49 protein-coding genes and 2 pseudogenes (2 of these 51 only partly in view) are annotated in these 55,555 nt (G+C 68.8%); 16 read left to right on the top strand and 35 right to left on the bottom strand.

The window, feature by feature from the left end; all coding sequences use genetic code 11:
• Positions 1-3,818, bottom strand: the 5' portion of a protein-coding gene (locus ACO2Q2_RS07145) for a hypothetical protein (protein ID WP_423255065.1). 334 nt of this gene lie to the left of the window's left edge; the window shows 3,818 of its 4,152 coding nt (coding positions 1-3,818); it begins with the start codon at positions 3,816-3,818; its stop codon lies off the left edge, out of view.
• 37 nt (positions 3,819-3,855) lie between these two features.
• On the opposite strand from ACO2Q2_RS07145, the pseudogene ACO2Q2_RS07140 reads away from it, so the two are divergent.
• Positions 3,856-3,975, top strand: a pseudogene (locus ACO2Q2_RS07140) (alpha/beta hydrolase); the annotation flags it as partial.
• Positions 3,976-4,484: 509 nt separating this feature from the next.
• Here ACO2Q2_RS07140 and ACO2Q2_RS07135 read toward each other — a convergent pair.
• Positions 4,485-7,163 (bottom strand): M1 family metallopeptidase, encoded by a 2,679-nt coding sequence (locus ACO2Q2_RS07135; protein WP_423255064.1) that lies wholly within the window; start codon positions 7,161-7,163, stop codon positions 4,485-4,487.
• A gap of 193 nt (positions 7,164-7,356) precedes the next feature.
• On the opposite strand from ACO2Q2_RS07135, the pseudogene ACO2Q2_RS07130 reads away from it, so the two are divergent.
• The 3 genes and pseudogenes from ACO2Q2_RS07130 to ACO2Q2_RS07120 form a co-directional block, all read left to right on the top strand.
• A pseudogene (locus ACO2Q2_RS07130) lies at positions 7,357-7,831 on the top strand (cation transporter); the annotation flags it as partial.
• 249 nt (positions 7,832-8,080) lie between these two features.
• Positions 8,081-9,055 carry a LysR substrate-binding domain-containing protein gene (locus ACO2Q2_RS07125; protein ID WP_423255063.1) on the top strand — a complete coding sequence of 325 codons (975 nt, stop codon included), beginning with the start codon at positions 8,081-8,083 and terminating at the stop codon, positions 9,053-9,055.
• A 74-nt stretch (positions 9,056-9,129) separates the two neighbouring features.
• Positions 9,130-9,330 (top strand): hypothetical protein, encoded by a 201-nt coding sequence (locus ACO2Q2_RS07120; protein WP_423255062.1) that lies wholly within the window; start codon positions 9,130-9,132, stop codon positions 9,328-9,330.
• 12 nt (positions 9,331-9,342) lie between these two features.
• On the opposite strand, the gene ACO2Q2_RS07115 is transcribed toward ACO2Q2_RS07120, so the two are convergent.
• The 5 genes from ACO2Q2_RS07115 to ACO2Q2_RS07095 form a co-directional block, all read right to left on the bottom strand.
• Complete coding sequence (locus ACO2Q2_RS07115) at positions 9,343-9,498, bottom strand: DUF3309 family protein (protein ID WP_423255061.1); 156 nt, start codon at positions 9,496-9,498, stop codon at positions 9,343-9,345.
• A gap of 184 nt (positions 9,499-9,682) precedes the next feature.
• Complete coding sequence (locus ACO2Q2_RS07110; protein ID WP_423255060.1) at positions 9,683-10,201, bottom strand: adenine phosphoribosyltransferase; 519 nt, start codon at positions 10,199-10,201, stop codon at positions 9,683-9,685.
• A gap of 194 nt (positions 10,202-10,395) precedes the next feature.
• Positions 10,396-11,490 carry a phosphoserine transaminase gene (locus ACO2Q2_RS07105; RefSeq protein WP_423255059.1) on the bottom strand — a complete coding sequence of 365 codons (1,095 nt, stop codon included), beginning with the start codon at positions 11,488-11,490 and terminating at the stop codon, positions 10,396-10,398.
• Positions 11,480-12,730 carry an ATP-grasp domain-containing protein gene (locus tag ACO2Q2_RS07100; RefSeq protein WP_423255058.1) on the bottom strand — a complete coding sequence of 417 codons (1,251 nt, stop codon included), beginning with the start codon at positions 12,728-12,730 and terminating at the stop codon, positions 11,480-11,482. The genes ACO2Q2_RS07105 and ACO2Q2_RS07100 overlap by 11 nt, the downstream gene beginning before the upstream one ends.
• 369 nt (positions 12,731-13,099) lie before the next feature.
• Positions 13,100-13,375 carry a putative signal transducing protein gene (locus ACO2Q2_RS07095; protein WP_423255057.1) on the bottom strand — a complete coding sequence of 92 codons (276 nt, stop codon included), beginning with the start codon at positions 13,373-13,375 and terminating at the stop codon, positions 13,100-13,102.
• 130 nt (positions 13,376-13,505) lie between these two features.
• Here ACO2Q2_RS07095 and ACO2Q2_RS07090 point away from each other — a divergent pair, with 130 nt between their 5' ends.
• The 5 genes from ACO2Q2_RS07090 to hemE all read left to right on the top strand — a co-directional run bounded on the left by ACO2Q2_RS07090 (position 13,506) and on the right by hemE (position 18,125).
• Positions 13,506-15,260: a glutamine--tRNA ligase/YqeY domain fusion protein gene (locus ACO2Q2_RS07090; RefSeq protein WP_423255056.1), complete on the top strand. Its 1,755-nt coding sequence runs from the start codon at positions 13,506-13,508 to the stop codon at positions 15,258-15,260.
• An 11-nt stretch (positions 15,261-15,271) separates the two neighbouring features.
• Positions 15,272-15,829, top strand: a complete 558-nt coding sequence (locus ACO2Q2_RS07085) for a nucleoside deaminase (protein ID WP_423255086.1) — start codon at positions 15,272-15,274, stop codon at positions 15,827-15,829.
• Positions 15,826-16,542 (top strand): TVP38/TMEM64 family protein, encoded by a 717-nt coding sequence (locus ACO2Q2_RS07080; protein WP_423255055.1) that lies wholly within the window; start codon positions 15,826-15,828, stop codon positions 16,540-16,542. Before ACO2Q2_RS07085 ends, ACO2Q2_RS07080 begins: the two co-directional genes overlap by 4 nt.
• A gap of 89 nt (positions 16,543-16,631) precedes the next feature.
• Positions 16,632-16,892, top strand: a complete 261-nt coding sequence (locus ACO2Q2_RS07075; RefSeq protein WP_423255054.1) for a hypothetical protein — start codon at positions 16,632-16,634, stop codon at positions 16,890-16,892.
• 162 nt (positions 16,893-17,054) lie between these two features.
• Complete coding sequence (hemE, locus tag ACO2Q2_RS07070; RefSeq protein WP_423255053.1) at positions 17,055-18,125, top strand: uroporphyrinogen decarboxylase; 1,071 nt, start codon at positions 17,055-17,057, stop codon at positions 18,123-18,125.
• Positions 18,126-18,151: 26 nt separating this feature from the next.
• Here the strand turns inward: hemE and ACO2Q2_RS07065 are convergent, their stop codons facing one another.
• A complete protein-coding gene (locus ACO2Q2_RS07065; RefSeq protein WP_423255052.1) occupies positions 18,152-19,024 on the bottom strand; it encodes a glycoside hydrolase family 16 protein in 873 nt (290 codons plus the stop codon).
• 444 nt (positions 19,025-19,468) lie between these two features.
• On the opposite strand from ACO2Q2_RS07065, the gene ACO2Q2_RS07060 reads away from it, so the two are divergent.
• Complete coding sequence (locus ACO2Q2_RS07060; protein ID WP_423255051.1) at positions 19,469-22,549, top strand: valine--tRNA ligase; 3,081 nt, start codon at positions 19,469-19,471, stop codon at positions 22,547-22,549.
• Between the two features lie 125 nt (positions 22,550-22,674).
• Here ACO2Q2_RS07060 and rimI read toward each other — a convergent pair whose 3' ends face one another.
• The 3 genes from rimI to pssA are packed head-to-tail and all read right to left on the bottom strand — an operon-like array spanning position 22,675 to position 24,418.
• Positions 22,675-23,145 (bottom strand): ribosomal protein S18-alanine N-acetyltransferase, encoded by a 471-nt coding sequence (gene rimI / locus ACO2Q2_RS07055; RefSeq protein ID WP_423255050.1) that lies wholly within the window; start codon positions 23,143-23,145, stop codon positions 22,675-22,677.
• A gap of 2 nt (positions 23,146-23,147) precedes the next feature.
• Positions 23,148-23,639 (bottom strand): hypothetical protein, encoded by a 492-nt coding sequence (locus ACO2Q2_RS07050; protein ID WP_423255049.1) that lies wholly within the window; start codon positions 23,637-23,639, stop codon positions 23,148-23,150.
• Positions 23,639-24,418: a CDP-diacylglycerol--serine O-phosphatidyltransferase gene (gene pssA, locus ACO2Q2_RS07045; RefSeq protein ID WP_423255048.1), complete on the bottom strand. Its 780-nt coding sequence runs from the start codon at positions 24,416-24,418 to the stop codon at positions 23,639-23,641. Before pssA ends, ACO2Q2_RS07050 begins: the two co-directional genes overlap by 1 nt.
• Before the next feature lie 109 nt (positions 24,419-24,527).
• Here pssA and ACO2Q2_RS07040 point away from each other — a divergent pair, with 109 nt between their 5' ends.
• Together ACO2Q2_RS07040 and ACO2Q2_RS07035 are read left to right on the top strand one after the other, a co-directional pair.
• On the top strand, positions 24,528-24,953 hold the full coding sequence (locus ACO2Q2_RS07040) for a DUF4124 domain-containing protein (protein WP_423255047.1): 426 nt from the start codon (positions 24,528-24,530) through the stop codon (positions 24,951-24,953).
• 88 nt (positions 24,954-25,041) lie between these two features.
• Positions 25,042-26,739 carry a proline--tRNA ligase gene (locus ACO2Q2_RS07035; protein WP_423255046.1) on the top strand — a complete coding sequence of 566 codons (1,698 nt, stop codon included), beginning with the start codon at positions 25,042-25,044 and terminating at the stop codon, positions 26,737-26,739.
• An 81-nt stretch (positions 26,740-26,820) separates the two neighbouring features.
• On the opposite strand, the gene ACO2Q2_RS07030 is transcribed toward ACO2Q2_RS07035, so the two are convergent.
• Complete coding sequence (locus ACO2Q2_RS07030; protein WP_423255045.1) at positions 26,821-27,087, bottom strand: hypothetical protein; 267 nt, start codon at positions 27,085-27,087, stop codon at positions 26,821-26,823.
• A 158-nt stretch (positions 27,088-27,245) separates the two neighbouring features.
• Here ACO2Q2_RS07030 and ACO2Q2_RS07025 point away from each other — a divergent pair, with 158 nt between their 5' ends.
• On the top strand, positions 27,246-27,572 hold the full coding sequence (locus ACO2Q2_RS07025) for an H-NS family nucleoid-associated regulatory protein (protein WP_423255044.1): 327 nt from the start codon (positions 27,246-27,248) through the stop codon (positions 27,570-27,572).
• A gap of 256 nt (positions 27,573-27,828) precedes the next feature.
• Here ACO2Q2_RS07025 and ACO2Q2_RS07020 read toward each other — a convergent pair whose 3' ends face one another.
• The 21 genes from ACO2Q2_RS07020 to pdxH all read right to left on the bottom strand — a co-directional run bounded on the left by ACO2Q2_RS07020 (position 27,829) and on the right by pdxH (position 52,570).
• The gene (locus tag ACO2Q2_RS07020) at positions 27,829-29,112 is read right to left on the bottom strand and encodes a threonine/serine ThrE exporter family protein (RefSeq protein WP_423255043.1); all 1,284 of its coding nucleotides are present in this window, start codon (positions 29,110-29,112) and stop codon (positions 27,829-27,831) included.
• Between the two features lie 43 nt (positions 29,113-29,155).
• Positions 29,156-29,602 (bottom strand): NfeD family protein, encoded by a 447-nt coding sequence (locus ACO2Q2_RS07015; protein ID WP_423255042.1) that lies wholly within the window; start codon positions 29,600-29,602, stop codon positions 29,156-29,158.
• Positions 29,603-29,621: 19 nt separating this feature from the next.
• Positions 29,622-30,566 carry an SPFH domain-containing protein gene (locus ACO2Q2_RS07010; protein ID WP_423255041.1) on the bottom strand — a complete coding sequence of 315 codons (945 nt, stop codon included), beginning with the start codon at positions 30,564-30,566 and terminating at the stop codon, positions 29,622-29,624.
• Positions 30,567-30,731: 165 nt separating this feature from the next.
• Complete coding sequence (locus ACO2Q2_RS07005) at positions 30,732-32,114, bottom strand: sensor histidine kinase (protein ID WP_423255040.1); 1,383 nt, start codon at positions 32,112-32,114, stop codon at positions 30,732-30,734.
• A 22-nt stretch (positions 32,115-32,136) separates the two neighbouring features.
• The gene (locus tag ACO2Q2_RS07000) at positions 32,137-32,469 is read right to left on the bottom strand and encodes a hypothetical protein (protein WP_423255039.1); all 333 of its coding nucleotides are present in this window, start codon (positions 32,467-32,469) and stop codon (positions 32,137-32,139) included.
• A 108-nt stretch (positions 32,470-32,577) separates the two neighbouring features.
• Positions 32,578-33,918, bottom strand: coding sequence for a sigma-54-dependent transcriptional regulator (locus ACO2Q2_RS06995; RefSeq protein WP_423255038.1), 1,341 nt, complete (start codon positions 33,916-33,918; stop codon positions 32,578-32,580).
• 305 nt (positions 33,919-34,223) lie between these two features.
• Entirely contained in the window at positions 34,224-36,011 is a 1,788-nt protein-coding gene (locus tag ACO2Q2_RS06990; protein WP_423255037.1) for a DUF885 domain-containing protein, read from the bottom strand.
• A gap of 67 nt (positions 36,012-36,078) precedes the next feature.
• A complete protein-coding gene (locus ACO2Q2_RS06985) occupies positions 36,079-37,299 on the bottom strand; it encodes an ABC transporter permease (RefSeq protein WP_423255036.1) in 1,221 nt (406 codons plus the stop codon).
• Positions 37,300-37,307: 8 nt separating this feature from the next.
• Positions 37,308-38,612 (bottom strand): ABC transporter permease, encoded by a 1,305-nt coding sequence (locus ACO2Q2_RS06980; RefSeq protein WP_423255035.1) that lies wholly within the window; start codon positions 38,610-38,612, stop codon positions 37,308-37,310.
• Between the two features lie 337 nt (positions 38,613-38,949).
• Positions 38,950-40,167, bottom strand: a complete 1,218-nt coding sequence (locus ACO2Q2_RS06975) for an ABC transporter permease (protein WP_423255034.1) — start codon at positions 40,165-40,167, stop codon at positions 38,950-38,952.
• An 11-nt stretch (positions 40,168-40,178) separates the two neighbouring features.
• Complete coding sequence (locus tag ACO2Q2_RS06970) at positions 40,179-41,480, bottom strand: ABC transporter permease (RefSeq protein WP_423255033.1); 1,302 nt, start codon at positions 41,478-41,480, stop codon at positions 40,179-40,181.
• Positions 41,481-41,809: 329 nt separating this feature from the next.
• Positions 41,810-43,033, bottom strand: a complete 1,224-nt coding sequence (locus ACO2Q2_RS06965) for an ABC transporter permease (RefSeq protein WP_423255032.1) — start codon at positions 43,031-43,033, stop codon at positions 41,810-41,812.
• A 14-nt stretch (positions 43,034-43,047) separates the two neighbouring features.
• Positions 43,048-44,352, bottom strand: coding sequence for an ABC transporter permease (locus ACO2Q2_RS06960; RefSeq protein WP_423255031.1), 1,305 nt, complete (start codon positions 44,350-44,352; stop codon positions 43,048-43,050).
• A 132-nt stretch (positions 44,353-44,484) separates the two neighbouring features.
• Positions 44,485-45,720, bottom strand: coding sequence for an ABC transporter permease (locus tag ACO2Q2_RS06955; RefSeq protein WP_423255030.1), 1,236 nt, complete (start codon positions 45,718-45,720; stop codon positions 44,485-44,487).
• 13 nt (positions 45,721-45,733) lie between these two features.
• Positions 45,734-47,041, bottom strand: coding sequence for an ABC transporter permease (locus ACO2Q2_RS06950; protein ID WP_423255029.1), 1,308 nt, complete (start codon positions 47,039-47,041; stop codon positions 45,734-45,736).
• A 364-nt stretch (positions 47,042-47,405) separates the two neighbouring features.
• Positions 47,406-48,119: an ABC transporter ATP-binding protein gene (locus ACO2Q2_RS06945; RefSeq protein WP_423255028.1), complete on the bottom strand. Its 714-nt coding sequence runs from the start codon at positions 48,117-48,119 to the stop codon at positions 47,406-47,408.
• A 149-nt stretch (positions 48,120-48,268) separates the two neighbouring features.
• The gene (locus ACO2Q2_RS06940) at positions 48,269-49,540 is read right to left on the bottom strand and encodes an efflux RND transporter periplasmic adaptor subunit (protein ID WP_423255027.1); all 1,272 of its coding nucleotides are present in this window, start codon (positions 49,538-49,540) and stop codon (positions 48,269-48,271) included.
• Positions 49,541-50,180: 640 nt separating this feature from the next.
• Positions 50,181-50,387, bottom strand: coding sequence for a hemin uptake protein HemP (gene hemP / locus ACO2Q2_RS06935; protein WP_423255026.1), 207 nt, complete (start codon positions 50,385-50,387; stop codon positions 50,181-50,183).
• A gap of 79 nt (positions 50,388-50,466) precedes the next feature.
• Positions 50,467-51,273, bottom strand: a complete 807-nt coding sequence (locus ACO2Q2_RS06930) for an ABC transporter substrate-binding protein (protein WP_423255025.1) — start codon at positions 51,271-51,273, stop codon at positions 50,467-50,469.
• 258 nt (positions 51,274-51,531) lie between these two features.
• On the bottom strand, positions 51,532-51,978 hold the full coding sequence (locus ACO2Q2_RS06925; RefSeq protein WP_423255024.1) for a secondary thiamine-phosphate synthase enzyme YjbQ: 447 nt from the start codon (positions 51,976-51,978) through the stop codon (positions 51,532-51,534).
• Positions 51,979-51,982: 4 nt separating this feature from the next.
• The gene (gene pdxH, locus ACO2Q2_RS06920) at positions 51,983-52,570 is read right to left on the bottom strand and encodes a pyridoxamine 5'-phosphate oxidase (RefSeq protein WP_423255023.1); all 588 of its coding nucleotides are present in this window, start codon (positions 52,568-52,570) and stop codon (positions 51,983-51,985) included.
• Between the two features lie 59 nt (positions 52,571-52,629).
• Here pdxH and ACO2Q2_RS06915 point away from each other — a divergent pair, with 59 nt between their 5' ends.
• Positions 52,630-53,442, top strand: a complete 813-nt coding sequence (locus tag ACO2Q2_RS06915) for a kinase (RefSeq protein ID WP_423255022.1) — start codon at positions 52,630-52,632, stop codon at positions 53,440-53,442.
• A gap of 43 nt (positions 53,443-53,485) precedes the next feature.
• Here ACO2Q2_RS06915 and ACO2Q2_RS06910 read toward each other — a convergent pair whose 3' ends face one another.
• Positions 53,486-53,830, bottom strand: coding sequence for a YbjQ family protein (locus ACO2Q2_RS06910; RefSeq protein WP_423255021.1), 345 nt, complete (start codon positions 53,828-53,830; stop codon positions 53,486-53,488).
• Between the two features lie 107 nt (positions 53,831-53,937).
• Positions 53,938-54,786, bottom strand: coding sequence for an NAD-dependent epimerase/dehydratase family protein (locus ACO2Q2_RS06905; protein WP_423255020.1), 849 nt, complete (start codon positions 54,784-54,786; stop codon positions 53,938-53,940).
• 68 nt (positions 54,787-54,854) lie between these two features.
• Between ACO2Q2_RS06905 and ACO2Q2_RS06900 the strand changes: the two genes are divergently transcribed.
• Both ACO2Q2_RS06900 and aroB read left to right on the top strand, forming a co-directional pair.
• Positions 54,855-55,394, top strand: coding sequence for a shikimate kinase (locus ACO2Q2_RS06900; protein ID WP_423255019.1), 540 nt, complete (start codon positions 54,855-54,857; stop codon positions 55,392-55,394).
• A protein-coding gene (gene aroB / locus ACO2Q2_RS06895) for a 3-dehydroquinate synthase (RefSeq protein WP_423255018.1) crosses the window boundary here: on the top strand, positions 55,391-55,555 show its beginning. 927 nt of this gene lie beyond the right edge of the window; 165 of the gene's 1,092 nt are visible here — the first part of the coding sequence; the start codon lies at positions 55,391-55,393; the stop codon falls past the right edge of the window. The genes ACO2Q2_RS06900 and aroB overlap by 4 nt, the downstream gene beginning before the upstream one ends.

Genomic DNA, 55,555 nt, shown 5'->3' with positions numbered 1-55,555 from the left:
GCCAGCGCGGTGAGCGCCGCCAGCGCGACCTGCACCAGGTTGAACGCGACATCGCCCAGCCGCACGCCGCGCGCGCGCCACCCCAGCGTGATCAGCCACGCCACCACCAGCGCGTAGGCACTCCACGCGAACGCGGAGAAGCCCAGCCCCAGCAGCAGCCAGTGATGGAAGCGCAGCGGCGTCGGCGCATGGCGCGCGAGCAGCCACGACGCCAGCAGCAGCAGCACCAGCTGCGACCAGTACAGCACCGCCGGCCCCATCGACGGGCCCCAGGTCCACAGCACCCAGCGATCCTGCGGCAGGTGCAGGTCGAGCGCGATATTGGCGACCGGCGCGCGCAGGTCCAGCGCCAAGGTCACGGTGCGCATCGCCACGCCGCGGGGTTCGCGCAGCAGCACTTCGTAGCGGTGCTCGCCGGGCAGCAGCGGCAGGCCGAGCTGGCCGTTGCGCACGGCGAGGTTGAGCGCCTCGCCATCGCGACGGGCCTGCAGCAGTTCGGCGCCGGCAGGCAGGGTGATCGCGTGCTCGCCGCCGCGGGTGCTGCGCGCGGTGAGCACCAGCGTGGTCTCGCTGGCACGCTCGCCCGCCGCGGTCGACACCTGCACCCGATCGAACGCGATGCTGCTGCCGGCTACTGCCTTGGGCTCGCTCAGCGCCAGCGTGAGCGTTTCCCCGGGCAGCGGCTGGAAGCGCAGCCCGTGCGAGGTCGTGCTGGTGGGCACGCCGCTGGCCTGGACGTGCCACATCGGCGCGGCATCGATCTGCCAGACCTCGGCGCGCTCGCCCAGCGGTGGGGCCTTCAGCGTCAGCGTGGGCGCGTGGTCGAGACGACTGGTCCACATCATCACCGGATCGTTGGCGCTGAAGCTGACCTGGATGGCGCCGTCGCGCACCAGCGCGCGGTCGCCCTGCGGATGCTCGCCGGGCAGCAACGGCAGGCTGACGCTGAAGCCGCCGTCCTGTGGGGCGAGGCGTTGCACCGTGGTCTGCACCATCCAGTCCACACCGAAACTCAAGCGGCGGGTGACCCGCACGTAGGCGGGCAGGCTCTGCGTGATGGCCAGCGCGCTGCCGTCGGCGGCGGCGCGTGCGCGGCTCAACGCCAGGCTGTCGCCGAGCAGGCGGTCGTCGTCCAGGCCGCTGGCGCTCCAGCCGTTGCCGATGAAGCCCACGTGACCGGGCCGCAGCGGAAAACGCAGGTTGGCGCTGTCGCTGCCCGCGGCGAGGCGGTAGCGCAGGGTGACGCGATGCACGCCGCGATCCAGCCGCAGCATCGGCACCTCATCGCGGTTCACCAGCGCGGCCGGCTGGCCGTCCAGCCGCGCGTCGAGCAGGCTGAGCGCGTCGTCGCCCTGCGGCAGCGGCAGCCCGACGTCCGCGCCGGCGTGCGCTTCCAGCGCGACATCAAGCGTGTCGCCGCCGGCCTGCAGTTGGGCGTCGGCGATCGCGGCGCAGTCGGGCGCGCATTTGGGCGCCTCGGTGAGACGGGTGCGCAGCCGGTCGAGCATGGCCTGGTCCGGGATCGTCGACGCAGGAGTCTGCTGCGCATGGGCAGCATGGGGGCCGAGCAGCGCGAGCATCAGCACGGCGGCGCTCGCCGCACCGCGGCGCCAGTCGTTCCAGTGTCCGCGCAGCGGTGTGAGCAGCGGCGGCAGCAGGCGTCCGAGCAGCGCACCGAGCAGCGCCACCATCAGCACGCGCAGCAGGCGCACCAGCCACGCCGGCGCGATCACCAGACGGGTGGACTGATCCGCCGTCACGGGACCGGACCAGCTCAGCCGATAGTTGTTGCCGGTGTTCCACTGCGGCTCGCCGGCGCCAGCCTGCACCACGCTGCGGCTGTCCAGCGGTGCGCCGGCGGCATCGATGGCGGATGCGGACACGCTGACCGCGGCCAGGATGCCGGGGCGATCGGGCGCTGCGTTGATGGTGGCTTCGTCCACCGCGGGCGGTGGTGGCAGCGGCGCCGCCTGCGGCATCGGGGGCGCGGGCGGTGCCGGTGCGGCGGACTTGTCCAGTTGCGGGCCACGCTGCTGCATCCCCAGTTGCGCCGGCTCCATCATCCGCGCCTGCACCACCCGCGGCGATGTGCGCTGCGCGATGCCACTCTCCAACTGCGGGTGCAGCGCGTACTGCAGTTGCGTGGCGGCGAACGGCAGCGTCCACAGCGCCGCCAGCGCGAAGGCGGCCAGCGCCACGAAGCGCGCGACGCCGCGCAGGCGACCCTCCGGCAGCGCGCGCAGCAGCAGCGCGAGTGCCAGCGCCACGGCCAGCGTCCAGCGCGGCGCGCCGTTCTCGTGCTGGGCCAGCGCAAGGAACACGGCGGCGAGCGCGGCCCACGGCCAGCCCAGCGCGCGGCCGGCGAGCAGGGCGATCAGCGCGACCACGAACAGGTCCAGCAGGGTCCACTGCGCGATCCACGAATCCGGCGAACGGTCCGCTCCGCCCGCGCCGATCAGGCGATAGCCCGGCGGCAGGTGCAACGTGGCGTCGATGCCTTCCAGCGGGATCTGCCAGCCGCCGCTGGGTAGTTGCCCGCCATGCTGCGCCACGCGCAGGCCGGCGCGCAGGTCCAGCGCCTGCTGGCGCAGTTCCACGCCGCTGCGGCCGTCCTTGCCCTGGCTGATCAGCAGCGGCTGGCCGCCCTGGCCGGCGCGCTGCAGTTGCCACGGCGCGCTCACGTCGAGCCGCTGATGGTGGCGCAGCATGCCGCTGAGGCGATCGACTGCGCTGAGACCGCGGCCGTCGAAGTCCAGCCACAGCTCGCGCTGCAGCTGCAGCTGGTCGCCCTGCCCGCCCTGGTCGCCGCGATTGCCTTCGGCGATGGCGAGGCCGTGGCTGGCATCCACCGCGAAGGCGGGGAAGCTGAGCCAGTCGGCGGGCACACCGGCGCGGCTGGCATCCACGCCCTGGCCCTCGATGCGCGTGCCGCGCAGCTCGGTGTCGTCGGCGTAGCTCCAGATTTCCTGCGCCGGCCACGGCGCGCCCGGCGGCTTCCACGTCACGCCGGCCAGCGGCGTGGTGGCGCGCGCATCGAGCGTGATCGTCCACTGGCCGGGCCGCAGTTGCACGCGCAGCCGGCCGTCGCTCTCCAACCGCGCCGGCAGGTCGCCGGACAGCGCCGTGGCGACGAAGCCGGCCGGCAGCGCCGGACCCAGCAGTTGCTCGCGTGCGGTGCCGGCGACGTTGAGCTGCAGCCGCGTCTGCAGCGTGGGCGGCAGACCGTCGGCGAGCCGGCGATAGACGCGCAGCGACAGCGCATCGGCGGCGCGCGCCGCGGCGGCGGCCTCGCCCAGGGTGAGGCGGTCGTCGTTGCGCTCGATGCGCTCCACCGGCACGCCGTCGATCGACAGGTCGACCAGCGCGATCGACGGCGGCAGCGCCAGCGCCGAGGGTCGCGCGGACCAGCTCATCCCACCCTCCACACGATGACTGCCGCCGGTGAGCCACAGCGACGGCTCCCTGCGATGCGCCAGCACCGGCTGCGGCTGGCCGTCCACGCGCACCTGCTGCGGCCAGTCGCGCGCGTCGCCGGGCAGCGCGACCCAGCCGGGCGCATCCAGCCGCACCTGCAGGGTGAAGCGCGCGCCGTTGGCGTCGGCCTGCAGCGCGAGCCGTCCGGGCCAGAGGCACTGATGCGCGTCACTGGAATCGCCCGGGCTGTCGAGCAGCGGACAGGCCTGCTCGGGGCTGTCGTGCAGCACCCAGCCTTTCCAGTCCTGCAATGCGGACGGAATGTCCTGCGCGCGCAGCGGCGCGGCGATCAGCGATACCAGCAGCGCGAGGCCCAGCCACGCAGCGCGTGAACGGCGTTCCATGGTCTTCCCCTTCCCCAGCGTGAGCGCAGGCAGTGTAGGCGATGCGGATGCGCTGTTCGTGATGGGCCACTCGGCCGGCGCGCACATCGGCGCCCTGCTCGCCACCGACGATCGCTGGCTGCAGGGCGTCGGCATGAAGCCGGACCAGCTGCGCGGCAAGGCGCCGGTGCTGGACGATACACTGGCGTTCATCCGTGAGCACGCGGGGGCGCAGGCCGCTGCGGCACTGGCGGAGGATCGGGTGGTGCGTTCGCCCTGACTCGATGTTGGCCACACCCGGCATGAAAAGCAAAACGCCGGACGGTTGCCCGTCCGGCGTTTTGCTTGTGCGAAGGAGCGTGCCATCCCGAGCGTGCTTCAGCGAATTCCTGATGATTGCCGCACTGCCCCGTTCGTCATTCCCACGGCTCTCAACAGACGAATGTCTGGTCAAGCGGGAGGCGCTTTTCAACGGCGGATGCCGGTCATCCGTTGGGAACTTTGAGGGGGACGGCAAGGTGGATTCCCGCGTTCGCGGGAATGACGTCGGGAGATATTGCAGATTTCGAAGGCATCGCTATCCCGGCTTCGATTTCGCCTGCTGCTGCAGGCTGCGCTCAGCGCGATCGGTGGCCCGGAACTGGTGTCACGCCCGCCTGCATGGCAGAGCGGGCGTGACCAACACCTTCAGCGCAGGATCGCCGCGGCGTCCTGCTTCTGCTTCAGCGCCGCGCACAGCAGGGTCGATTCGGTGGTCTGCGCCAGGCCGCGGGCGGCGCCCGGTGCCTGGTCGACCCGATCCTTGAAGAACGCCTGCAGGCGATCGGCCTCGGCCCTGGAGCAGCCGCCGCCGCCCATCAGGCCGGGCAGGCGGCCGCCGGCGAAGCTGCCGGTGCGGGCGAGGATCCGGTCGTAGTGCGCCACCGACCATTTCCACATGCCGTCGCGCTCGGCCCGGGTGTCGCGACTGCCGCGGAACAGCGCGGCCATCTCGCCCACCTTCACGTCCTTGCTCAGCGCGAAGTTGCGGATGAGCTCGACCTGGCTGGCGTCGTCCACGCTGCCCAGCCCGCCGAGGATCGCGTTGCGCAGCGCCGGATCGCTGGTCTTGGGCAACTCGGCGATCAGCGCATCGACCACCGGCTTGCCGTGCTCCTGCGCGGCCACGCCCAGCGCCACGCCGAGCAGGTCGGGATCGGCGGCGGCGAGATCGAGGCGGCCGTCGGCCTTGCGCTTGAGCGCGGCGTCGCCCTGCCTGAGCAGTTCGGCGCGCACCGCCGGCAGCCTGACGTCCATGCCGAGGAAGTTGGCCAGCGTGCTGCGCATCAGCGAATCGCCGTCGGCCTCGCCGGCCTTGCGGCGGTAGCCGAGCGACTCCAGCCGCGGCAGGTAGGCGTCCATCGCCCACGCGGCCAGCTTCGCGCGCTGCGCGTCGGTGCTGGCGAGGTTGCGCCAGATCCAGCCGAAGGTGCCCAGCGGCGCGGTGGCGACCTCGTTGGTCTTGGACGCTGCCAGCGGCTTGAGCGCGGCCAGCGCGTCGGCGGCGTCGATGTCGCCGTGGCGGAAGCTGGCGCCCACCGCATCGGCATAGGCCAGCTGCTCGGTGTCGGCCAGCGAGCCGATCCGCTTGCCCAGCGAGGCGAGGTCGGCCCTGGTCATGCCGAAGCGGTAGTAGCCCTGCGCGCCGGCGTTGGGCATCACCCAGGTCGGCGTGCTGGCGCCGGCCAGCACCATCGAGCCCTGCGCCTTGTCGAGCATCTCGCAGCTGACCTTGCTGCCGCCGGCGGTGCCGTAGCGCACGCACACCGGCACGCCCCACACGCGCGCACTGTCGCCGGTGGAACCGACCGGCAGGTAGCGGCTCTGGCTCAGGTGCAGCACGGTCTGGCCGTCCTTCTGCTCCAGCCGGGTCTGCACATAGGGCACGCCGGACTGGTTGAGGAAGCTCTTGAACGCGGCCTTGAAATCGGCGCCCATGCCGGCGGCCTGGGCGATCGAATCGACCAGGTCGTCGGCGGTGGCGTTGCCGAACTTGTGCGCCTGGGTGTAGGCGCGCATGCCCTTCTGGAACACCGCCGGCGTCACGTAGTTCTCGAACATGCCCAGCACCGCGGCACCCTTCTGGTAGGTGATGCCGTCGAACGCGGTCATGATGTCGCCGTTGCCGGTGATCTCCTGGCGGATCTTGCGCGCGCTGACCAGGCTGTCGTTGTTCATCGCGCCCTGCGCGCCGCGGATGCGGTCCAGATCCGCGCGGTATTCCGGGTGCACCTTCATCGTCACCTTCTGCTGCATCCAGGTGGCGAAGGCTTCATTGAGCCAGATGTCGTTCCACCACGCGGTGGTCACCGTGTCGCCGGTCCACTGGTGCGCCAGTTCGTGCGCGGTGACATTGAACGAGCCGCGCACGTACTGCGCCGGGGAATCCGGATCGAGCAGCAGCAGCCAGTCGCGGAAGGTGACCAGGCCCGGGTTCTCCATCGCGCCGGCGGCGAAGTCGGGCGCAGCGAGCAGGTCGAGCTTGTCGAACGGGTAGCCGAAGCCGTAATAGTCCTCCAGCGCGTGGATGATGCTCGGCGTCTCGCCGAGCACGTGCTGCATGCGATGGCCTTCGCCCTTGGCCGCCACCCCGCGCAGCGGCAGCACGGTGCTGCGGTAGTCGTCGGGCGCGATGTCCGGCCCCTTGACGATGTCCCACGGACCCACGCCGAACGCCACCAGGTAGGTCGGCAGCGGCCTGGTCTGCGAGAAGGTGAGCGTCTTCCAGCCGTTGCCGTCGTCCACCTGCTTGATCTGCGCGGTGTTGGCCACCGCGTTCTCGTCCTTCGGTACGGTCAGCGTGAGGTCGAACGGGGTCTTGATGCCGGGCTCGTCGAAGCCGGGGAAGGCGTAGCGCGCACTGATCGGCTCCATCTGCGTCATCGCGTAGGGCTGACCTTCATGGCTGACCTTGTACAGGCCCTGCAGCTGCTGGTTGAGCGGTGCGGTGTAGTCGATGAAAAGCTTGATCGTCTGCGGCTTGAGCGTGCGGCCGAAGTCGATGCGCGCCACGCCCTCCTTCGGTGCCACCGCCACGTACTTGCCGGCGCCGGTCTTGCCGGCCGCGTCGGTCACGACCACCTTCGACACCTTCAGATCGCTGCCGTGCAGCCACACGTGGTCGGAGGCCTGCGCCAGCTTCACGCTGATCACCGTGTGACCGGAGAAATCGGCCTGGCGCGGGTCCACCTTGAACGCGAGCTGGTAGGACTGCGGCATGGCCCAGCCGGGCAGGCGGCCGTGGGGCACCGGATCGGCACCGGCCGCCAGCGCGGTAGCGCAGCAGGTGGCCAGGGCGGTGAGCAGGAGCGGGCGGGCGAGGCGCATGACGGGGATTCCTGAAACGAGGGAATCCGGAACGCTAGGCGGCGCATGACCTGCGCCCCAGTGCCAGAAGGCATGGCCGGCGGCCGGCCACGGCGACGCCTACTTCAGATAGCTGCGCAGCACCGCCAGCGCGGGATCCGGTTCACCCTCCCCGCTGCCGCCCGCGGGGGTCACATGTTCACGCAGGTGGCCTGTGGAGATCGCCGGCGGCTATGCGCTGAACTCGATGGCGCTGCTCGCCGATGGCTGGCACATGAGCTCGCACGCGCTGGCGCTGGGGCTGTCGCTGACCGCCTACGGGCTGGCCCGCCGCCTCGCCGGCAACCGCCGCTTCGCCTTCGGCACCTGAAAGATCGAGGTGCTTGCCGGCTACACCAGCGCGCTGCTGCTGGACGCGCTGGGCGGTGGGGCTGATGCGCCAGTCCGGCCGCGTGCTGCTGGACGCGGAGATGGATGCACCGGTGGTCGCCGAGATTCGCGAGGTAGTCGGGCAGGCGCTGCCCGCCGCGGCGATCAGCGACCTGCACGTGTGGCGCGTGGGCAAGGGCCGCTATGCCTGCATCCTGGCGCTGGTGTCGAGTGCGCCGCTGACCGCGCACGAGGTGCGCCGCCACCTGTCGGTGCACGAGGAACTGGTGCACGTCACGGTGGAAGTCACCGTGCAGTAGTCGAAAAACCGGCAAAAAAACCGGCGGCGAAGGGGGCCTGGTCGCCGGTGGGCAGCCCGGTGCCGGGCGGATGGGGGGAGCCGGGGCCGATCGGGCGGGCTGCCCGGTTGCGGGATGTCGGGCCAGGGAGGGGGAAGCCCGCCGCGGCAGTGGCGGGAGCAAAGGCAGGCGTCCCGCTTGCATCGTTCAAATTGATTGTTATCCTCGACATGCATAGCTTGAAGCTATGTATCGGAGCCGACACCGGCCATGAACCTGCGCGATCTGCATTACCTCGTCGCCCTCGCCGAGCACCGCCACTTCGGCCGCGCCGCCGAGGCCTGCTTCGTCAGCCAGCCCACCCTGTCCACCCAGATCAAGAAGCTGGAGGAGGAACTGGGCGTGGCGCTGGTCGAGCGCGCGCCGCGCAAGGTGCTGCTCACCGAGGTCGGTCGCGACATCGCCGATCGCGCCCGCGAGGTGCTCAACGAGGTCGAGCAGATCCGCGCGGTGGCGCGGCGCACGCGCGATCCGGAAACGGGCACGGTGCGGCTGGGCATTTTCCCTACCCTCGGCCCCTACCTGCTGCCGCATTCCGTGCCGATGGTGCGCGAGGCGTTTCCCCGGCTCGAACTGCTGCTGGTGGAGGAGAAGACCGAGGTGATCGTGCGCCTGCTGCGCGAGGGCAGGCTCGATGCCGGCATCCTCGCCCTGCCGCTGCACGAGGACAGCCTGCACGTGGAGTATCTGTTCGAGGAACCGTTCGTGCTGGCGGTACCGCTGTCGCACCACCTGGCGCACAAGCACGGCCAGCTCAAACTGGCCGACATCTCGCACGAGAGCCTGCTGCTGCTGGAGGACGGCCACTGCCTGCGCGACCAGGCGCTGGAGGTGTGCCACCTCGCCGGCGCGGGCGAGCGCAACGGTTTTCGCGCCACCAGCCTGGAGACGCTGCGCCAGATGGTCTCGGCCGAGGTCGGCATCACGTTGCTGCCGACGCTGGCGGTGAAGCCGCCGGTGGCACCGTCGGGCAACCTGCACCTGATCGAGTTCAGGCATCCGGCGCCCAGCCGCCGGGTGGCGATGGTGTGGCGCAAGAGTTCGGCCATGCACGGCTTCCTGCTGAAACTGGCCGAGGTGTTCAAGCGCCTGCCACCGGGGTTGTTGGACCCGCGTTCGATCGCCACGCCCACCCGCCCCGGCAAGCCTCCGGGCACCGCCGCCAGGATCGGCGCACGCGCATGAGCGCGCCGGTCGGGAGGCCGGCGTGAACGGCCGCCAGCTCGCGCTCGGCGTGCTGGTGCTGTGGAAAGCGGTGCATGCACCTGATTCCCGCCGACGCCGGGGTGCGCGCGATGCTCAATCGCGTGCGCCCCGGCGAGGTGGTGCGCATCGAGGGCTTCCTGGTCGACGCCAGCCGCCCGGACGGCTGGCACTGGAACAGCTCGCTGACCCGCGAGGACACCGGCAACGGCGCCTGCGAACTGGTGTACGTCGAGTCGCTCACCATCCAGCGCTGACGTTTCTCGACGTCAGATCCGACCCAGCAGCCACAGCACCACCAGGATGATCAGGATGGTTCCGACGATGCCAGACGGCCAGTAACCCCAGCTGCGCGAATAGCCCCAGGTGGGCAGGCCGCCGATCAGGGCGAGGATGAGCAGCACGATCAGAATGGTGACGAGCATGGAATGGTCCCTCCGTTACGATGGACGCGCCGCGAACCGCGGCAGCGCCAGCCGCGGCAACTCACCGCGCTTGCCGCCAACCCTCGCCCCTGTGCAGTGTCGGAGCGGTCAACGAACGGCGAAGAGTCTCCATGCAGCGGCGTCAGGTTCAGCGCGGTGAGCGCGTCTTCACGCGTGCGGCGACTCAGTAATGCAGCAGGCTGTGCAGCGGCGCATCACCGTGCCAGCGCAGCCGCCCGCCCAGCGCATCGAGCTCAACCACTACAGCCGCTCCGGCCAACCGCGCGCCGAGCTGCTCCACCAGCGCCCGTGCCGCCAGCAACGTCCCACCCGTGGCCAGCACGTCGTCGACGATCAGCGTGTGCTCACCGGACCGGAGCGCATCGGTTCGCGCTTCCAGCCGGTCGCTGCCGTATTCGAGCTGATAGTCCACGCTGGTCACCGGCGGCGGCAGCTTGCCCGGCTTGCGCAGCGGCACGAAGCCAGCGTTGAGCTTCTGCGCCAGTGCAGCGCCGAAGATGAAACCGCGCGACTCGATCCCACACACTGCCTGCACGCCCTGCTCCAGCCACGGCTCGGCCAGCGCATCGATGCAGCGGGCGAAGCCACCGGCGTCGGCCAGCAGCGGAGTGATGTCGCGAAACACGATGCCCGGGCTGGGAAAATCGGGCACGGCACGAACGAGACCGGCAAGCGAAGTCATGGCGTGTCCGGGTGGGGGAGGAAGCGAATACGGCACAGCGGTGCGCGCGTCATACCACGGTCACCAGGCTCAGAGGCTGAGAAAAATTCGACCGCCGTAGCGAGAGCGCCGCCAAGCGTTCGTGACAAGGTGCGTTGGGCGCCGCCGGGCGTTTGGCGGCGGTCGCAGCAGGTGGGCGATTTTTTCTCAGCCTCTCAGCCATGCCGGGCAGCGAAGTCGTCCAGCAGCTCCGTCAACCGTGCAACGGCAGGCTCGCCCACAGCATTGTAAAGAGAGGCCCGCAAGCCGCCGATCGAACGATGCCCCTCCAGCCCGGAGAACCCGGCGGCGCGACTCTCGGCGAGGAAGCCGTCGTGCAACGCCGGGTCGCGCAGCCGGAACGCCACGTTCATCAGCGAGCGCGCCTCTGGCTCCGCATGGATCTCGAAGAGGTTGACGTGGCGCTCGAGTGCCCCATAGAGCGCGGCCGCCTTGCGCGCGTTGATCTGCTCGATCGCGTCGACGCCGCCGATCTCGTCGCGCAGCCAGCGGCTGACCAGGTTCAGCACGTAGATCGAGAACACCGGCGGCGTGTTGTAGTTGGAGCCGTGCTTGACGTGGGTACGGTAGTCCAGCATCGGCGGCAAGCCACCGGGGATGCGCGAAAGCATTGCGTCATCGATCAGCGCCAACGTCACGCCGGCCGGGCCAAGGTTCTTCTGCGCATGGGCATAGACCATCGCGTAGCGTCCGATGTCGAACGGTCGTGACAGGAAGTCCGAGGACATGTCGGCGATCAGCGGCACCGGCCCAGGCAGCGGCGCATCGCGGAATTGCAGGCCCTCGACCGTCTCGTTGGAGATGTAGTGCAGAAACGGCGCTTCCGGATGGTGCTCCAGCGACGCCCAGTCCGGCAGGCGGCGGAACCCCTCGTCGTAACCGTCCCAGACCGTGCGCACCGGCACCACCGGCGCCGCCTCGGTGACCGCCTTGCGGCTCCAGTAGCCGGACGAGACGAACTCGGCCGGTACGGCCGCCCGATGTGCGAAGTTCATCGGGATCATCGAGAACTGCAGGCTGCTGCCGCCTTGCAGGAACAGGATGTGGTAGCGCTCCGGCACGCCGAGCAGGACACGGATGTTGTCCTGCGCCTCCTGCAGCAGCGCCTTGAACCAGTCCGAGCGATGGCTCATGCCGAGCACGGAGAGCCCGGTTTCCGGCAGGGCGATGATCGCCTGCCGGGTCTGTTCGAGCACGGACACCGGCAAGGCACCCGGACCACCGGAGAAGTTGAGCAGATTAGACAGCATGGGTCACCGCAGGACTGGCCGGGTCATCGGGAGTGGCGCGCCGCTGCAGCATCCCGGCGAATGCGCCGAGCACCTTGCGCATCTGCGCCGCCTTGTAGGGAAACAGCGCCGGATCGTCGATGGCATGCACGACCAGGGCATTGGCGAACTCGAACACCAGCAGCCGGCCGTCGGCGGTCTGCGCGCAGTCCATGCCGATGTAGTCCAGGCCGAAGCGCTGCGCGATCGCGGCGAAGGCCGCCGCATGCCGGCGTGCGAAGTCGTCGTCGAAGCCGGCCATGCAGGCCGCCTCCTCCGCACGACGGTCGGCGTGGGCGGTCATTTCCTCGTACGGGTAATGCACCATCCAGTGCTGCGAGATGCCCATGTGGCAGACGAACGGCCGGCCGTCGATCAGCACGATCCGGTATTTGCGAAACAGGCCGTCGGGCGCGGCGTAGTCGATGAAATCGGCGACAAAGAAACGGGAAGCGTCGGTGCCGGCTAGATAGGCGCCCAGGTCAGCCGGCGTGGCGATACGCTCCAGCTGCGTTCCGGCATGCGAGCCGAGCGGTCGCACGATCACCGGAAACCCGACCCCGGGCAGGCAGGTTGCCGCTCGTGCCGGATCGGCGGCGACCTGCTCGAGCGCCTGGCGCGACACGCGGATGGTCGTGGCCATGCGGATGGCGTCGACGTCGGCGAGGCGCGTGAATGCCTCGCCGCGCGACAGCGCCGGGATCCGCGCCGGTCGGTTCAGCACCGGGCACGACCAGTCCGCCAGGTAGCGATCCAGTTGCTGCAACACCTCGACATGCGCATCCGCCTCGCTGATCGCCACGAATACCAGGTCGTGGGCGGGAAGCTGCGACGGCCACGGCAGCGCGGCGCCGACATAGAGGGCATCGACACGAAATCCGGCGTCCTCGAGCAGGCACTCCACCGGGGTGTTGGCCATCAGGTCGCCGGGGGTCTTGATCACCAGCACGTGCAGTGCATCGGCCGGCGCATCGCCGATCCGGTACAGCTGCTGCAACTGCAACGCCTGCCGCAGCAGGGCCAGGCCGTTTTCCTTCCGGAAACGCATCTGCTGGATCAGCGCCAGGTCCAGCAGGGCGTAGGCGTCATCGCGCTCGGCGCGCTCGATCAGCGATGGCAGGTGGACGGAAAGGTCCTCATGCCGGAAGGCAGACCGCAGCAATGCGGCGAGACCCAGCCTGGGAGGATGCCTGGCAAGCGCCTCGGCGGTTGCGTCTGACAAAGTCGGCCTACCGTTCAACGGGGAGCAATCCATGGGCTAGCAGCCTGTCGGGCTTTGCTTGGTCGAGGCGAGAAGTCGGCTGGGCGAGAACAGGTTTTCGACGTTTCGTCGGCCCATGGTGGTTCCATGGGTCGGCGAAGCGGCGGAAACAGGGACCGCACCGCCGGATTCGCAGCCCGGCCGTGCAAAGCCCGACAGGCCGCAAAAGGGTGACACCGGCCGCCATGCTCCTGCCCGTGGCTTTCCTCAACATGTCATGGGGCAGGCCATGCGCTGAGGCTGGGAAACATTCGACCGCCGTAGCGAGCGCGCCGCCGGCACGGGCGTTTGGCGACGGTCGCAGCAGGCGGGCGATTTTTTCTCAGCCTCTCACCCTGGGATGACCACCGTCCCGGGGGCGTCGGTCCAGCCGGATGCCTCCTGGCGTGCCTCGGCGAGGGCGCAGCCGACCTCGCCGACAACCGCCGCAGCGGCTGCCCGAGCCGATTCGGGCACCATCACCAACACGTAATCCATCGCCGGCAACTGGCCCACGCCGCCGGTGAGGTATTCGCCGGTGACGAAGGCGGGGATCTCGGCACGCTCCAGCGCGTCCTTCACCAGGTGGGCATCGATCAGGGTTTCGGCGCGGTAGGCGATGTGCATGCCCCGCACGCTAGTGGGGATGCGTGGCCCCGGCAAGCGCCGCCGCAGCGGGGCTTGCCGATGGCCGGCAACCTGCGACCGGGTAAACTCGCGGATTTCCGCCCCCCGCGTCGCGAGCCGAAGTCACCCGATGTCCAACGAAACCCCCAGCGCTCCGTCCAGCCCCGCGTCCGACGCCCCGCGCGACTTCATCCGCCAGATCATTCGCGACGACCTGGCCAGCGGCAAGCACGCCACCACCCGCACCCGCTTCCCGCCGGAGCCGAACGGCTACCTGCACATCGGCCATGCCAAGGCGATCTGCCTGAACTTCGGCATCGCCCGCGAGTTCGACGGCGGCTGGTGCAACCTGCGCCTGGACGACACCAACCCGGGCCGGGAAGACCCCGAGTTCGTCGAGGGTATCAAGGAGGACGTGCGCTGGCTCGGCTACGACTGGCACGAGCTGCGCCACGCCTCGGACTACTTCGAGGTGTTCTACCGCGCGGCACTCAAGCTGATCGGGGACGGCAAGGCGTATGTGGACGACCTCGACGCCGACCAGGTGCGCGCCTACCGCGGCACGCTGACCGAGCCGGGCCGCAACTCGCCGTTCCGCGACCGCTCGGTGGAAGAGAACCTGGACCTGTTCCGCCGCATGCGCGCGGGCGAGTTCGCCGACGGCAGCAAGACGCTGCGCGCGAAGATCGACATGGCCGCGGGCAACATCAACCTGCGCGACCCGGCGATCTACCGCATCCGCAAGGTCGCCCACCAGAACACCGGCGACGCCTGGCCGATCTACCCGATGTACGACTACGCGCACTGCCTGTCCGACGCGCTGGAGTCGATCACCCATTCGCTGTGCACGCTGGAGTTCGAGGACCACCGCCCGCTGTACGACTGGTTCGTCGACGCGGTGGACCTGCCGAACCATCCCGAGCTGTGGCAGCCGCTGGTCGATGCCGGGCTGGAGACGAAACCCAGCAAGCCACGCCAGATCGAGTTCTCGCGCCTCAACCTGAGCTACTCGATCACCTCCAAGCGCAAGCTCGCGCAACTGGTGAACGAGGGCCACGTCGACGGCTGGGACGACCCGCGCATGAACACCCTGCGCGGCCTGCGCCGGCGTGGCTTCACCCCGGCCAGCATCCGACTGCTGATCGAGCGTCTGGGCGTCTCCAAGCAGAACAGCGTGATCGACTACGCCGTGTTCGAAGGCTGCGTGCGCGAGGATCTCGACGCCACCGCGCCGCGCCGCATGGCCGTGCTCGACCCGCTCAAGCTGGTGATCACCAACCTGCCGGAAGGCCACGAGGAAACCCTCACCTTCGCCAACCATTCGAAGGACGAGAGCTTCGGCAGCCGCAGCGTGCCGTTCGCGCGCGAGGTATGGATCGAGCGCGACGATTTCGCCGAGGTGCCGCCGAAGGGCTTCCACCGTCTCAAGCCTGAGGGCGAAGTGCGCCTGCGCGGCGTGGGCATCGTCAAGTGCGAGGAAGTCATCAAGGACGCCGACGGCCAGGTGACCGAGGTGCGCTGCACGCTCGATCCGGAATCGCGCCACGGCCTGCCGGGCGCCGATCGCAAGGTAAAGGGCACCATCCACTGGGTCAGCGCCATGCACGGCGTGGCCGCCGAGGTGCGCCTGTACGACCGCCTGTTCGCCGTGCCGGCGCCGGACGACGAGAGCGACGGCAAATCCTGGATCGAGCACATCAACCCCGAGGCCAAGCGCGTCATCACCGGCTGGGTGGAGCGTGCCGCCTCGCTGGCCGAACCGGAGCAGCACTTCCAGTTCGAGCGGCTGGGCTATTTCGTCGCCGACCGCGTCGACCATCACGCGCACCATCCGGTGTTCAACCGCGTGGTGACGCTGCGCGATACCTGGGCGAGCAAGGTCTGAGTCCGGTGGCGATGCTTCCGATCCAGATCCATCTCACCCTGCCGCCATGGCTGGGCGACGTGGCCGACACCGCGCGCCGTTACCTCACCGACGAGGAGCGCGTGGGGTTGGCGATCGAGCTGTCGCGCCACAACGTGGCCAACGGCAGCGGCGGCCCGTTCGGCGCGGCCGTGTTCGACGGCGGAGGGCGGCTGATCGCCGCCGGCGTGAACCGGGTGATCGCGCAGAACTGCTCGGTGGCACACGCCGAGATGATGGCGTACATGGGTGCCCAGCAGCGGCTGCAGCGCTTCCGCCTCAACGAGGACGGCGGGCATTACGTGCTGGCCACCAGCGCGCAGCCGTGCTGTCAGTGCTACGGCGCCACGGTGTGGGCGGGCATCGACGAGCTGCTGATCGGCGCCCGCGCGGCCGACGTGGAGGAGCTGACCGACTTCGACGAGGGCCCGCTGCCGGCCGACTGGATCGGCGAGCTGGAGCGCCGCGGCATCGCCGTGCGCCGCGACATCCTGCGCCAGCAGGCGCGCACGGTGCTCGCCGCCTACGGCGAAAGCGGGCCGGGCTATTGAGCCGGCTGCGTGCCGCGCTGCCGCTGATCCTGCTGGTGCTCGCCGGCATTGCGCTGTATGCGTCCGGCACGCTCGCCCGGTTCAGTCCGGAATACCTGGTGGCGCACCAGGAGCGCCTGCGCGCGGAGATCGCCATCGCGCCGTGGCTGTCGCGGCTGGCCTACATCGGCCTGCTGACGCTGGGCATGGCCACCGGCATTCCCGGCACCATCGTGATCATCCTCGCCGGCGGCTTCGCCTTCGGCGTGGTGGAGGGCACGATCTATTCCTCGATCGCGCTCACGCTGGGCTCGCTGATCCTGTTCCTGGCCAGCCGCTACGCCTTCGGCGCCGGCCGCAAGTGTCCGCCGCGGATGGTCGAGCGCCTGCGCCACGGCTTCGCCCACCATCCGGTGAGCTACACGCTGTTCCTGCGCTTCGTGCCGGTGCTGCCGTTCGGTGCGGTGACCGTCTGTCTGGCCTGGCTGCGCTGCGGGCCGTGGCTGTTCCTCGGCGCCACCTGGCTGGGCGGCACGGTGACGCTGGTGTTCGAGAACCTGGTCGGCGCCGGGCTCGGCGATGCGCTCAGCCAGAGCGACCATATCGGACTGGGCCTGCTGTTCCACCGCAGCGTGCTGCTGCCGCTGGGCGGCATCGCGCTTATCTCGCTGCTGCCGCTGCTGGCCGAGCGGTTCACCCGCCATCGCCGCATGCCGCCACCGCCGGAACACTGAACCGGCGCGCTCGCGCCATCGGCGCCGGCCTTCTAGAATGGCGCGTTTGCGGCCTCCCGGCCGCACCCGAACCACCCTCCCCGGACGCCATGCGCCTCTACCTGCAAACCCCGCCCGCCGCGACCGAAGCACCGCGCTACGTCCAGATCGTGCTCGAGCAGGATCTGCTCGGCGGCTGGACGCTGTACCGCGAAACCGGCACGCAGGGCGGCAAGGCCACGCTCAGGCGCGAGCAGTACCTGGAGCGCGACGAGGCGATCGCCGCATTCGAGAAGGCGCGCGATGCCCAGCTCAAGCGCGGCTACCGCGTGATGTTCAGCCAGGGCCTGGATGGGCCCTATCAACGTTGATCGCTCGATCCGCCGATGCCTGTAGGAGCCCGCTTTGTGGGCGAAGGATCGAGCTACGGGGCCGGTGTTGTTCGCGCACAGGGTGCGCTCCTACAGCCAGCCGACATCCGTGCAGGACCGTCTCCGATCCGCCCTCACCCATCGATCTGCCAAGGCACGCTCATGTCCGCCCCCCTGAAAAACGACCGCTTCCTGCGCGCCCTGCGCCGCGAACCCACCGACACCACGCCGATCTGGGTGATGCGCCAGGCCGGTCGCTACCTGCCCGAATACCGCGCCACCCGCGAACGCGCCGGCAGCTTCATGGGGCTGGCGCAGCACCCCGAGTTCGCCTGCGAGGTGACGCTGCAGCCATTGGAACGGTTCGATCTCGACGCGGCGATCCTGTTCTCCGACATCCTCACCATCCCCGACGCGATGGGGCTTGGGCTCAGTTTCGCCGCGGGCGAAGGTCCGCAGTTCACCCGTCCCGTGCGTGACGCGGCGGCGATCCAGAATCTGACCGTCCCCGACATGGACGGCGAGCTGCGCTACGTGATGGACGCGGTGCGGCTGATCCGCCAGGAGCTGGACGGCCGCGTGCCGCTGATCGGCTTCTCCGGCAGCCCGTGGACGCTGGCCTGCTACATGGTCGAGGGCCAGGGCTCGAAGGATTTCGCCACGCTCAAGGCGATGTGCTGGAACGAGCCGGCGCTCGCCCACCAGTTGCTCGACACGCTGGCGCGCGCCGTCGCGGCCTATCTGATCGCCCAGGCCCGTGCCGGCGCGCAGGCACTGATGGTGTTCGACACCTGGGGCGGCCTGCTCGGCCCCGCGCCGTTCCGCGAGTTCTCGCTGCGCTATATGCAGCACGTGGTGGAGGCACTGAAGGCCGACGCGGTGGCCGGCGCGCTGCCGGTGATCCTGTTCTCCAAGGGCGCCGGCGCGCACCTGGCCGAGATGGCCGACACCGGCTGCGCCGCGCTGGGCGTGGACTGGACCCTCGACCTGGCCGACGCCCGCCGCGCCGTGGCCGGCAAGGTGGCGCTGCAGGGCAATCTCGATCCGGCGATCCTGCGCGCCTCGCCCGAGGTGATCCGCCGCGAGGCGCGCGCCGTGCTGGACAGCTACGGCAACCACCCCGGCCACGTGTTCAACCTCGGCCACGGCATCACGCCGGAAGTCGACCCGGAACACGTGAAGGTGCTGGTGGACGAGGTGCACGCCTACGGCCGCACGCTGCGCCCGGCGTAAGGCCGCGATGGTCGCGGCCGGAAAATTCACGGCCGGCCGACCCGTGTCCACACCGCCACGTAATCCACCACCATCGGGTGGCCCGGCTCGGTCGCCGGCACCGGCGTGTCGCGGCCGCCGGAGATCGCATAGGCGAAGTCGCCGCCCATGGCGACGTTGAGCAGCAGGAAGTAGCCGCGCTGGCCGGTGATTTCCTGCCACGTGGCCGGCGGCAGGCGATCGCGGGTGATCACGCCGTAGAGCCGGCCGTCGAGGTACCAGCGCAGCGCCTCGGGCGCCACGCGGCGGTCCCATTCGAAGGTGTAGGTGTGGAAACCGCCCTGGCAGGTGGTGGGGGCGCAGGGGCGGTGCTGGCCGAGGCCGTTGGGCTCGTCGCAGGGCCCGCCCGGCAGCACGCCGCAATGCAGGGTGGCCCACACCAGGTTGAGCCCGTTGACGTTCTCCATGATGTCGAACTCGCCCGCCTGCGGCCATTGGCCGGTGCGGCGGAAGCTCTCGCCCAGCGCCCAGAACGCCGGCTGGTAGCCGAGCGCGGCCTCACCGCTGACGTCCGGCATGCGCAGGCGCGCTTCCATCCGCAGCACGCCGCCGTCGGGCGGGCGGAAGTCGTCGCGCTGCGTCTCGATGCGCGCCGAGGTCCACTCGCCCGCTGCGTCGCGACGCGGCGTGATGCGCAGGTGGCCGCGGCCGTCCAGGCTCACGTTGGCCGGGTCGGCGGTGTAGCGCTGCACCTCGTGCGTGCCCCAGCTCGCGGGGCCGCCGGGATAGCCGTGGCCGGTGTCGACACGCCAGCGTTCGGCCGAGGGCAGCTGGCCCGCCGCACCGTCGAAGTCGTCGCCGAACTGCAGCGTCCAGCCGGCCGGCCGGGGCACCTCGGCGTGTGCCGCGCCCGTGGCCATCGTTGCCAGCAGCGCCAGGGCGAGCCCCCATCGCCGACCGCGGCGAGCCCGTGCCTGCGGCGCGTTCCCGGCCGCTCCCTCATTGATCGTTCGCACCTGCCGACTGCCCTGCTGCCCGCGGTCGACCCGCGTCCGGCGATTCTCGCATTCCGGGCCAAGCGCGAAACCCACGCTGCGTCATGCCAGCCCGCACACGCCGGCGCGTTCGCGGATGCCGCTTTTGGCAGCCCCGGGCGCGGCCCGTACAATGGCGCGTTTCGGGAAGGTCTGAACAACCGGCTTTTTGCTCGTCATCCCGGCGCAAGCTGGGATCGAAGTGCCTTCAAGCGACTGAACACCCAAGACACTGGATTCCTGCTTGCGCAGGAATGACGGACAAAATCAGACATTCCTTTACGCCCGATCACGACGCGCCTGCCCAGGCCGCGTCATTAGCGAGTCCCCATGGAAAAGAGCTTCGAACCCGCCCAGATCGAGTCCACCTGGTATGCCCGCTGGGAGGCGAGCGGCGTGTTCAGGCCCTCCGGCCACGGCGACCCGTACTGCATCCTGCTGCCGCCGCCGAACGTCACCGGCACCCTGCACATGGGCCACGCGTTCCAGCAGACCGTGATGGACATGCTGATCCGCTACCAGCGCATGCGCGGCATGAACACGCTGTGGCAGGTGGGTACGGATCACGCCGGCATCGCCACGCAGAAGATCGTGGAGAACCAGCTCGCCGCCGAGGGCAGGACCCGCCACGACCTGGGCCGCGAGCCGTTCGTCGAGCGCGTGTGGCAGTGGAAGGAGGAATCCGGCTCCACCATCACCCGCCAGATGCGCCGGCTTGGCGTGGCGGCGGACTGGTCGCGCGAGCGCTTCACCATGGACGAGGGCCTCTCGGCCGCCGTGCGCAAGGTATTCGTGCAGTGGTACCGCGACGGCCTGATCTACCGCGGCAACCGGCTGGTGAACTGGGACCCGGCGCTGGGCACGGCGGTGTCGGATCTCGAAGTGGACAACGTCGAGCGCGACGGCTCGATGTGGTCGATCCGCTACATGACCACCGACGGCGCGGAGAGCGTGGTGGTCGCCACCACGCGTCCGGAGACCATGCTGGGTGACGTCGCGGTGGCGGTGCACCCGGAAGACGAGCGCTACGCCCACCTGATCGGCCAGCAGCTGCACCTGCCGCTCACCGGGCGCACCATCCCGGTGATCGCCGACGACTACGTCGATCGCGAGTTCGGCACCGGCTGCGTGAAGATCACCCCGGCACACGACTTCAACGACTATCAAGTCTGGGAACGGCACAAGAACGATGAGCTGAAAGACCTACCGAAGGGAGGTCTTATCAGCATCTTCACCTTGGACGCTCGGGTTAAGAGCAAATCCAGCGACGACTACGCGTACTCGCGCGATGCAGATGAGATCACTGGCCACCTGGACGGGGCTCAAAAATATGGACGGGCAACTTTCGAGCTAATTCCTGAAAAGTTCCGAGGACTCGATCGCGTCGAGGCCCGCAAGGCCGTCCTCGCCGACCTCGAAGCCGCCGGCCTGCTGGTGGAAACCAAGCCGCACAAGCTCAAGGTGCCGGTGAGCCAGCGCTCGGGCGCAGTGATCGAGCCGATGCTCACCGACCAGTGGTTCGTCGACCTCACCTCCGAGACGCTGCGCGACGGCCGCCCCGGCGGGCGCAAGGCGATCACCGAGCCGGCGCTGCAGGCGGTGAGCTCCGGCGCGATCACCTTCGTGCCGGAGAACTGGTCCACCACCTACACGCAGTGGCTGGAGAACATCCAGGACTGGTGCATCAGCCGCCAGCTCTGGTGGGGCCACCGCATCCCGGCGTGGTACGACGAGCAGGGCAACATCTTCGTCGGCGAGGACGAGGCCGACGCGCGCGCCCACGCCGTGCAGCCGCCGGTGGGTGCGCTGCGCCAGGACGAGGACGTGCTCGACACCTGGTTCTCCGCCGCGCTGTGGCCGTTCTCCACGCTGGGCTGGCCGATGGACGGCCCGGTGAAGAACGAGCGCGGCGAGGTGGTGGCGAACTGGGAGAACGACAGGATCTTCCTGCCCAGCGCGGTGCTGGTCACCGGCTTCGACATCATCTTCTTCTGGGTCGCCCGCATGGTGATGGCGACCAGGTACTTCACCGGCCAGGTGCCGTTCCGCGAGGTGTACATCAACGCCATCGTGCGCGACGCCGAGGGCCAGAAGATGTCCAAGTCCAAGGGCAACACGCTGGACCCGCTGGACCTGATCGACGGCATCGCGCTGGAGCCGCTGGTGGCCAAGTCGACCAGGAGCCTGCTGCTGCCGCAGGAGCGCGAGAAGGTCGAGAAGCGCGTGCGCAAGGACTACCCCGCCGGCATCACCGCGATCGGTACCGATGCACTGCGCTTCACCTTCGCCGCACTGGCCAGCTACAGCCGCACGATCAACTTCGACATCAAGCGTGCCGAGGGCTACAAGGCGTTCTGCAACAAGCTGTGGAACGCAGCGCGCTTCGTGCTGATGAATCTGGAATCCCCTCTCCCCGCGGGAGAGGGTGGCGCGGATGCGCCGGGTGAGGGTACGGGCGGAGCGCAGGCTTCCGGCACCTCCGCACCCTCACCCCAACCCCTCTCCCGAGGGGAGAGGGGCTTTGCCAAGCCCGTCACCGAAGCCGAGCGCTGGATCCTCACCCGCCTCAAGCAGACGCTGGCCGAAGTGGAGCAGCACTTCACCAGCTACCGCTTCGACCTGCTTGCGCAGTCGCTCTACGAGTTCGTGTGGAACGAGTACTGCGACTGGTTCCTGGAGCTGTCCAAGCCTGCACTCAACGGCGACGACGCCACCGCCGCGGCCTCCACCCGGCACACCCTGCTGGTGGTGCTGGAAACGATGCTGCGCGCGCTGCATCCGATCATCCCGTTCATCACCGAGGAAATCTGGCAGGAGTTGCCTGTGCGCTCCTCCCTGAGCGCAAAGAACAAACCGGCATCCATGCCGGACTCTTCAGAAGAGCTGCTGATTCTTTGCAATTACCCGCAGGCTGCCGACTTCGCCGCCGACGAGGCCGCCACCGCTGAGATCGAATGGTTCAAGGCCGTGCTCTCCGGCGTGCGCAGGATCCGCGCGGAAATGAACATCGCCCCGGGCAAGACCATCCCGCTGCTGCTGGCCGACGGCGATGCCGGCGATCACGCCCGCGCCGCCAAGTTCGCCGCGCAGATCAGCTTCCTCGCCCGCGTGGAAACCCCGCAGTGGATCGAAGCGGGCGCCGACGAACCGGCCGCCGCGGCCGCCGTGGTCGGCTCGCTGCGCGTGCTGATTCCGCTGGAAGGCCTGATCGACCTCAGCGCCGAAAAGACACGCCTGACCAGGGAAATCGCCCGCATCGAGGGCGAGATCAGGAAGTGCGAAGGCAAGCTCGGCAACGCCAACTTCGTCGCCAACGCGCCAGCCGAGGTGGTGGCACAGGAGCGCCAGCGCATCGTGGACTGGAACACCACGTTGACGGCACTGCGCGAGCAGGCGGCCAAGCTCGGCTGATCCTCCGCGCCCGTAGGAGCGCACCCTGTGCGCGAATGTCTTTGCTCCTGATCGACATCAGAGCCAAGAGCATTCGCGCACAGGGTGCGCTCCTACAACGACAACCGGTGAGGCGCGCGACCGAGCTATCGCGCGGCGAGCACGAGCTCCATCACGATCGCATCCTCCCGCCCATCCCGCGCCGGGTAGTAGCGCGGGCGCCGGCCGATCTCGACGAAGCCGATCGAGGCGTAGAGCTTCTGCGCGACCGGGTTGGACGGGCGCACTTCGAGGAAAATCCGTTCGGCGCCGCTCCAGCGGATCACGTCGAGCAGGCGCAGCAGCAGGCGGCGGCCCAGGCCCAGCCCGCGCCAGTCCCGGCCGATGCAGAGGTTGAGGACGTGTGCCTCGCCCGCGGCGATCGACAGGATGCCGTAGCCGGCGATCTCGCCGCGTACCCACAGCACCCAACACGGATGCCCGGCGCGCAGGCAGTCGGCGAAGATGCCGCGGCTCCAGGGAAACTCGTACGAGTCGGCCTCCATCGCGGCGACCGCATCGAGATCCTGCACGCGCAGGGCGCGGATTTCGCTGTCGGGCCGGCTCACGGCGACCATGGCTAGTCGCCCCGGGCGCCGAGGACGCGGCGCGCCTGCCGCAGCGCCGCCCACAGGCGTCGCTTGCCGTCCGCACCGGAAAGCAGTGCTGCGGGCTCGTCGACCAGCGCGATGTGCGCCTCGCTCATCACCGCCGCCGGCAACTCGCGCCCCAGCGCGTGCGCCTGGGCCTGGCCGAACACCAGATAGACCGGCGCGTGCGGTACCGCGTCGGAAAGCTGGCCGTCGGCCACGCGGATGCGGCCTGCGCGGGCGATCTCTGCGCCGCAGGCGGTCAGCGCGCGGCCGAGCAGATCCAGCGCGCGGGCGTCGGCGCCGGCCGGCAGCAGCACCACACAGCGCCCGCTGGGCCGGGCCGCGCGTGCCGACGCGGCGCCCCGTTCCACGGCGAACGACTGCGCGGCCGCCTCCGTGCGTGCGCGCAGCACCCACGGGGTGATGCCCATGGCCCGCAGTACGGCGCGGCGGCGGCGATCGAGTGCCACGGCCGCCATCACCCCGCGTTCCGCCGTGCGCGCCGGTGGGTGGCGCGGCCCCACACGGTGAGTGCCGGCCCGGACAGCAGGTAGAGCGAGAACACCGCCAGCAGCAGCCGCGGCGGATCGATCGCCAGCAGCACCAGGATCAGCACCAGCATCACCATCCACACGAACGGCACGCGCTCGCCCTGCCCCATCGGCAGCGACTTGAAGCTGAAGTAGCGGAAATTGCTCACCATCAGCAGGCCCACCACCACCGCCAGCACCGGCGTGACGAAGCACAGCGTGCTGCCGGCGATGCCCACCTTCTCCATGGTCCACACGAAGGACATGCACACCGCCGCCGCCGCCGGACTGGCCAGGCCCTGGAAATAGCGCTTGTCGATCACCGCCACCTGGGTGTTGAAGCGGGCCAGCCGCAGCGCGCCGCAGGCGGCGTAGATGAAGGCCGCGGCCCAGCCCACCTTGCCCCACATCGCTCCGTAGTCGCGCAGCGAGGACAGCGACCAGGTGTACAGCACCAGCGCCGGCGCCAGCCCGAAGCTCACCAGGTCCGACAGCGAGTCGTACTGCACGCCGAACTCGGTCTGGGTGCCGGTGAGCCGGGCCACGCGGCCGTCCAGGCCGTCCAGCAGGGCCGCCACGAACACCGCGATCGCGGCCTCGGCATAGCGCCCGCCGATGCTCGCCACGATGGCGTAGAAGCCCGAGAACATCGCCGCGGTGGTGAACAGGTTCGGCAGCAGGTAGATGCCGCGGTGGCGCGGTCGTCGGACTGGCGTGTCGTCGCTCATGAACCCATCCAGTGAAGGCTGGCGCGCATTGTAGAACACCGACGCTTGAGTCCGGCCCGCGCCGGTGCTACCAAGAGCGCCTGAGCCACGGCTCCTTCCGGAGAACCCCATGCTTCGTCCCGCGCTGTTCGCCCTTCTGCTGCTGGCCGCCGGCGCCGCCGATGCCCAGGCCTACAAGTGGACCGATGCCCGGGGCACCGTGCACTACTCCGAATCGCCGCCGCCGGCGGGCACCAAGTACAGCCGCGTCACGCTCAGCGGCAGCGTGGATCCGATCGTCGCCCCGGCACCGGCCACCGAGCCGGGCACCGGCGAGGGCCGGATGGACGCCCAGCCGGCCGCGCCGATGGAGGACACGCCGGAAAACCGCAGCAAGCTCTGCGCCTCGCTCAGGAGCAATCTGGACGCACTCAAGGGCAGCGGCCCGGTGGTGATGGAGCAGGACGGCCAGCCCAAGGCGCTCAACGACGCCGAGCGCAAGCAGCAACTGGACGCCGCGCAGGCCCAGTACAGCCAGTATTGCCAGGGCCAGTAAGCCCGCGGACGGGGCGAACCCCGCCCACCGGAATCCGGCAGCGGCTGGCATAATCGGCGCCTTTACCCAGCCGCCGGATCCCCATCGCATGCGCCTCAGCCAATTCCACCTGGCCACCGTCAAGGAAGTCCCCGCCGAAGCCGAGCTGGTCAGCCACAAGCTGATGCTGCGCGCCGGCATGATCCGCAAGCTTGCCGCCGGCCTGTACACCTGGAGCCCGCTGGGCCTGCGCGTGCTGCGCAAGGTCGAAGCGATCGTGCGCGAGGAGATGGACCGCGCCGGCGCGATCGAGGTGCTGATGCCCACCATCCAGCCACGCGAGCTGTGGGAGGAAACCGGTCGCTGGGAGAAGTTCGGCGGCCAGCTGCTGAAGATCGCCGACCGCAAGGCGCAGGAGTTCTGCTACGCGCCCACCGCCGAGGAAGTGATCACCGACTTCGCGCGGCAGGAGCTGAAGAGCTACAGGCAGCTGCCGGTCAACTTCTACCAGATCCAGACCAAGTTCCGCGACGAAATCCGCCCGCGCTTCGGCGTGATGCGCGCGCGCGAGTTCCTGATGAAGGACGCCTACTCCTTCCACTTGGGCCAGGACTCGCTGGCGCAGACCTACCAGGCGATGTACGACGCCTACGGGCGCATCTTCACCCGGCTGGGCCTGAGCTTCCGCGCCGTGCAGGCCGACACCGGCGCGATCGGCGGCAACGCCAGCCACGAGTTCCAGGTGATCGCCGAGTCCGGCGAGGATGCGATCGCGTTCTCCGACGGCTCCGACTACGCCGCCAACGTGGAAAAGGCCGAGGCGCTGGCGCCGACCGGCGCCCGTCCGGCGCCGTCCGCCGCGCTGGTCCGGGTCGATACGCCCACGCAGAAGACCATCGACGACGTGTCCGCCTTCCTCAAGGTGTCGCCGCAGCAGTGCGTGAAGACCCTGCTGGTGAAGGGCCGCGACGGGCTGGTCGCGCTGTGCCTGCGCGGCGACCACGAGATCAACGAGGTGAAGGCCGGCAAGCTGGCCGAGCTGCCCGGCGAGGCGGTGCTGGCCGGCGAAGAGGAGATCCTCGCCGCGATCGGCGCCCGCCCCGGCTCGCTCGGGCCCGTCGGCCTGCCCGGGCACATCCCGGTGATCGTCGACCGCAGCGCCGCCGTGCTGGCGGATTTCGTCTGCGGCGGCAACCTCGACGGCACTCATTACACCGGCGCCAACTGGGAGCGCGACGCGCGGGTCACCCGCGTGGAGGACATCCGCCAGGTGGTCGCCGGCGATCCGTCGCCGGACGGCCGCGGCACGCTGCAGCTCGCCCGCGGCATCGAGGTCGGCCACGTGTTCCAGCTCGGCGCCAAGTACGCCGAGGCGATGGATGCCACCGTGCTCGACGACCAGGGCAAGGCGCAGGTGATGCTGATGGGCTGCTACGGCATCGGCGTCAGCCGCATCGTCGCGGCCGCCATCGAGCAGCGCCACGACGACGCCGGCATCCGCTGGCCCGAAGCGATGGCACCGTGGCGCGTCGCCGTGTGCGTGATCAACCCCAAGGGCCTGCCCGAGGTCACCGCCGCGGCCGAAGCGCTGTATGCGCAGCTGGCCGAACGCGGCATCGAGGCGGTGCTCGACGATCGCGGCCTGCGTCCGGGCGCCATGTTCGCCGACATGGAGCTGATCGGCATTCCGCACCGCGTGGTGGTGAGCGAACGCGGCGTCGCTGCCGGTACGCTGGAATATCGCGCCCGCGACCAGGCCGAAAGCCGCCAGCTCGGCATCGACGAGCTGTTTGCCCTGCTCGCCTGACCGCCTTTTGCATGGCCTTGCAAAAGCCGCCTGCGGGCGGCTTTTTCATGGACGCCTTGCAGGGGCTTCGCCTCCGTCGGATCAACGCACATGACGGATGCATGCATCGCACCTTGCCGGATCGGCGCCACCGGAAATCCGCAACGCGTTGCCGTCGCCCGACGCGTGGCAAATCGCGGCCATGGCCGCCCGGATCAGCCTCTCGGGCAGGCGGGTGTCGCGAGGGCCATAACCACCGATTCCGCGACCGCGCGCATAAGCGCGAAGCGTTTCACGAACTCGATCCGCCAGCGAATGGCAGCGGTATCCGCAATCGCCAGTAATCAGACCGGCTTGTTTAATGGACATGGCAGGTGGGCGAACAGGTGTGACGCATTCATCACATGCGGATGGTTATTTTGCAAAAGCATGGGAGTTACGCCAGAATCGCTCCCGCATCAGGATGGCGCACTCGCCGCAATGGCGAGATAAACACCCAATCATTAGCAAAACCACGCGGAGTTATCATGGCCGTTGACATCAAGAACCTCAATCACAGCCAGCTCAATGAGCTGATCGCCAAGGCCCAGATGCGTCAGGACGAACTGCGCAAGGAAAAGGTCGCCAAGCTGCGCGAAAAAATCCATGCGCTGATCAAGGCCGAAGGCTATTCGTTCGACGACATCTTCGGCAGCGCCCGCGGCACCAAGGCGCGCCGCGCCAAGACCACCGTGGCGCCGAAGTACCGCAATCCCGCCAATCCGGAGCAGACATGGTCCGGCCGCGGCAAGCGCCCGCGCTGGTTCAACGACGCACTCAAGGCGGGCAAGAAGGAAAAGGATCTGGCGATCTGATCGCTGCATCCCGTCATGGCGCCATGCAAAACGCCGGCCTCGCGCCGGCGTTTTTTTCCGATCGGCATCGAAGTTCAGCGGACGTATCTTCCCCCCAGGGAGAAGGTGGCGCGCAGCGGCGGATGAGGGCTCGGCCGCAGCGCAGTTCGTGCCACTGGCGGTGTGTTGATTGCCGCTTCGCCCGAACCCTCACCCCAACCCTTTCCCGGAGGGAGAGAGAGTACCGATTCGCACTCATTCGCGGAGTGCCGGCGAACTAAAGCGAGCGGCGCGGCGATACCAGCAGATCACCGAACAGCAGGCCGGCGACCAGCGAGACAAGCAGGGTAATGAGCAGAATGCCGGTATCCATGCCGAGCGTGGTATCGCGTTCGAACAGGTACGACACGCTGCGAAAACCCGTACTGCCGGGCACCAGCAAAATGATTCCAGGTTCACGAATCACCGCGCCGGGTCGATGCATCACCCGCGCATACACATTCGCCAATGCACCGAGCAGGAATCCGCCCAGGAACACGCCAAACGGCGCGCCCGGAATGGCGCCGGAAATCAGCCCGCCCCAGCGCGTGGCCAGATAGCCCACGATCACCGCGCCCATCACCACCGGCCAGTCGCGCCGCGCCGCGCGGAACAGGATCGCGAAACCGAATGCGCCCAGCAGCATCGACGGGTAATCGACCCAGCCCGGCAGGGGCGTGAGCACGTAATGCCCCGGGTCGATGCCCAGCGCCGCGCACAGCTGGGTCGCCGCCACGGTGCCGAAGGTGAGCTTGAGCAGGGTCGCCACCGCGCCGCCCATGCGCGCCACGCCCGCCACCAGATGCTGGCTGGAGATCTCGCGCACGGCGGTGGTGAGCGCCATGCCCGGCATCAGCACGATCAGCCCGGCCAGCACCACCGACTTCACCGCCAGCGGCACCACGAAGGCGCTCACCAGGATCGCGAAGGTGGTGGCCACCAGCGCGCAGATCGCGTCGCTGGCCACCGCCAGGCGCGGCCGGGTGGCCGAGCGCACCGTGATCACGCCGATCATCAGGCCGATCAGTCCCGCCGCGATCAGGTCGGCCCACGAGCTGTGCAGCAGCAGGCCCACCACGCAGGTGGCGGACAAGCCGTAGCTGGCGATCACGCTGGCCTGGGCCCGGCGCGTGTCCGGCAGGCCGAGCAGGCGCAGCAGTCGAAAGCCTTCGCGCAGTTCGATCTCGCCGGAGATCACGCGGTCGGCGATCTCGTCCGCCTCGCACAGCCGCGCCAGGTTCACGTCGCCCGGCGGCAGGCGCATCACCTGGGTGACCTGGGCCAGGCCCTCGTCACCCTGGGCGAGATCCGCGAAGGAAATGATGATGGCGGTGGGGCTGGACCACACGTCGGCCGCCAGCCCCATCTGCTGCGCCGAGCGCGCGATCGCCGTCTCCAGCCGCGGCGCCGAGGTGCCGTACTGGTGGAGCCGGCGCGCCAGCTCCACCAGGAACCCGATGCGCGTGTTGAGCGCGGCGGTGGAGAAATCCGCCGACACGACCGCGGGCGCGACGGCGCTCATGCCATGCGCCTGCACCATGCGTGCGCCCGGTGGCCGCGCACGCTCATGCGGCGGCGCGCACCTGCAGCGTGGTGCCGTCCACCGCCACCACCTCCACCGTGGCGCCCAGCGGCAGCTCCGGCCCGGCCACCAGCCATTCGCCGTCGCCCACGCGCGCCTTGCCGCGACCGTTGACGATGGCCTCGGTGAGCACGTAGCGCTGGCCGATCATCTGCTCGGCGCGACGATTCAGCCGCTCGCTGCCGGGCATGCTGCGCTCGATGCGCGGGCGCAGCGTGCGCGCGTAGATCACGCAGGCGATCAGCGCCAGCGCGGCGAACAGCACCGCCTGCAGCAGCAGGCCGATGCCCGGCACCAGCCACAGCAGCACGCCCATCGCCGCGGCGGCCAGGCCGATCCACAACATGAAGTAGCCCGGCAGCAGCACCTCGCCCGCGATCAGCAGCAGGGCGAGGATCCACCACAGGTAATGCGCCGAAAGATCCCACATGGCCTGTCTCCCGGTGTGCTCAGCGCGGCGGCGGCTGGATCACGCCGGCCTTGGCTTGCTGGCCGAGCGACTCCTTCGCCAGCTCGGCGATGCCGGCCAGCGAGCCGAGAATGCCGGTGGCCTCGATCGGCAGCAGCAGCATCTTCTGGTTGGGCGACTTGGCCATCTCCTTCAGTGCCTCGACGTAGTTGTTGGCGACGAAGTAGTTGAGCGCGTTGACGTTGCCGTTGGCGATCGAGTCCGAGACCATCTGCGTCGCCTTGGCCTCGGCCTCGGCCGAACGCTCGCGCGCCTCGGCGGCGCGGAACGCGGCCTCCTTCTCGCCCTCGGCGGCCAGGATCACCGACTGCTTCTCGCCCTCCGCCTTGAGGATCGCCGCCTGGCGGAAGCCCTCGGCATCGAGGATGTTGGCGCGCTTCTCGCGCTCGGCCTTCATCTGCCGCGCCATGGCGTCGATCAGGTCGCGCGGCGGCGCGATGTCCTTGATCTCGATGCGGTTGACCTTGACGCCCCACGGGTGGGTCGCCTCGTCCACCACGCGCAGCAGCTTGGCGTTGATCGCGTCGCGCTGGCTCAGGCTCTCGTCCAGGTCGAGCGAGCCGAGCACGGTGCGGATGTTGGTCATCACCAGCGCCAGCGAGGCCTGTTCCAGGTTCGATACCTCATACGCCGCCTTGGAGGCGTCCAGCACTTGGTAGAACACCACGCCGTCCACGCGCACCACCGCGTTGTCCTTGGTAATGACGTCCTGGCTGGGCACGTCCAGCACCTGCTCCATCATGTTGATCTTGCGGCCGACGGCCTGATAGATGGGAATGAGGAAATGCAGGCCCGGCGTAAGCGTGCGCGTGTACTTGCCGAAGGTTTCCACCGTCCACTCGTAACCCTGCGGCACGATGCGAACGAGCTTGGCGATGCCGATCACCACCACGATGACGATGACCAGCGCGAGAATCTGTCCCATGTTTCAACCCCCTCTTCCGATGAAGATCCGAGTATAGGCGAGCGGACGCGGTTGCAGATTTCAGCCGTCGCGCACAGCGTCTGGGATCGACACCCGCAGGAGCGCACCCTGTGCGCTCCTGCGGTTCCGGATGTAGCTGGATTTCAGCGTCGCAACACTCGCTGGTCAAGGCATCCCCAGCGGCAGCAGCAGGCTGACCTGCAGGCCGCCGCCCTCGCGGTTGACCAGCGCGATGCACCCGCCGTGCGCCTCGGCGATCTCGCGGGCCAGCGCCAGGCCCAGCCCGGTGCCCGCGCGCTTGGTGGAGTAGAACGGCAGCAGCGCCTGCGCCAGCACCGTCTCGCTCATGCCGGGGCCGCGGTCGGCCACCTCGATGCGCAGGTCGCGGCCGAGCACCTGCAGCGCCAGCGTCACCTCGTCTTCCGGCCCGCCGGCCTCGTGCGCGTTCTTGATCAGGTTGATCAGCACCTGCTCCACCTGGGCCGCGTCGAACCAGCCTGGCTGTCCCGGCACCGCTCCCGCCAGACGGAAGCGGCAGTGCAGCGCCAGCCCTTCCAGGAACGGCGCCCAGGCGATGGCCGCCTTGCGCGGCGCCGGCAGCTTGGCAAAGCTGGCGTAGCCGGCGATGAACCCATGCAGGTGGCGCGCGCGCTCGCCGATGGTGGCGAACACGCCGGGCAGCCGCTCGGTTTCGCCGCGACGGGCCAGCTCGGCGCCCGAATGCGCCAGCGAGGAAATCGGCGCCAGCGAATTGTTGAGCTCGTGGCTGATCACCCGGATCACCCGCTTCCAGCTCGCCACTTCCTGCCGCGACAGCTCGCGCGTCATGCGCCGGAACAGCTGCAGCCGGTGCGGCCGCCCCTGCAGGCGGAACGCGCGCTGGGAGAGGTGGAAGGTCTCCTCGCTGTTGTCCATCTCCACCGTGAGCAGGGCGTCCTCGCCGCGTTCCACCGCCTCGCGCAGTACCGCCGGCGCGTTGGCCAGCACCTCGGCGAACGCCAGCCCGTGCAGGCTGCGCCCTTCGTTGAACAGATGCCGCGCGGCGATGTTGGCGTAGGCCACGCGATCGCCGGCATCGGTGAGCACCAGCGCCACCGGCGTGTTCTGCACCACCGTGTCCAGCAGCAGCTCGCGCTGCACCAGGTGCTGGCGCTGCTCGCGCAGGGTCTGCCCCAGCGCGTTGTGCATGGCGATCAGCTCGCCCAGTTCGTCGCGGCGATCCACCGCCAGCGAGATGCTGAAGTCGCCATCGCGATAGCTCGCCACCGAGCCTTCCAGTGCACGCAGCAGGCGGCTCACCGGCGACATCACCACGGACGCCATCCACAGCGCGATCGGCACCAGCACCGCCATGCTGATGACCAGACCCGTCACGAAGCCCATCCGCACCGGCGGTGCGGCGCCCACTTTCAGATCGTTGTGCAGCCAGGCCAGCACCTGCGGCAGCGGCCATTCGGTGACGCCGGCATAGACCAGCACGCCGACCAGGCCGGCCAGCAACAGCAGCAGACTCAACCGGCCTTCGAGCGAGTGCAGGCGGCGGCTCATCCGCACACGCTGCCCGGGATGGTCAGCGGCATGCGGGATCCATCGGCGTCCGCGCGCAGCTCACGGTGGGGCGACCGTCGCGGCCGAGCTCGTTGCCGCCCATCACCGGCGCCTTGCCGCTGGCTTCCAGCGCCGCATTGCGCTGCGGCCGCGCATCGCGCTGTTCCTTGAACTTGAAGTGGCTGTCGCTGCCGCCGGAGGCATCGCGCAACCCCGAGCCGCTGCCGTACGAGGGGGCGGTCGAGCTGGCCGACGCGGGGCGGCTCCAGCTGTCGCTGGCCGCGGTCTGGGCGGATACGTCGGCGCCAGCCGCGGCGATGATGAGCAAGGGAACCGACAACAGGCGCTTGGACATGACACGACTCCTGGGGATGGGCACCGCGCGGGCGAATGGCACGAGCATCCCTTTTACGCCATCCGGCGCCGCGACGACCACTGCCGCAATGCACCGGCGTGAAGCCGGTCAGCCGTTCACCGACAGCCCGTAGCGCTCGATCCGCCGATACAGCGCCTGGCGCGACAGGCCCAGCGCCTGCGCGGCGCGGCTGACCACGCCATCGGCCCGCGCCAGCGCCGCCTCCACCGTCTCGCGGCTGGGCTCGTCGAGGTTGCGCACCGCGCTGGGCGCCACCGCCGGCAGGTTGAGCAGTTCGGGCGTGATCGCACGCCCGCCCGACAACAACGCTGCCCGCTCGATCGCATTCTTCAGCTCGCGCACGTTGCCCGGCCACGGGTAGGACAGCAGCGCCTCGCGCGCCGCATCGCCCAGCTCGGCCCGACCGTCGAGGAAGTGCTCGGCCAGCGGCAGGATGTCGTCGGTGCGATCGGCCAGCGCGGGCAGGTTCACGTCGATCACGTTGAGGCGGTAGTACAGATCCTCGCGGAAGGTGCCGGCCTTGATCATCGCCTTGAGGTCGGCATTGGTGGCGCTGAGCACGCGCACCTTGGCGTGGCGCGTGCGGCCGGAGCCCAGCCGCTCGAACTGGCCGGTTTCCAGCACGCGCAGCAGTTTCATCTGGCCCGGCAGCGGCAGGTTGCCGATCTCGTCCAGGAACAGCGTGCCGCCGTCGGCGAGCTCGAAGCGGCCCTCGCGCGCCTTGTTCGCGCCGGTATACGCGCCGGCCTCGGCACCGAACAGCTCCGCCTCGATCAGCTCGCCCGGCAACGCGCCGCAGTTCACCGCCACGAACGGCCCGCGCTTGACCGCCGAGTTGGCGTGGATGATCGCCGCGATGCGCTCCTTGCCCGCGCCGTTCGGGCCGGTGATCAGCACCGGCACCTCGGCGCGGGCGATCTGGCAGGCCAGCTCCAGCGTCTGCGCCATGGCGCCGGAGGCGAACACCAGGCCATCGAGCTCGTAGCGGCTGCGCAGGCTCTCGTGGCGGCGGCGGCGCTCGTTGCGCGTGCGCGCCACCTCGCGGGTGGACTCCGACAGCTCCAGCAGGTTCTCCACCGTGGCCAGCAGCTTGGCGTCGTCCCACGGCTTGGCCAGGTAATCGGCCGCGCCCGCCTTCACCAGCTCCACCGCGGTTTCCAGGTGCGTCCAGGCGGTGAGCAGGATCACCGGCAGATCCGGATGCTGCTCGCGGATCGCGCGGAACAGCGCCACGCCCTCCTCGCCCGAGGTGGTGTCGGCGGTGAAGTTCATGTCCTGGATCACCACGTCCACGCTCTCGCGCGCCAGCATCGCCAGCCCCTCGCCGGGGGTAAGCGCCACCCGCGGGCGGATCTCGTGCAGCGACAGCGCCAGCGACAGCGCCTCGCCCACGGCAGGGTTGTCGTCGATGATCAGTACGGTGCGCATCTTTCGTCTACACATGCGGGCATGGATGCCGCTCCACGCGAAAAGGTTGCGTCAGGCAGCTGCATCGGCCATGCAGGCTGGAGGCATCCACACGAAGCCTCATGCATCTACTCCCTCTCCTCCAACCGCGTCGGTAGAGAGGGCCCACGGCATTTGCTCCCTCTCCCCCAACCGCGTTGGGGGAGAGGCTGGGGTGAGGGGGCTCCTGCTTCTCGCTCTGCCCATGCCTTCCCGAAAAGATCAAAAGCCCCCTCACCCAACCCTCTCCCCCGGCAAAGCCAGGGGAGAGGGCTTACCGCCGAACATCACGCCTTGGCCTTCTGCGCCGCGATCCATTTGTCGATGCGCGTTTCCAGCACGTCCAACGGCAGCGCGCCGCCGTCGAGCACGGCGTCGTGGAAGGCGCGGATGTCGAACTTGTCGCCCAGTTCCTGTTTGGCCTTCGCGCGCAGCGCCAGGATCTTCAGCTCGCCCATCTTGTACGCCAGCGCCTGACCGGGCCAGGTGATGTAGCGGTCGGTCTCGGCCTGCACGTCCGGCTCGTCCTCGCTGGAGTGGGCGTGGAAGAAGTCGACCATCTGCTGGCGCGTCCAGTGCTTGTAGTGCACGCCGGTATCGAGCACGAGGCGGTCGGCGCGCAGCAGCTCGTCGCTGAGGCGGCCGTAGTCCGACAGCGGATCCTTGTAGAAACCGATGTCCTTGCCCAACTGCTCGGCGTACAGCGCCCAACCCTCCACATAGGCGGTGTAGCCGCCCTGCTGGCGGAACGGCGGCAGCTTGGGCAGGGTCTGCGCGATCGAGATCTGCATGTGATGGCCCGGGATGCCCTCGTGATAGGCGGTCGACTCGATGGTCAGCACGCTGCGGTTGGCGAAGTCGCCGGTGTTGACGAAGATCTGCCCGGGCCGCGAGCCGTCCGGTGTGCCCTGGTGGTACTCGGCGGCGGCGGCTTCCTTCTCGCGGAACGCCTCCACCGGCTTCACCACCACCTCGGTCTTGGGCAGCAGCCCGAACAGCTTGGGCAGTTCGGGCTCCATCTGCGCCAGGAACCCGCGGTAGCGGTTGAGGATGTCTTCGCGCGAGGTGGCGTGCGTCTTCGGGTTGCTCTTGAGCGAGGCGCGGAAACTGGCCAGGTCCTTGAAGCCCTGCGCCTTGGCGATCTTGCTCATCTCGCCTTCGATGCGTGCCACCTCGTCCAAGCCGAGCTGGTGAATCTCGGCCGGGGTCTTGTCGGTGGTGGTCATCTGCTTCACGTCGAAGCGGTAGATCGCCTCGCCGTTGGGCAGATCCCACACGCCCGGCTGGGCGCGACCGTGTGGCGCATAGTCGGTCGCCACGAAGGTCTTGAGCTTGCCGTAGGCGGGGCGCACGTCATGGTCGATCGCGGCGAGGATCGCCGTCTTCAGCCGCGCCTGATCGGCCGCCGACACCGTGGCCGGAAAATGCTTCAGCGGCTCGGCGAACACGCTGTCCATGCCGGCCGGCGTGCCGATCGCGTCGATCTGCTTGACCACCGCCTCCAGCAGATATTTCGGCGGCATCAAGCCGTCGCGCAGGCCCTGCTTCGCCACGCCGATCACCTGGTCGAAACCCGCCGGCACCGCCTTCAGGCGCGCCAGGTAATCCTCGTACTGCTTCGTGTTGTCGAACGGAATCGAGCTGACGAAACCCGCCAGCTGCAGGTGGATGCCGCTCATCTGGTCGATCGGCATCTCGTCCAGCTTCAGCTCGTGCGCCTGGCGGGCGTCGGAAAGCTGGCGGACCATCAGCTCGTGGTTGAGCTTGTCGCTGTCGGAAAAACCACTGGTGTCGATCGCCTGGAAGCGGCGCAGGAAATCGCCCGCCCACTCGTACTCGGCCCTGGCATGCGCCAGCGAAAGATCGCTCCAGCGGTCGTTGTAGCGCAGGTCGCCCAGGATGGTGGCGAACTCCGGCGAATTCCTCAGCGTGTGCTGCCACTGCTCGTCCAGCAGCGCGTTCTGCGCGGCCACGCGCGTGGCCGCGTCCGATTGCGTGGCAGCCACTACCGCGAGCGGGGCCATGGCGGCCGTGGCCGACAGGCCCAGCGCCATCATCAAGGGCAGCTTCTTCATCGTCACACTCTCCCTGGCAAGAACCCCGATTCTGCCCGAACCGCGGAGACACGGGATGGGCCGGAACTCACACGCTGCGCGTCGCCACCACCGGCGGGACGCGCGAGGCGCGCAGCGCCGGGCCAAGCGCGGCGAGCTGACCGATCAGCCACAACACCAACGCGCCCACGGGCAGCACGGCGAGTGACATGCGCGGCAGCTCGTAGTGCGCCATCAGCCACAGGTTCAAGCCGACCGCACCGAGCGATCCAAGCACGATGCCCGCCGTGACGATCAGGAAATTTTCGGCCTGGAAGTACACGAGGATGTCGCGCCGGGTGGCGCCGATGGCTCGGCGGATGCCGATCTGCCGCGTGCGCTGCTGCACCCAGAAGCTGGACAGGCCCACCACGCCCAGCGCGGTAAGCGCGAGCAGGCAACCGATCACCGCCAGTAGCAGCCAGATCAGCGCACGGTCGTCGTGGAAATGCTCGTCGATGCTCTCGCTGAGCGTCTTGCTGGCGGTGATGATGCGTTGGTCGTCCACGCCATCGAGCACCTTGGGCAGGTCGCGCAGCGTTGCATCACGCGCGCCGGGTGTGGTTCGCAGCACATACATGCCGCCCTGCACCGACCGCACCGGCATCAGCAGGTTCGATTCGTTGTCCGAATACTTGTCCAATCCTGGGTTGAGCAGGTGTGCGACCACTCCGACCACATGCGTGACGTCCTTGCCGTGGTCACCCAGATAAATCGGCTTGCCCAAGGGATCCTCGCCGGGCCAGACCCTGTCGGCAAACGCGCGCGTGACGATCACCCCGGGCGATGGCACGGTGTGCTTGAAGAGATCGAAATCGGAGAACTCCTGCGGCAGGAAATCCCTCCCCTCTACCAGCGTGAGGCCAAGTGTGGAGACCACCCCCGGCGTGCCGACGTAGAAGGTGACATTGTTGATGCTGCTCTTCTCGTCGCCCGGCTTGCGGTAGGCGACGCCGCGCCAGTACGAGCCGGCCAGCGGCAAGCCGTTGGTCATCGTGACGCTGCGCACGCCGGGGATGCTGCGCAGAGCGGCCAGGTCGGCCGCCACCAGGCTGGCGCGACTGGCCGGCGTGGCGGCATCGCGCAGGCCGCTGCTGCGCACCCACACGATCTCCTTGTCAGCCACGCCGGTGACCACATGCATGGCATCCAGACGGCTACCGATGACGAACAGTGCGTTGGTGACGATGGCGCAGGTAAGCGCCACCTCCAGCAGCACCAGCACGACGGCGGTGCGGTGATGTTTCAGGGCGGCAATGATCGGGTGCATGGGAATCCTCACTGCAGCTTCAGGGCGCGCGCGGGCGGCAGATGGCAGGCCCGCCACGCCGGAAACAACGCCGCGAGCAAGGTCGCGGCCAGTGCAAGCAACAGCGTGCCGAGCAGCATGGCTGCGTCCAGGTGGGCCAGCGCGGCGTACTGCGCCGGCTGCTGGCGCACGATCCACAGACCGCCCAGCGCCAGCAGCAGGCCGGCGAGACCGCCGCTCACGCCGATCATCGACGCCTCGATCAGCAACTGCGCGAACACCGATCGACGCGACGCGCCCATGGCACGCCGCACACTCAGCTCGCCGCCGCGACGCAGAAACTTCACCAGTAGCAGCGCCACCGTGTTGATCACGCACACCAGCATGAAACCGAGCGCGAGCAGCGCCTGCAGCTGCACGCTGCCGGGCACCACATGGTTGACGTCGAGCCAGCCCATCACGTTGTGCAGGGCTGTGTTGGGTGGACGCTGGAAGCGACCGAGAGCTTTCTGTTCCTGCGAGTAGTGGATCAGGAACTGGCGATAGTTACGCACCGCCTCGGGCGTATTGAGCTGTACCCAGAACTGGGTCCACACGCAGCTGTCGGCTGTGCGCATGTCGCCGCCCATGCCGCCGTCACCCCAGCAGCTCATGCTGCCCTGGGTTCCCTGCTTCAAAGCCATCGCTGTCTCCAGCGGCAGGAATACCTGCTCGCTGTCGGCGTAGGCACCGTGGGTGAGATCATAAAAATGCGGCTCGGGATTCCAGTGGTCGATGACGCCGATCACCGTGAAGTAATCCCTACCCAGATGCAGCGACTGTCCGACGGCCTTGTCGGCGCCGTAGAGCTTGTCGGCGAGCTTGCGTGAGATCACCGCCACGCGCGACTGCTTTGCATCGCCCGCCGCGCTCCAGCCGTGGCCGTGCAGAAGCGGGACCTGGAACATGGCGAAGAAGTCCGCGCTGGCGTAGCGTGCCGACGCGAAGAACGCACGCGCCTCACCCTGCGGCGGGCGCACCGTCACCTGCCCGCCGGTCATCGCCACCTGGCGGGAGCCCCGCTTCGCGTGCAGCAGGTTCATCGCATCGCGCCAGGTGAACTGGTCCGGTGGCTTGTCGCCGGGGTGGTAGCCGTTCGCATCCTGCGGATCGATCTGCGGATAGAACACGCGTGCGCCCTGACCCGGCAGTGGATCGGCCGTCATCACATGCAGCACAGTGAGCATCGTCATCGACGCACCGATACCCAGCCCGATCGCCAGCACCATCAGCGCGGTGAGAATCGGGCTGCGCCTCAGGCTGCGCAGTGCGAGTTCCGTGTAGTAGCCAAACATGTCTATCCTCCCTGTCCATGCAAACTTCCACGCCACCGACGCCTTCGCCGTCGAGGGGCATGCTTCGAACATCAACGACGCAGAGCCGGATCTTGCACTCGCGCCGCTTCGGCTCCCTCTCCCCTGACGGCTTGACCGTCGGGGAAGAGGGCCGGGGTGAGGGGGTCGCTCTGGCTTGGCTTCCACGGCACGGAGCCAAGCGCAAAAAGCGCCCCCTCACCCAACCCTCTCCCCCGGCGGAGCCAGGGAAGAGGGCTTAACAGCAGCAACTGCGGGGTTGATCCCGCGCGTCTCCCGCTTCAGCCGCACTCGGCAAGACACCACCAGCCACCCCCCTTCATACCGACCGCGTCGCCACCACTGGCGGCACGGCTGCAGCGCGCAGCGCCGGGCCCAGCACCGCCAGCTGACCGAGCAGCCACAGGGCCAGCGCGCCGACCGGCAGGTAGTACAACGGCAGGCGCGGCAGCTCGTAGAACTTCATCAGTACGGCGTTGAGCAGATAGGCCAGCAACATGCCCAGCGTGATGCCGACGCTGACGATCAGCAGGTTCTCGGTCTGGAAGTAGCGCAGGATGTCTCCGCGCGTGGCCCCCAGTGCGCGACGCACGCCGATGGTGCGCCGCCGCTGCCCTACCCAGAAGCTCGTGAGCCCGACGATGCCAAGTGCGGTGACGCCGAGCATGAGGACGACCACGCCGAGCAGAAGGCCGACCATGATGCGGTCGGTTTGGAAGTAATTCGTGCGCAGGTCGCCCAGCGTCTTGCTGTCCTCCTGGTTCAGCACCAGGTCGGGGGCGATCTTCGCAACCGCAGCCTTGGCATCGCGCAGCACCCGTTGCACATCCTGCGGTCGTGCCCGCAACAGGTAGGTCCCGGAGAGCGAACCTCCCGGCGCGGTGGGCGTGAACACCGTCCACTCGGCCTGCGCCATGTCGTATTGGTGCGGCTGGGCGCGCGCCAAGTGATCCACCACGCCGACCACACGGAAGTGGAACTTGTCGCACCAGAAATCCTTGCCAAGCGGGCTTTCTCCGGGCCACGCGTGTTGCGCCAGCGCGCGAGTGACAAGCACCTGCGCATCGCTGGGGACGAAGCTGATCGCAGGCTGGTATTCGTCCGCCTGCGGCAATCTTCCTTCAACCAGCTTGAGGCCCAGCGCCTTGAAGGTACCCGGCCCGCCCAGCACGAAATCCACCACGCCGATCCGGTTCTTGTTGCCACCCGGATCGTGCGTCACGCCGGCAGCACCTGCCTGCGGCCCGAACGGCACCTGGTTGATCAGGGTGGCCGACTGCACCCCGGGGATGGCCTGCAGGCCCGCCAGCATGCGCGCGTTGACGTCCGCGGCCTGGCTCGGCTCGAAGCCGGTGACGCTCAGTGTCGCCAGAGAGCGTTCGTCGATACCACTGTGGGTGTGGATCATCTTCATGCGCTGCGCGACCAGGAAGAAGGCGTTGCAAAGCACCGCACAGGCCAGCGCGATCTCCATCGCGATCAGCAGGGTGGCGAGGCGATGGCGGCGCAGCGCCGCGACGATGGGTTGAATCTGCATGACCAATTTCCTCACAAGGCCTTGAGCTGCCAACTGGGAACGACGCGGCTGGCGCGCAGCGCCGGGATCAGCCCGGCGAGCAGGCTGGTGCATACCGCCAGTGCGAACGTGGCCAGGAACATGGTGGTGTCCAGTCGTGCGAGGTGGGCGTAATCTACTGGCTGATGACGCACCAGCCACAGGCCGAGCAAGGTCAGAACCCAACCGAAGAAGCCGCCGAGCACGCCGATCACACCCGCCTCGACCAGGCACTGCGCAAAGATCGCGCCGCGGCTGGCACCCAATGCGCGGCGCACGCCGATCTCGCCGCTGCGGCGCAGAAACTTCGCCAACAGGAGCCCCACGGCATTGAGCAGGCAGATGACGAGGAATGCCAACGCCAGCCATGCCTGCAGACGCACGTCGTCCGGCACCTGGCCGCGCGCGGTCAGCCAGGTCATCAGGTCGCGAAGGCGCACGCGCTCGCTGCCCACGGCGAAGCGGCCGGCCGCCTTCTGCGTATCTGCGTAGTCGTCCAGAAAACGCGCGTAATCGCGCACCTTGGCCGGACTGTCCAGCTCGACCCACAGCCACACCCAGACACAGTCGGCGTGCTGCATGTCGTGCGGATCCTTCGGCACGTGCCAGCAGGTATATGGCTGGAAATTGCCCTTGTTGATCTCCAGGCTGCTGGCAAAGGGCGCGAAGATGTCCTCGGTCTTGCTGAAGTTCTGGCTCCACGGGTCGTAGAACAGCGGCGTGGGGCGCCAGGGTTTGAGCACGCCGACGATACGCACATCGGTATCGCGCAACCGCAGGGTGCGTCCCACGCTGTCGGCACCACCGAACAGCTTCTGGTTGAGACCGGCCGAGATCACCGCCACCCGCGCGCGGTGCGCGTCGTCATCCGTGCTCCAGCCCGAGCCGTACCGGAACGGCACGTCGAACATCGGAAAGAAATCCGCCGAGGTGGCGAGCAGGCCCAGCATCAATGGTGGCTGTCCGCTGTCCGGCAGGCGCACCTTCGCCGAACTGCTGGTGATGATCGCCTGGCGATCGGCGCGGCGGGCGCTCCACAGGTCCACGGCCGAGCGGTAGTCCATCATCGGGTAAGGCTGGGTATGCCCTTGCGACACCGGTGACTCCGGATCCACCTGCGGAAAAAACAGCGCGCTGCTTCTGCCCGGCAACGGATCGCCGGAAAGCAGGTGCACGATGGTCAGGGTAGTCATGCTGGCGCCGATGCCTACGGCGATCGCCAGCACCATCAGCGCCGTCAACACCTTATTGCGCTTGAGGCTGCGCAGGGCCAGGTCGATGTAATAGCCGAACATGCAAGTCCCTCGTGGAATTCCCAAGCCAGCTCTTCCGTGGCTGCGCCAAGGCAGAGCGGCTGGCACTGACGATGTCGCGGGTGACCGCGGACATGCGCCGATAGAGCTCCCTCTCCCCTGACGGCTTGACCGTCGGGGGAGAGGGCTGGGGTGAGGGGGCGCTCTGGCTTGGCTTCCACGGCACGGAGCCAAGAGCAAAAGCGCCCCCTCACCCAACCCTCTCCCCCGGCGGAGCCAGGGAAGAGGGCTTAACAGCAGCAACTGCGGGGTTGATCCCGCGCGTCTCCCGCTTCAGCCGCACTCAGCAAAGCACCGCCAGCCACCTCCCTTCACACCGACCGCGTCGCCACCACCGGCGGCACCGCCGCGGCGCGCAGCGCGGGGCCGAGCACGGCGGCCTGGCCGATCAGCCACAGCGCGATGGCGCCGACCGGCAGGTAGATCGCCGGCAGGCGGGGCAGCTCGTAGTGGTGCATGAGGAACAGGTTGATGCCGTAGGCCAGCGCCATGCCCAGCGCAATGCCGAGCGTGGCGAGCAGGAAGTTCTCGGTCTGGAAGTAGTGCAGGATGTTGCCGCGGGTGGCACCGAGCGCGCGGCGCACGCCGATCTGCCGACGCCGCTGCGCCACCCAGAAACTGCCCAGGCCCACGATGCCCAGCGCGGTCACCACCAGCAGCGCCACGCACACGCCGGCCAGCAGCACGGCCATGGCGCGGTCCTCGCGGAAGAAGTCGCGGCGCATGTCGCTCATCAGGCGCTTGTTGATCACCACGCGGTGCGGATCGGTCTTCTTCAGCGCCGCGATGGCCGCTTGCAGCACGCGCTCGCGATCGCCCGGCGCGGTACGGATCAGATAGTTGCTGTTGTAGACGCGCATCGGCAGCAGGCCGGTGTACTGGGCCATCGAGTCGTCCCACACCGAGGGGCGGATCAGCGTCTTGACCACGCCGACCACGCGCAGTGGCGTATCGCTGCCCAGGTAGAGCTGCTTGCCCAGCGCGCTCTGTCCCGGCCACAGCCGTTCGGCCAGGCCCTGGGTGATGACCAGCACGCTCGGCAGCCGTTTGGTATCGCCGGCCTGCGCGGCCTTCACCACGTCGTCGAAATCCATGTAGTCGTCCGGCTGCAGCAGGCGGCCGGCCACCAGCTGCACGCCCAGCGCCTGCGCGGCGTTCTCGCCGTAGTAGGTGGTCATGTTGAGGGTGGAGGTTTTCTGTTGCGGGTCGAGCTTGATGCCACTGTTCCAGGACGAGTTACCGAACGGCACCTGGTTGACCGACGCGACATCGGTGACGCCGGGCACCCGGCGCAGTGCGGCGAGGTCTTCGGCGGTGCGCGCTTTCTCGTCGGGTGCGCGACCGATGTCGGCCAGCTCCAGGTGCAGCAGCTCGCGCTCGGCGATGCCGCTGGGCATGTCCATGCGCTGCAGGCGCTGGCTGATCAGAAACACCGCGTTGCACACGATGGCGCAGGTGAGCGCGATCTGCAGGATCAGCAGCGCGGCGGTGATCTTGTGCCGGCGCAGCGTGGCGAGGATGGGCAGGATTTCCATCGGATGCTCCGGTCTCAGTTGCTCTTCAGTTGCAGGGCGGGCGTGACCTGGCAGGCGCGCCAGGCAGGCAGCAGGCCGGCCAGCAGGCTGGCGCCCACGGCGAGGGCGATGGTGGTGAGCAGCATCGCCGGATCGAGCTGGGCGAGCTTGGCGTAGTCGGACGGCTGATGCCGCACCGCCCACAGGCCGAGCAGGGCGAGACCGAGCCCGCCGATGCCGCCGGCCAGGCCGATCACCCCGGACTCCACCAGCAACTGCGCGAACACGTTGCGGCGCGACGCGCCCAGCGCGCGGCGCACGCCCAGCTCGCTGGCGCGGCGCATGAACTTGGCCAGCATCAATCCCACCGTGTTCACCAGGCACACCAGCAGGAAGCCGAACGCGAGATACACCTGCAGCCGCACGTCGCTGGGCACCACCTTGTTGAAGTCCAGCCACTGCATGAGGCTGCGCAGCCTCACGTTGGGCGGGCGCTGGAAGCGGCCCAGCGACAGCTGCTCCTGCGAGTAGTGCGTGAGGTAATCCTTGTAGGCAGCCACCTGTTCGGCGCCGTCCAGTTGCACCCAGAACTGCAGCCAGACGCAGCTGGCGGTTTCCAGATGCTCTTCGTCGCCGCCGCCGCGGCCCCAGCAGTCCATCGAGCCGTTGCGGTCCAGCCGCAGGTCGCGGAAGGTGGCCAGCGGCAGGAACACGTCTTCCAGCGCGCGATAGCCGCCCATGTTGAGGTCGTAGAAGTGCGGATTCGGCCGCCAGGTGTCGAGCACGCCCACCACGCGGAAGGCAGTGTCCTTGATGCGCAGCGTCTGGCCGGTGCTGTCCTTGCCGCCGAACAGCTTGTCGTTGAGCTCGCGGGTGATCACCACCACGCGCGCCTTGGCGTCGTCGTCCGCCGCATTCCAGCCGTGGCCGTAGAGAAACGGCACCTTGAACATCGCGAAGAAATCCGCCGTGGTGTAGCGCGCGTCGCTGAAGAACGGATCCATGCCCGACTGCGCCGGCTGCACCGGCACCGCGCCGCCGGTCATCAGCGCCTGGCGCGTGCCGCGGTGCGCCTTGAGCAGGTTCATGCCGTCGATCCAGGTAACCTGCGCGGGCGGCTCCTTGCCGGGCTCGTAGCCGTCCTTGTCCTGGGGATCGAGCTGCGGATAGAACAGCGTGCCGCTGGAGCCCGGAATCGGATCGCCCGACAGCACGTGGAACACCGTCAGCGTGGTCATGCTGGCGCCGATGCCCAGCGCCACGGCAAACACCATCAGCGCGGTGAGCGCCTTGTTGCGCCGGAGGCTGCGCAGGGCCAATTCGAGGTAGTAGGCAAACATTCCCGTGCTCCATCAACGATAGACAAACCCGCCACTGTAGGAGCGCACCCTGTGCGCGAATGCTTTTCGCTTTGATGTCGATCAGGAGCAAGAGCATTCGCGCACAGGGTGCGCTCCTACAAGATCCATTCATCACACCGACCGCGTGGCTTCCACCGGCGGCACCCGCGAAGCGCGCAGCGCCGGCGCCAGCACGGCGCCCTGGCCGATCAGCAGCAGCGCGACGACGCCGACGGCGACATAGACCATCGAGAGGCGATGCATCTCGAAGTGGGTGACCATCCACAGGTTCAATCCCACCGCCAGCGCGGTGCCGACGATCACGCCGGCCACGCCGATCAGCAGGTTTTCGGTGAGGAAGTAGCCGAGGATGTCGTTGCGGGTGGCGCCGAGCGCGCGGCGCACGCCGATCTGCTTGCGCCGCTGGCCGACCCAGAAACTGGTGAGGCCGACGATGCCGGCAGCGGTGATCGCCAGCAGCACGGCGCACACCACGCTCATCAGCAGGGCCATGCCGCGGTCGGTCTTGTAGGCGGCCTCGCGCACCTGGGCAAAGGTGCGCACGCCGGTCTCGTCGCGCAGTACGCGCATGCGGTTGGTCTTCACCAGCAGCGCCGGCACCGCCTTGGTCATCGCCTCCAGGCGACCGGGCTCGGTGCGGATCAGATAGCTGCCGAACGAGCCGGTGAGCTGCAGCGGCAGCAGTACGGAGTGCTCCATGAAGCTGTCGGCAAAGGTGCCGTTCCACGGCGTCTGCAGGCGTTCGACGATGCCGATGATGGTGCTGGGCTTGGGTGTGCCCATGATGTAGATGTTCTTGCCCAATGCCGAGCCGTCCGGGAACACCTTGTCGGCGAGTGCCTTGCTGACGATGATCTGCGCCGGCGCCTCGACTTCCTGGGCATCCTTCCAGCTGATTTCATCGGCGCGGAAGTTGCGTCCGGCGACCAGCTTGAGGCCCATGGTGGCCAGCGCATGGTCGTCGGCGAAATACAGCGTGGTGGCGGTGATCGCCTTCTTCGCATCCGGGTCGAGCTGCACGCCCATCGACCAGCCACCGCCGCGCAGCGGGTACGAGTTGATCGCAGTGGCGTCGACCACGCCGGGCATCTGCCGCAGTGCGGCGAGATCGGCCTTCACCAGCGGCTCGCTGCTCTTGCTCTCGTTGCCGACAAAGCGGTTCTGGATCGCCAGCAGGTTGGTTTCCACCATGCCGGTGGGGCGCGCCACGCGCGCCAGCCGCTCGCGGATGATGAAGGTGGCGTTGCACACGATGGCCAGGGTGAGCGCGATCTGCATCGCGATCAGCAGCGTGCCGGCCTTGTGCCGCTTGAGCGCGGCGAGGATGGGTTGGATCTGCAGGTTCATCGTGCGCTCCGGATCAGTTCGACTTGAGCTGCCACGCCGGCTGCACCTGGGCGGCGCGCCACGTGGGATAGAAGGCGGCCAGCACGGTGGCGGCAATTGCCACCAATACGGTCAGCGCCACCAGCGACAGGTCCACGGTGGCCAGCCGGGCGATCTGCGGGTCGAACACCAGACCCACACCGAACACCCCCAGCGCGGTGAGCAGCAGGCCGAGCAGGCCTCCGGCGAGGCCCACCGCGCCGGCCTCGATCAGGAATTGCGCGTAGACCGCGCCGCGCGAGGCGCCGAGCGCGCGGCGCACGCCGATCTCCGGTGCGCGGCGCATGAACTTGGCCAGCAGCAGGCCCACGGTGTTGACGAGGCAGATCAGCAGGAAGCCCAGCGACACCAGCAGCGAAATCTTGCTTTCCGGCGGCACTACGTGCTGGAAGTCCAGCCACTCGGTGACGTTGCGCAGCTTCACGTTGGGTGCCCAGGTGAAGCGGCCGGCGCGCTGCTGCTCGGCGGCATAGCCGGTGAGAAAACTGCGGTAGGCGTCCACGTCGGCGGCGGTGGGAAGCTCGGCCCAGTAGGCAACCCAGATGCACTCCGAGCGCAGCCAGCCGTCCCAGCCGTTGCCCGCCGGCGCGTTGCAGTTGTTGTTGCCGGCCGTGCCGATCTGCAGCTCCACCGCGCGGGTGAACGGCATGAACAGGTCGACCGGATCGCCGAAGCCCTGGGTGTTGACCGGATCGAAAAACAGTGGCTGCGGATTCCAGCGGTCCATCACGCCGGTGACGCGATAGTTATGGCCGTCGAGGTCGATTTCGCGCCCGGCGCTGTTGACGCCGCCGAACAGCTTGTCGTTGAGCGTCCTGCTGATCACCACCACGGCGCCGCGCGCCTCGTCCTGGTTACGACTCCAGCCGCTGCCGTAGAGGAACGGGATGTCGAACATCGCGAACACGTCGCCATATGCCGCATAGGCGTTGGCATTGAACGGAAGCTGGCTGGCATCGGCCGGAATCACCGACGGCGCCACCGGATACAGCGCGGTTTCGCGCAGTGCCCTGTGGGCGCGCGAGAGGTTGTTGGCGTCGGTGTAGCTGAGCGCATTCGGCGGCTCGCCCTTGTCCAGGTCCGACGGCTTCCAGTTGGCGATCTGCACCGCGAACAGTTGCGAGGATTTCTGCGGGATCGGGTTGCTGGAGGTGGCGCGGAACACCGCGTAGGTCGTCATCGATGCGGCCACGCCAAAGCCGATGGCCATGATCATCAGCGCCGTGAGCATCGGGTTGCGACGCAGGCTGCGCAGGCCGAGCTGGAAGTAGTAGGCAAACATCGGGCGAATTCCAGGTTGGATGGCGACGGCGCGGTGCGGCTCTTTCACCCACGTGTGCCCGGGCAAGAGGGCGTTGAAGCATCGGTATCGCAGGGTGGTTGTACCCACCGCGCGCCGCTTTGGCTCCCTCTCTGCTGACGGCTTTCCCGTCGGGGGAGAGGGCTTCAAGCGTCGACATCGCGGCAACGATCCACGTCACCGCGTGCCGCTTCTGCTCCCTCTCCCCCGACGGCTTCACCGTCGGGGGAGAGAGCTGGGGTGAGGGTGCCTTTTGCTTCGGTTCCACCGCATGAACCAAGAGCAAAAGCGTCCCCCTCACCCCACCCTCTCCCCCGGCTGCGCCAGGGGAGAGGGCTTTCAAGCGTCAGGCGTCGATGGCGCGGGCGGCGTGCGCGTGGAAGCGCGGCTCCTCCGCCAGGTCGACCACCTGGCCGTCGATGATGTGCACGTTGCGCTGGGCGCGGGCGGCCAGTTCGGGATCGTGGGTGACCATCACGATGGTGGCGCCTTCGCGGTGGATCTCCTCGATGAGCTCCAGCACGCCGCGGGCCATCTGCGTGTCCAGGTTGCCGGTCGGCTCGTCGGCCAGCAGCAGGCGCGGGCTGCCGGCCAGCGCGCGGGCGATCGCCACGCGCTGCTGCTGGCCGCCGGAGAGCTCGGCCGGGTAGTGCTTCGCGCGCGAGGACAGGCCGACGCGCTCGAGCGCGTCCATGATCCGCTGCTTGCGCTCGGCGCCCTTCATGCCGCGGTAGCGCAGCGGCACTTCGACGTTGTCGTAGACGTTGAGGTCGGGAATCAGGTTGAACGCCTGGAAGATGAAGCCGATCTTCTCGTTGCGAATCTTCGAGCGGGCATTGTCGTTGAGCTGGCTGACCTCGATGCCGTCGAGGTGGTAGGTGCCGCCGGTGAAGGTCTCCAGCAGACCGGCGATGGTGAGGAAGGTGGTCTTGCCCGAGCCGGACGGGCCGGTGACGGCGACGAACTCGCCCTCCTTCACGTCGATGTTGAAATCGCGCAGGGCGTAGGTCTCCACCACTTCGGTGCGGTAGACCTTGGACAGGTGGGTCATGGTAAGCATGGTGGAGTCCTTTGGGAGTGGTTCTGCTTGGCTCCCTCTCCTTTCGGGAGAGGGCTGGGGTGAGGGTGCGGGGCTTGCCCAAATCTGTGGCACGCCCCGTACCCTCATCCGCCCTTCGGGCACCTTCTCCCGGAGGGAGAAGGGAAACATCAATCGCTGATCGCCACCTTGGCGGCGTTCTTGAAGTTGTCGGTGCCAGAGATCACGATCTTGTCGCCTTCCTTCAGGCCGTCGAGGATCTCCACCTTGTCGATGCTGCTGGCGCCCACGCGGATCGGTGTCCTGGTGGCGATGCCGCCGCGCACGACGTAGGCGTAGTTGCCGCCGGACTCGTCGACGAACGAGCCGCGCTGCACGGTGAGCACGTTGTCGCGCTTGTCCAGCAGCACGCGCACCGACAGGCGCTGGCTCTGGCGCAGCTGCCGGGGCGTGGCGCCGTCGAAGGCCAGCCGCGCGGCCACTTCGCCGTTGACCACCTCGGGCGAGATCGCGCTGACCTTGCCGTGCCACGTCTTGCCGTTGCCGCTGATCTCGCCCGGCATGCCGATGGCGAGATCGCGCGCGAAGCTTTCCGGCACCTGCATTTCCACCTGCAGCGCGCTGAGGTCGATCACGCTGAGCAGCTGGGCGTCCTTCGCCACGGTGGCGCGCTCGGCGATGAACAGCTGGCCGACCTGGCCGTCCACCGGCGACTTCACGTTGAGGTCGTCCACCTGGCGCTGCAGTTCCTGCACCAGCAGCTGCTGCCGTTCGAAGGCGAGCTTCTTCGATTCGATGTTGAAGTTCAGGCTGTCGTTGTCCATGCCGAGATTGGCCTTGGCATGACGCTCGGCGATCTCGGCCTTCTGCAGGGTGTCGCTGGCGGTGTCGACGTCGCTCCTGGCCACCGCCCCCTTGGCAAACGCGGCGGTGTTGCGCTCCAGCGTGCGGCGGGCGGCCTGCGCGTCGATCCGTGCGTTGTCCAATGCCTGCTGCAACTCGGCGCGCTTCTTCTGCGCGTCGATCTGCGCGCGCTTGTATTCCACTTCCATCGCGTCGGCGTTGGACTGCTCCTGCGCCAGCTTGTTGGTGAGCTCGGGGCTGACGATGGTCGCCAGCACCTGCCCCTGTTTCACCGTATCGCCGGCGTGCACCTTCAGCGTCACCGCGCCGCCGGAGGTGGCGTACAGCGTGGGGCTCACCGCGGCTACCACCTTGCCCTCGGCGGCGATGTCGCGCACGAACGGACCGCGCGTCACCGTGGCGAACGCCAGCCGCGAGGCGCTGACCGAGGCGTCGGCGGAGAACAGCTGCAGCACGCCGGGCATCGCGAACGCCAGCACCGCGATCACGCCGACGCCCGCACCGAGCAGCAGCAGGCGGCGCTTGCGGTTGGGCTTGACCTCGACCAGGCGGTCTTGGGCGGAGGTGTCACGGATCATTGCGGTCCCCACGGCTGCGGACAGATGCAGCCTCGAAGACATTTCAGCAAGCACCGTGCCAGTGGTGGCAAACCCGGCCAGGGCGCGCTGCGGCTGGGTTTGTCCGGCACGCGGCGCGGACCCGGGCAGTGTCCGCGGACACCGCCACGGACAGGCGGACAGCCGTCGGACGCGGTCGCCTCGCTATGCGCTCAGTCGCACGCCTTCAGCGTCGGCCAGCTGCTGCGCGGTGCGCCAGCTCAGGGCACCGGCGGTATCGGCGGTGCGCACGCACAGCAGCTCGCACGGACCGAGCCGCTAGGAGCGTGGGCCGTAGAAACTTTGGATAGCGAGATTGGGCTATCGCCATAGGATGCGTCTATCGGAGGGTGCGCATAGTCACTCTATGCAAGCCCGACGAGAGGCACAGCCTATGGATGAGAGCACAATCGCAGCCCAAAGATTTCTACGGCCCACGCTCCTAGGTGACGAAGCGCAGTCGCCGCGCGCGATCCACCCGTCCGGCCGGCGCATCGGCACGCCCGGGCAGTTCGTTTGCACCGGCCAGCAGCGCGTCCCAAGGGAGGCCCGGCTGATCGTCGGGGACGACGCTGGCGATAGGCCGTGAACGGGAATCGGCGGCGGCGGCAGCGCCGCCGGATTATTTGGTGAGGATGAGCTTGTTGTTGCGGGTGAGCCGCAGGAAATACTCACCACCCTCGTGGCGAATCACCAGTTCGCGTCCGCCGGCCAGCAGCTCGTCACTGGGCAGCACGCGGGACGGTCGCGACGGCGACGACGCAAGCGACAATCGGCCGGCCGGCCGGGCGCTGGCATCGGCGCGTGTCATCAACAAAGGACGATTCATGAGGGCTTGCTCCGCAAGGGGTTACGTGTCGGATGATAAGCATTCTCATTCAAGAGTCAATCCACCAGCCCCGCCCGATTCAGCTCCCGTGCGCCCAGTCCGCGATCACCCGGTGAATCGCGTCGAGCCCGTCGAACAGCGCCGCCGGGCCGGGCTGCAGGATGATCGGCGACTTGATCTCGTGCAGCTCGCCGTCGCGCACGGCGGGAATCGCGTCCCAGCCCGGCCGCGCGGCCACCTTCTCCGGCCGGAAGCGCTTGCCGCACCACGAGCCCAGAATGATGTCCGGCGCGCGCGCGATCACCGGCGCACCGTCGGCGAGGATGCGCTGCTTCGCCAGTGGCTCGCGCGAGAGCTCGGGAAAGAGGTTATCGCCGCCGGCGAGGTTGACCAGCTCGGCCACCCAGCAGATGCCGGTGATCAGCGGCTCGTCCCATTCCTCGAAGTACACCTTCGGCCGGCGCGGCAGCGCCGCGGCGGCCTCGCGCACGGCGGCGATGTGCGCCTCGGCGCGCTGCGCATACGCCTCGGCTTTCTCGTGCGCACCGACCATGGCGCCGAGCCGGCGGATGTAGGCGAGGATGCCGTCCACGCTGCGGTGGTTGGAGATCCACACTTCCACGCCGGCCTTGATCAGCTCGCGCGCAATGTCGGCCTGGATGTCGGAGAAGCCGATCGCCAGGTCGGGCCTGAGCGCGAGGATCTCGCCGATCTTCGCGCTGGTGAACGCCGACACCTTGGGCTTCTCCTTGCGCGCGCGCGGCGGCCGCACGGTGAAGCCGGAGATGCCGACGATGCGATGCTCCTCGCCCAGCGCGTAGAGCACCTCGGTGGGTTCTTCGGTGAGGCAGACGATGCGTTGGGGAAAGGCGTCAGGTGGACTCATGGGGCGTGTCTCGATAACTGAAAGGGACGACTTGTCCGGAGCTTCCCTGGTATTGCGACACGGAAACCGCAGGAGCGCACCCTGTGTGCGAAGGCTTTTATGCCAACCCGATGAAAAGTCTTCGCGCACAGGGTGCGCTCCGGGAACCGCTTTTTGTAGGAGCCCACCCTGTGGGCGACGAAATGGGGGCCACGAAGCGGTTCGCCGCTCGCGCACAGGGTGCGCTCGTGCATGTGTCGATGGTTATGTGTCGATGGTCTAGCCGTGTGCGCCGCCGATCACCGTCACCGTGACCTTGCGCTGGTGCGCGTCGGTGCGGTGCTCCCACAGGTACAGGCCCTGCCACGTGCCCAGCGCGAGGCGCCCGGCATGCACCGGCACGGTGAGGCTGACGCCGGTGAGAATGCTGCGCACGTGCGCGGGCATGTCGTCCGGCCCTTCGGCATCGTGCTGGAACAGCGGATCGCCGTCGGGCACGGCGCGGGCGAACCAGCGTTCCAGATCCGCCCGCACGGTGGGGTCGGCGTTCTCGCCGATCAGCAGCGAGCAACTGGTGTGCGCGGTGAAGATGTTCGCCGTCCCGGTCTGCACGCCGCTGGCAGCGACCGCGTTGGCCACCTCGTCGGTGATCTCGCAGAAGCCGCGCCCGCGCGTGTGCACGGCGAAGACGGCTTGCGCAACGTGGTCGGCGGCATGGCGGCGCATGGGGTCAGGGGTACAGCATCCGCTGCGTCCAGGCCTGGCCGTGGCGGCTCCAGCGCACGCGCTCGTGCAGGCGGAACTCGGCGCCGTACCAGAACTCGACCATGTCCGGCTCCACCACGTAGCCGCCCCAGTGCGGCGGGCGCGGCACGTCGCGGCCCACGAACTCCTGCTCGTAGCGGGCCACGCGCTGGTTGAAGGTGTCGCGGTCGGGCAGCGTCTGCGACTGCAGCGAGGCCCAGGCGCCGATCTGGCTGCCGCGCGGGCGCGTGGCGAAATAGGCGTCCGACTCCTCGGCGGGCAGCTTGCGCGCGAGCCCTTCCACGCGCACCTGGATGCCGTCGCGGATACCCTTCCAGTGGAAATTGAGCGCCACCTGCGGGTGCGCTTCGATCTGCTCGCCCTTGTCGCTCTGGTAGTTGGTGAAGAAGCGCAGACCGCGCTCGTCCACGCTCTTGAGCAGCACGATGCGCGAACTGATGCGGCCCGCGGCATCGGCGGTGGCCAGGTTCATCGCCGTCGGCTCGCGCTCTCCCACCGCCTTCGCCTCGTCGAGCAGTTGCACGAGGGTGTCCAGAATCTCGCGTTTGAGCATATGGTCTTGAATCGTGGCCGGTGCGCGCCATCATGGCGCGGATGAACAACGATCCTAGCATGCAGAATCGGGCGCTCGCCGTGCATCTGCTCGACCACTACGCCGGTCGTGTCGCCCGCGCGCGACGGCCTTATCTGATAGGCCTTTCCGGCCTGCAGGGCAGCGGCAAAAGCACCCTCGCCCGTGTCATCAAGACGCAGGCCGAGTCGCGCGGCATTCCCACCGAGGTGCTGTCGCTGGACGACTTCTACTACTCGCGCGCCGAGCGCGAGATGCTGGCCAGGGAGATCCATCCGCTGCTGCGCACGCGCGGCGTGCCGGGCACGCACGAGATCGAGCTGCTGCTCTCGGTGCTGGCGGGACTGCGCAAGGCATCGGAGAAGCTGCCGGTGCCCTACCCGCGTTTCGACAAGGGACGCGACACGCGGCTGCCGCCGTCGCGCTGGCCGCGGGTCACGCACCCGCCGAAGCTGGTGATCCTGGAGGGCTGGGCGCTGGGCATCCGTCCACAGACCGCCGCGGCCCTCAACACACCGGTGAACGAGCTCGAACGCAAGGAGGATCCCGACGGCGCCTGGCGTCGCTGGGTCAACAGGCAGCTGCGCACCTACCAGCCGCTATGGCGCAAGCTCGACGCGCTGATCGTGCTGCAGGCACCGAACTGGGACGTGGTGCGCCGCTGGCGCAGCGAGCAGGAAGAAGCGCTGATCGCCCGCCACGCGCCGCTGGCGATGGACGCCAGGGCGATGGAGCGCTTTCTCGCGCACTTCGAGCGACTCAGTCGCCACGCGCTGGCCACGCTGCCCCAGCTGGCCGACAGCTGGGTGGAATACGACACCGAGCGCCGCGTCACCGGACTCAACCACGGCTGAAGCCGGCGCGCGGCCGAGCCGGGCGACGCGCGCGCGGCGACGCTCAGGCGCCCGGCTCCACCTGCACGGCGGTGCCGTAGGCGAGCACTTCGGTCACGCCTTCGGCCACCTCGTTGGCGTCGTAGCGCATGCCCACCACGGCGTTGGCGCCCATCGCCGCGGCGTGCTGCAGCATCAGCTCGAACGCCTCGCCGCGCGCCTTCTCGCACAGTTCGGTGTAGATCGTGATGTTGCCGCCGACCAGCGTCTGCAACGCCGCGCCGAGGTTGCCCACGATGCTGCGCGAACGCACGGTGATGCCGCGCACCACACCCAGCGGGCGCACGATGCGATGGCCGGGAATCTCGTTGGTGGTGCTGACCAGTTCCGCTGAAACCGCTACTGCCATGACACGCTCCTTGCTCGATGAAGACCTGCGGGGCGAACCGCCGATGATGTCGACCGTGGCGATCGATGATGCGCGACGGCCAGCACCGCGCCCATCGATCGAACCGCTCAGCCGGGGCGCTCGGTCGACTGCATCAGCGCCGCGTAGCCGTCGCGCGCGTCCGGCCACTGCGGCACCCAGCCGCTGGCGCGCAGGCGCGCGTTGCGCAGCCGCTTGCTGCCGATGCCCGCCGGTCCGGGGCCGTCGGCCGGCGGCGGGGTGCCGGCCAGCGCGGCGAGATGGTCGTACAGCACGTCGATCGGCAGCGGCATATCGTCCACGCCGAGGTAGACCGGTTGCGGATCGTCCAGCGCGAGCAGCTGCGCGATCGCCGCGGCGGCGTCCTCGACGTGGATGCGGTTGGCCCAGTGCGTCTGCGTGCGCGGCACCCGCGCCACGCCGGCGCGCAGGCGATCGATCAGTTGCAGCCGCCCCGGGCCGTAGAGGCCGGCCAGCCGCAGCGCGATGCCGGCGACCGGCTGCGCGGCGAGCCAGCGCTCGGCCTCCAGCAGCAGCACGCCGTTGAAACCGGGGGGATCGGGCGGCGTGTCCTCGTCCACCCAGCCGCCGGCGCTCTCGCCGTAGACCGCGCTGGACGACACGAACAGCACCCGCTTCAGCGACGCCGCATCCAGCGCCGCCATCACGTGGCGCAGGCCATCAACGAACACGGCGCGACAGGAAGCCTCGTCGCGCGCGCCCGGGGTGGGCAGATGCACCAGTTGGGTGATGCCCGGCGGCAGCGGCGGCAGGCGGTCAGTCTGCGTCATGTCGCCGGCCAGCCAAGTGATGCCGTCGCTGCCGTGGGTCGGCGGATGGCGGCGCAACGCGAACACCGTGTCGCCACGCGCGCGCAGCCGGCGCGCCACGCGCTGGCCCAGGTCGCCGCAGCCGGCCAGCAGCACGCGCTCGCTCATGGCGTGGCGATCCCCGTCGTCGGCGTGGTGTGCCCTGAGAGTGTGGTGTTCCACGCTAACATTCGCGCATGAATCCGTCGTGCAACCTGTTCATCGTCGGTCCCACCGGCGCCGGCAAGACCTCGATCGGCCGGCGCCTCGCCGCGCATTATGGCCTGCCGTTCGTCGATCTGGACCAAGAGATCGAGCAGCACTGCGGCGTGCCGGTGAGCACGGTGTTCGAGATCGAGGGCGAGGCCGGCTTCCGCCAGCGCGAGAGCCAGCTGCTGGACGAATGCAGCCGGTGCGCCGGCGTGCTGCTGGCCACCGGCGGCGGTGCCGTGCTCGATCCGGTGAACCGCCGCCACCTCGCCGAGCGCGGCTACGTGGTGTGGCTGCAGGCCACCATCGAGCAGCAGCTCGAACGCCTCGCGCGCGACACCAGGCGCCCGCTGCTGGCCGGCGAGGATCGCCGCGGCAAGCTCGACGCCATGCGCGAAACGCGCGCGCCGCTGTATCGCGAGATCGCCGACCTCACCGTCAGCGGCGAGCACGAGAACGTCGCTGCCGCCACCGAGCGCTGCATCGCACTGATCGACACCCACTGGAACCGCACGCAGGCCGCATGAACGCCCCCGCCACGCACACCATCGACGTCACCCTCGGCGCACGCAGCTACGCCGTGCACATCGGCAGCGGCCTGCTGGACGACCACGCGCGCTGGCGCACGGCGATCCGCGGACGCCACGTGCTGGTGATCAGCAACACCACGGTGGCGCCGCTGTATCTC

Origin of the sequence: Dyella sp. KRB-257, assembly GCF_049445995.1 — a bacterium.
In the GTDB taxonomy this organism is placed as follows: Bacteria; Pseudomonadota; Gammaproteobacteria; order Xanthomonadales; family Rhodanobacteraceae; genus Dyella_A.
This window is presented reverse-complemented; position numbering and strand designations above follow the sequence as displayed.

What these genes read in the sequence shown, in the direction of transcription:
- ACO2Q2_RS06930 (WP_423255025.1), bottom strand. Translation starts at nt 51,273, where the DNA reads ATGAGTCCACCTGACGCCTTTCCCCAACGCATCGTCTGCCTCACCGAA.
- ACO2Q2_RS07135 (WP_423255064.1), bottom strand. Translation starts at nt 7,163, where the DNA reads ATGCGCCTCGCCCGCCCGCTCCTGCTCACCGCCCTGGCCACCTGCTGC.
- ACO2Q2_RS07010 (WP_423255041.1), bottom strand. Translation starts at nt 30,566, where the DNA reads ATGGGACAGATTCTCGCGCTGGTCATCGTCATCGTGGTGGTGATCGGC.
- ACO2Q2_RS07075 (WP_423255054.1), top strand. Translation starts at nt 16,632, where the DNA reads ATGCGCCTCTACCTGCAAACCCCGCCCGCCGCGACCGAAGCACCGCGC.
- ACO2Q2_RS06985 (WP_423255036.1), bottom strand. Translation starts at nt 37,299, where the DNA reads ATGCACCCGATCATTGCCGCCCTGAAACATCACCGCACCGCCGTCGTG.
- hemP (WP_423255026.1), bottom strand. Translation starts at nt 50,387, where the DNA reads ATGAATCGTCCTTTGTTGATGACACGCGCCGATGCCAGCGCCCGGCCG.
- ACO2Q2_RS06905 (WP_423255020.1), bottom strand. Translation starts at nt 54,786, where the DNA reads ATGAGCGAGCGCGTGCTGCTGGCCGGCTGCGGCGACCTGGGCCAGCGC.
- rimI (WP_423255050.1), bottom strand. Translation starts at nt 23,145, where the DNA reads ATGGTCGCCGTGAGCCGGCCCGACAGCGAAATCCGCGCCCTGCGCGTG.
- ACO2Q2_RS07060 (WP_423255051.1), top strand. Translation starts at nt 19,469, where the DNA reads ATGGAAAAGAGCTTCGAACCCGCCCAGATCGAGTCCACCTGGTATGCC.
- ACO2Q2_RS06965 (WP_423255032.1), bottom strand. Translation starts at nt 43,033, where the DNA reads ATGGAAATCCTGCCCATCCTCGCCACGCTGCGCCGGCACAAGATCACC.
- ACO2Q2_RS07065 (WP_423255052.1), bottom strand. Translation starts at nt 19,024, where the DNA reads ATGGCCACGGGCGCGGCACACGCCGAGGTGCCCCGGCCGGCCGGCTGG.
- ACO2Q2_RS07000 (WP_423255039.1), bottom strand. Translation starts at nt 32,469, where the DNA reads ATGTCCAAGCGCCTGTTGTCGGTTCCCTTGCTCATCATCGCCGCGGCT.
- ACO2Q2_RS06995 (WP_423255038.1), bottom strand. Translation starts at nt 33,918, where the DNA reads ATGCGCACCGTACTGATCATCGACGACAACCCTGCCGTGGGCGAGGCG.
- pssA (WP_423255048.1), bottom strand. Translation starts at nt 24,418, where the DNA reads ATGAGCGACGACACGCCAGTCCGACGACCGCGCCACCGCGGCATCTAC.
- hemE (WP_423255053.1), top strand. Translation starts at nt 17,055, where the DNA reads ATGTCCGCCCCCCTGAAAAACGACCGCTTCCTGCGCGCCCTGCGCCGC.
- ACO2Q2_RS07095 (WP_423255057.1), bottom strand. Translation starts at nt 13,375, where the DNA reads ATGCACATCGCCTACCGCGCCGAAACCCTGATCGATGCCCACCTGGTG.
- ACO2Q2_RS07125 (WP_423255063.1), top strand. Translation starts at nt 8,081, where the DNA reads ATGAACCTGCGCGATCTGCATTACCTCGTCGCCCTCGCCGAGCACCGC.
- ACO2Q2_RS06960 (WP_423255031.1), bottom strand. Translation starts at nt 44,352, where the DNA reads ATGTTTGCCTACTACCTCGAATTGGCCCTGCGCAGCCTCCGGCGCAAC.
- ACO2Q2_RS07015 (WP_423255042.1), bottom strand. Translation starts at nt 29,602, where the DNA reads ATGTGGGATCTTTCGGCGCATTACCTGTGGTGGATCCTCGCCCTGCTG.
- ACO2Q2_RS07105 (WP_423255059.1), bottom strand. Translation starts at nt 11,490, where the DNA reads ATGCTGTCTAATCTGCTCAACTTCTCCGGTGGTCCGGGTGCCTTGCCG.
- ACO2Q2_RS07110 (WP_423255060.1), bottom strand. Translation starts at nt 10,201, where the DNA reads ATGACTTCGCTTGCCGGTCTCGTTCGTGCCGTGCCCGATTTTCCCAGC.
- ACO2Q2_RS06940 (WP_423255027.1), bottom strand. Translation starts at nt 49,540, where the DNA reads ATGATCCGTGACACCTCCGCCCAAGACCGCCTGGTCGAGGTCAAGCCC.
- ACO2Q2_RS06980 (WP_423255035.1), bottom strand. Translation starts at nt 38,612, where the DNA reads ATGTTTGGCTACTACACGGAACTCGCACTGCGCAGCCTGAGGCGCAGC.
- ACO2Q2_RS06900 (WP_423255019.1), top strand. Translation starts at nt 54,855, where the DNA reads ATGAATCCGTCGTGCAACCTGTTCATCGTCGGTCCCACCGGCGCCGGC.
- ACO2Q2_RS07120 (WP_423255062.1), top strand. Translation starts at nt 9,130, where the DNA reads ATGCACCTGATTCCCGCCGACGCCGGGGTGCGCGCGATGCTCAATCGC.
- ACO2Q2_RS06910 (WP_423255021.1), bottom strand. Translation starts at nt 53,830, where the DNA reads ATGGCAGTAGCGGTTTCAGCGGAACTGGTCAGCACCACCAACGAGATT.
- ACO2Q2_RS07020 (WP_423255043.1), bottom strand. Translation starts at nt 29,112, where the DNA reads ATGAGCGCCGTCGCGCCCGCGGTCGTGTCGGCGGATTTCTCCACCGCC.
- ACO2Q2_RS06955 (WP_423255030.1), bottom strand. Translation starts at nt 45,720, where the DNA reads ATGAACCTGCAGATCCAACCCATCCTCGCCGCGCTCAAGCGGCACAAG.
- ACO2Q2_RS06970 (WP_423255033.1), bottom strand. Translation starts at nt 41,480, where the DNA reads ATGTTCGGCTATTACATCGACCTGGCCCTGCGCAGCCTCAAGCGCAAT.
- ACO2Q2_RS07035 (WP_423255046.1), top strand. Translation starts at nt 25,042, where the DNA reads ATGCGCCTCAGCCAATTCCACCTGGCCACCGTCAAGGAAGTCCCCGCC.
- ACO2Q2_RS07115 (WP_423255061.1), bottom strand. Translation starts at nt 9,498, where the DNA reads ATGCTCGTCACCATTCTGATCGTGCTGCTCATCCTCGCCCTGATCGGC.
- ACO2Q2_RS06915 (WP_423255022.1), top strand. Translation starts at nt 52,630, where the DNA reads ATGCAGAATCGGGCGCTCGCCGTGCATCTGCTCGACCACTACGCCGGT.
- ACO2Q2_RS06950 (WP_423255029.1), bottom strand. Translation starts at nt 47,041, where the DNA reads ATGTTTGCCTACTACTTCCAGCTCGGCCTGCGCAGCCTGCGTCGCAAC.
- ACO2Q2_RS07040 (WP_423255047.1), top strand. Translation starts at nt 24,528, where the DNA reads ATGCTTCGTCCCGCGCTGTTCGCCCTTCTGCTGCTGGCCGCCGGCGCC.
- ACO2Q2_RS06975 (WP_423255034.1), bottom strand. Translation starts at nt 40,167, where the DNA reads ATGCAGATTCAACCCATCGTCGCGGCGCTGCGCCGCCATCGCCTCGCC.
- pdxH (WP_423255023.1), bottom strand. Translation starts at nt 52,570, where the DNA reads ATGCTCAAACGCGAGATTCTGGACACCCTCGTGCAACTGCTCGACGAG.
- ACO2Q2_RS07050 (WP_423255049.1), bottom strand. Translation starts at nt 23,639, where the DNA reads ATGGCGGCCGTGGCACTCGATCGCCGCCGCCGCGCCGTACTGCGGGCC.
- ACO2Q2_RS06925 (WP_423255024.1), bottom strand. Translation starts at nt 51,978, where the DNA reads ATGCGCCGCCATGCCGCCGACCACGTTGCGCAAGCCGTCTTCGCCGTG.
- ACO2Q2_RS07030 (WP_423255045.1), bottom strand. Translation starts at nt 27,087, where the DNA reads ATGTCCATTAAACAAGCCGGTCTGATTACTGGCGATTGCGGATACCGC.
- ACO2Q2_RS06945 (WP_423255028.1), bottom strand. Translation starts at nt 48,119, where the DNA reads ATGCTTACCATGACCCACCTGTCCAAGGTCTACCGCACCGAAGTGGTG.
- ACO2Q2_RS07085 (WP_423255086.1), top strand. Translation starts at nt 15,272, where the DNA reads ATGCTTCCGATCCAGATCCATCTCACCCTGCCGCCATGGCTGGGCGAC.
- ACO2Q2_RS06990 (WP_423255037.1), bottom strand. Translation starts at nt 36,011, where the DNA reads ATGAAGAAGCTGCCCTTGATGATGGCGCTGGGCCTGTCGGCCACGGCC.
- ACO2Q2_RS07090 (WP_423255056.1), top strand. Translation starts at nt 13,506, where the DNA reads ATGTCCAACGAAACCCCCAGCGCTCCGTCCAGCCCCGCGTCCGACGCC.
- ACO2Q2_RS07025 (WP_423255044.1), top strand. Translation starts at nt 27,246, where the DNA reads ATGGCCGTTGACATCAAGAACCTCAATCACAGCCAGCTCAATGAGCTG.
- ACO2Q2_RS07005 (WP_423255040.1), bottom strand. Translation starts at nt 32,114, where the DNA reads ATGAGCCGCCGCCTGCACTCGCTCGAAGGCCGGTTGAGTCTGCTGCTG.